At 59.0% G+C, this 54,057-nt stretch carries 64 protein-coding genes, 1 tRNA gene and 1 pseudogene; 37 read left to right on the top strand and 29 right to left on the bottom strand.

What is annotated here, in order from left to right; all coding sequences use genetic code 11:
• Positions 1–16: 16 nt before the first annotated feature.
• The 8 genes from DRB19_RS18255 (at position 17) to DRB19_RS18220 (ending at position 8,638) form a co-directional block, all read left to right on the top strand.
• On the top strand, positions 17–814 hold the full coding sequence (locus tag DRB19_RS18255; protein WP_245439634.1) for an SDR family NAD(P)-dependent oxidoreductase: 798 nt from the start codon (positions 17–19) through the stop codon (positions 812–814).
• A 285-nt stretch (positions 815–1,099) separates the two neighbouring features.
• Complete coding sequence (locus DRB19_RS18250) at positions 1,100–1,483, top strand: hypothetical protein (RefSeq protein ID WP_162815747.1); 384 nt, start codon at positions 1,100–1,102, stop codon at positions 1,481–1,483.
• A gap of 100 nt (positions 1,484–1,583) precedes the next feature.
• Complete coding sequence (locus tag DRB19_RS18245; protein ID WP_114187455.1) at positions 1,584–3,185, top strand: ABC transporter substrate-binding protein; 1,602 nt, start codon at positions 1,584–1,586, stop codon at positions 3,183–3,185.
• A gap of 3 nt (positions 3,186–3,188) precedes the next feature.
• Positions 3,189–4,160, top strand: coding sequence for an ABC transporter permease (locus DRB19_RS18240; RefSeq protein WP_114187454.1), 972 nt, complete (start codon positions 3,189–3,191; stop codon positions 4,158–4,160).
• Positions 4,161–4,168: 8 nt separating this feature from the next.
• Positions 4,169–4,999, top strand: coding sequence for an ABC transporter permease (locus tag DRB19_RS18235; RefSeq protein ID WP_114187453.1), 831 nt, complete (start codon positions 4,169–4,171; stop codon positions 4,997–4,999).
• Positions 4,996–6,630: an ABC transporter ATP-binding protein gene (locus DRB19_RS18230; protein WP_114187452.1), complete on the top strand. Its 1,635-nt coding sequence runs from the start codon at positions 4,996–4,998 to the stop codon at positions 6,628–6,630. Before DRB19_RS18235 ends, DRB19_RS18230 begins: the two co-directional genes overlap by 4 nt.
• A 50-nt stretch (positions 6,631–6,680) precedes the next feature.
• A complete protein-coding gene (locus DRB19_RS18225; RefSeq protein WP_114187451.1) occupies positions 6,681–7,160 on the top strand; it encodes an L-2-amino-thiazoline-4-carboxylic acid hydrolase in 480 nt (159 codons plus the stop codon).
• A 20-nt stretch (positions 7,161–7,180) separates the two neighbouring features.
• On the top strand, positions 7,181–8,638 hold the full coding sequence (locus tag DRB19_RS18220; RefSeq protein WP_162815746.1) for an NAD(P)-binding domain-containing protein: 1,458 nt from the start codon (positions 7,181–7,183) through the stop codon (positions 8,636–8,638).
• Between the two features lie 5 nt (positions 8,639–8,643).
• On the opposite strand, the gene DRB19_RS18215 is transcribed toward DRB19_RS18220, so the two are convergent.
• The 5 genes from DRB19_RS18215 to DRB19_RS30605 all read right to left on the bottom strand — a co-directional run bounded on the left by DRB19_RS18215 (position 8,644) and on the right by DRB19_RS30605 (position 13,401).
• Positions 8,644–9,486 carry a VOC family protein gene (locus DRB19_RS18215; RefSeq protein WP_114187449.1) on the bottom strand — a complete coding sequence of 281 codons (843 nt, stop codon included), beginning with the start codon at positions 9,484–9,486 and terminating at the stop codon, positions 8,644–8,646.
• Positions 9,487–9,502: 16 nt separating this feature from the next.
• Positions 9,503–10,006, bottom strand: coding sequence for an L-2-amino-thiazoline-4-carboxylic acid hydrolase (locus tag DRB19_RS18210; protein WP_114187448.1), 504 nt, complete (start codon positions 10,004–10,006; stop codon positions 9,503–9,505).
• 380 nt (positions 10,007–10,386) lie between these two features.
• Positions 10,387–11,679: a porin gene (locus DRB19_RS18205; RefSeq protein WP_114187447.1), complete on the bottom strand. Its 1,293-nt coding sequence runs from the start codon at positions 11,677–11,679 to the stop codon at positions 10,387–10,389.
• A 431-nt stretch (positions 11,680–12,110) separates the two neighbouring features.
• Positions 12,111–12,860 carry a hypothetical protein gene (locus tag DRB19_RS18200; RefSeq protein ID WP_114187446.1) on the bottom strand — a complete coding sequence of 250 codons (750 nt, stop codon included), beginning with the start codon at positions 12,858–12,860 and terminating at the stop codon, positions 12,111–12,113.
• 373 nt (positions 12,861–13,233) lie between these two features.
• On the bottom strand, positions 13,234–13,401 hold the full coding sequence (locus DRB19_RS30605; RefSeq protein WP_170148931.1) for a hypothetical protein: 168 nt from the start codon (positions 13,399–13,401) through the stop codon (positions 13,234–13,236).
• 424 nt (positions 13,402–13,825) lie between these two features.
• Here DRB19_RS30605 and DRB19_RS18195 point away from each other — a divergent pair, with 424 nt between their 5' ends.
• The 3 genes from DRB19_RS18195 (at position 13,826) to DRB19_RS18185 (ending at position 16,258) form a co-directional block, all read left to right on the top strand.
• On the top strand, positions 13,826–14,563 hold the full coding sequence (locus DRB19_RS18195; RefSeq protein ID WP_114187445.1) for a hypothetical protein: 738 nt from the start codon (positions 13,826–13,828) through the stop codon (positions 14,561–14,563).
• A gap of 207 nt (positions 14,564–14,770) precedes the next feature.
• Positions 14,771–15,637: a calcium-binding protein gene (locus DRB19_RS18190; protein WP_114187444.1), complete on the top strand. Its 867-nt coding sequence runs from the start codon at positions 14,771–14,773 to the stop codon at positions 15,635–15,637.
• Between the two features lie 351 nt (positions 15,638–15,988).
• The gene (locus DRB19_RS18185; RefSeq protein ID WP_114187443.1) at positions 15,989–16,258 is read left to right on the top strand and encodes a GlsB/YeaQ/YmgE family stress response membrane protein; all 270 of its coding nucleotides are present in this window, start codon (positions 15,989–15,991) and stop codon (positions 16,256–16,258) included.
• A gap of 63 nt (positions 16,259–16,321) precedes the next feature.
• Here the strand turns inward: DRB19_RS18185 and DRB19_RS18180 are convergent, their stop codons facing one another.
• The gene (locus DRB19_RS18180) at positions 16,322–16,585 is read right to left on the bottom strand and encodes a YgaP-like transmembrane domain (RefSeq protein ID WP_114187468.1); all 264 of its coding nucleotides are present in this window, start codon (positions 16,583–16,585) and stop codon (positions 16,322–16,324) included.
• A gap of 138 nt (positions 16,586–16,723) precedes the next feature.
• Between DRB19_RS18180 and DRB19_RS18175 the strand changes: the two genes are divergently transcribed.
• Positions 16,724–17,218 (top strand): YciE/YciF ferroxidase family protein, encoded by a 495-nt coding sequence (locus DRB19_RS18175; RefSeq protein WP_114187442.1) that lies wholly within the window; start codon positions 16,724–16,726, stop codon positions 17,216–17,218.
• 83 nt (positions 17,219–17,301) lie between these two features.
• Here the strand turns inward: DRB19_RS18175 and DRB19_RS18170 are convergent, their stop codons facing one another.
• The 3 genes from DRB19_RS18170 to DRB19_RS18160 form a co-directional block, all read right to left on the bottom strand.
• A complete protein-coding gene (locus tag DRB19_RS18170) occupies positions 17,302–17,520 on the bottom strand; it encodes a hypothetical protein (RefSeq protein ID WP_114187441.1) in 219 nt (72 codons plus the stop codon).
• 13 nt (positions 17,521–17,533) lie between these two features.
• Entirely contained in the window at positions 17,534–18,175 is a 642-nt protein-coding gene (locus tag DRB19_RS18165) for an acyl-homoserine-lactone synthase (protein ID WP_114187440.1), read from the bottom strand.
• An 89-nt stretch (positions 18,176–18,264) separates the two neighbouring features.
• The gene (locus DRB19_RS18160) at positions 18,265–18,987 is read right to left on the bottom strand and encodes a LuxR family transcriptional regulator (RefSeq protein ID WP_114187439.1); all 723 of its coding nucleotides are present in this window, start codon (positions 18,985–18,987) and stop codon (positions 18,265–18,267) included.
• A 117-nt stretch (positions 18,988–19,104) separates the two neighbouring features.
• Between DRB19_RS18160 and DRB19_RS18155 the strand changes: the two genes are divergently transcribed.
• The 9 genes from DRB19_RS18155 (at position 19,105) to DRB19_RS18115 (ending at position 24,739) form a co-directional block, all read left to right on the top strand.
• Positions 19,105–19,488, top strand: a complete 384-nt coding sequence (locus DRB19_RS18155) for a helix-turn-helix domain-containing protein (RefSeq protein ID WP_114187438.1) — start codon at positions 19,105–19,107, stop codon at positions 19,486–19,488.
• A 260-nt stretch (positions 19,489–19,748) separates the two neighbouring features.
• A complete protein-coding gene (locus DRB19_RS18150; protein ID WP_174799984.1) occupies positions 19,749–20,273 on the top strand; it encodes a hypothetical protein in 525 nt (174 codons plus the stop codon).
• An 11-nt stretch (positions 20,274–20,284) separates the two neighbouring features.
• Entirely contained in the window at positions 20,285–20,680 is a 396-nt protein-coding gene (locus tag DRB19_RS18145) for a phage holin family protein (RefSeq protein ID WP_114187437.1), read from the top strand.
• Positions 20,677–21,078, top strand: coding sequence for a DUF3618 domain-containing protein (locus DRB19_RS18140; RefSeq protein ID WP_114187436.1), 402 nt, complete (start codon positions 20,677–20,679; stop codon positions 21,076–21,078). Before DRB19_RS18145 ends, DRB19_RS18140 begins: the two co-directional genes overlap by 4 nt.
• A 21-nt stretch (positions 21,079–21,099) precedes the next feature.
• Complete coding sequence (locus DRB19_RS18135; protein WP_114187435.1) at positions 21,100–21,876, top strand: hypothetical protein; 777 nt, start codon at positions 21,100–21,102, stop codon at positions 21,874–21,876.
• 267 nt (positions 21,877–22,143) lie between these two features.
• Positions 22,144–22,500, top strand: a complete 357-nt coding sequence (locus tag DRB19_RS18130) for a response regulator (protein ID WP_114187434.1) — start codon at positions 22,144–22,146, stop codon at positions 22,498–22,500.
• Positions 22,501–22,524: 24 nt separating this feature from the next.
• The gene (locus DRB19_RS18125; protein ID WP_114187433.1) at positions 22,525–23,583 is read left to right on the top strand and encodes an apurinic/apyrimidinic endonuclease family protein; all 1,059 of its coding nucleotides are present in this window, start codon (positions 22,525–22,527) and stop codon (positions 23,581–23,583) included.
• Positions 23,584–23,784: 201 nt separating this feature from the next.
• Positions 23,785–24,237, top strand: coding sequence for a response regulator (locus DRB19_RS18120; protein ID WP_114187432.1), 453 nt, complete (start codon positions 23,785–23,787; stop codon positions 24,235–24,237).
• Between the two features lie 181 nt (positions 24,238–24,418).
• Entirely contained in the window at positions 24,419–24,739 is a 321-nt protein-coding gene (locus DRB19_RS18115; protein WP_114187431.1) for an SWIB/MDM2 domain-containing protein, read from the top strand.
• Between the two features lie 12 nt (positions 24,740–24,751).
• Here the strand turns inward: DRB19_RS18115 and DRB19_RS18110 are convergent, their stop codons facing one another.
• Positions 24,752–25,369 (bottom strand): hypothetical protein, encoded by a 618-nt coding sequence (locus DRB19_RS18110; protein WP_114187430.1) that lies wholly within the window; start codon positions 25,367–25,369, stop codon positions 24,752–24,754.
• A gap of 111 nt (positions 25,370–25,480) precedes the next feature.
• On the opposite strand from DRB19_RS18110, the gene DRB19_RS18105 reads away from it, so the two are divergent.
• Both DRB19_RS18105 and DRB19_RS18100 read left to right on the top strand, forming a co-directional pair.
• Entirely contained in the window at positions 25,481–26,344 is an 864-nt protein-coding gene (locus tag DRB19_RS18105; protein WP_114187429.1) for a D-amino-acid transaminase, read from the top strand.
• Between the two features lie 50 nt (positions 26,345–26,394).
• On the top strand, positions 26,395–26,724 hold the full coding sequence (locus DRB19_RS18100) for a hypothetical protein (protein ID WP_114187428.1): 330 nt from the start codon (positions 26,395–26,397) through the stop codon (positions 26,722–26,724).
• A 3-nt stretch (positions 26,725–26,727) separates the two neighbouring features.
• On the opposite strand, the gene DRB19_RS18095 is transcribed toward DRB19_RS18100, so the two are convergent.
• The 3 genes from DRB19_RS18095 to DRB19_RS18085 all read right to left on the bottom strand — a co-directional run bounded on the left by DRB19_RS18095 (position 26,728) and on the right by DRB19_RS18085 (position 29,417).
• Positions 26,728–27,747, bottom strand: coding sequence for a coiled-coil domain-containing protein (locus tag DRB19_RS18095; RefSeq protein WP_114187427.1), 1,020 nt, complete (start codon positions 27,745–27,747; stop codon positions 26,728–26,730).
• Positions 27,748–27,811: 64 nt separating this feature from the next.
• Complete coding sequence (locus DRB19_RS18090) at positions 27,812–28,414, bottom strand: DUF1134 domain-containing protein (RefSeq protein WP_114187426.1); 603 nt, start codon at positions 28,412–28,414, stop codon at positions 27,812–27,814.
• 181 nt (positions 28,415–28,595) lie between these two features.
• Positions 28,596–29,417, bottom strand: coding sequence for a 3'(2'),5'-bisphosphate nucleotidase CysQ family protein (locus tag DRB19_RS18085; RefSeq protein ID WP_114187425.1), 822 nt, complete (start codon positions 29,415–29,417; stop codon positions 28,596–28,598).
• Positions 29,418–29,588: 171 nt separating this feature from the next.
• On the opposite strand from DRB19_RS18085, the gene chpT reads away from it, so the two are divergent.
• The gene (gene chpT, locus DRB19_RS18080) at positions 29,589–30,230 is read left to right on the top strand and encodes a histidine phosphotransferase ChpT (protein ID WP_114187424.1); all 642 of its coding nucleotides are present in this window, start codon (positions 29,589–29,591) and stop codon (positions 30,228–30,230) included.
• A gap of 214 nt (positions 30,231–30,444) precedes the next feature.
• Here chpT and DRB19_RS18075 read toward each other — a convergent pair whose 3' ends face one another.
• Together DRB19_RS18075 and ctrA are read right to left on the bottom strand one after the other, a co-directional pair.
• Positions 30,445–30,882 carry an EamA family transporter gene (locus DRB19_RS18075; protein ID WP_114187423.1) on the bottom strand — a complete coding sequence of 146 codons (438 nt, stop codon included), beginning with the start codon at positions 30,880–30,882 and terminating at the stop codon, positions 30,445–30,447.
• 87 nt (positions 30,883–30,969) lie between these two features.
• Positions 30,970–31,671 carry a response regulator transcription factor CtrA gene (gene ctrA, locus DRB19_RS18070; RefSeq protein ID WP_114187467.1) on the bottom strand — a complete coding sequence of 234 codons (702 nt, stop codon included), beginning with the start codon at positions 31,669–31,671 and terminating at the stop codon, positions 30,970–30,972.
• A 516-nt stretch (positions 31,672–32,187) separates the two neighbouring features.
• Between ctrA and DRB19_RS18065 the strand changes: the two genes are divergently transcribed.
• The gene (locus DRB19_RS18065) at positions 32,188–32,592 is read left to right on the top strand and encodes a flagellar export protein FliJ (RefSeq protein WP_114187422.1); all 405 of its coding nucleotides are present in this window, start codon (positions 32,188–32,190) and stop codon (positions 32,590–32,592) included.
• 60 nt (positions 32,593–32,652) lie between these two features.
• Here DRB19_RS18065 and DRB19_RS18060 read toward each other — a convergent pair whose 3' ends face one another.
• Positions 32,653–33,273: a GNAT family N-acetyltransferase gene (locus tag DRB19_RS18060; RefSeq protein WP_114187421.1), complete on the bottom strand. Its 621-nt coding sequence runs from the start codon at positions 33,271–33,273 to the stop codon at positions 32,653–32,655.
• A 204-nt stretch (positions 33,274–33,477) separates the two neighbouring features.
• On the opposite strand from DRB19_RS18060, the gene DRB19_RS18055 reads away from it, so the two are divergent.
• The gene (locus DRB19_RS18055; protein ID WP_114187420.1) at positions 33,478–34,479 is read left to right on the top strand and encodes a lysylphosphatidylglycerol synthase domain-containing protein; all 1,002 of its coding nucleotides are present in this window, start codon (positions 33,478–33,480) and stop codon (positions 34,477–34,479) included.
• 7 nt (positions 34,480–34,486) lie between these two features.
• A complete protein-coding gene (locus DRB19_RS18050; RefSeq protein ID WP_114187419.1) occupies positions 34,487–35,311 on the top strand; it encodes a class I SAM-dependent methyltransferase in 825 nt (274 codons plus the stop codon).
• 21 nt (positions 35,312–35,332) lie between these two features.
• Here DRB19_RS18050 and DRB19_RS18045 read toward each other — a convergent pair.
• Both DRB19_RS18045 and sciP read right to left on the bottom strand, forming a co-directional pair.
• A pseudogene (locus DRB19_RS18045) lies at positions 35,333–35,530 on the bottom strand (helix-turn-helix domain-containing protein); the annotation flags it as partial.
• Positions 35,531–35,756: 226 nt separating this feature from the next.
• Entirely contained in the window at positions 35,757–36,032 is a 276-nt protein-coding gene (sciP, locus tag DRB19_RS18040; RefSeq protein ID WP_114187418.1) for a CtrA inhibitor SciP, read from the bottom strand.
• A 231-nt stretch (positions 36,033–36,263) separates the two neighbouring features.
• On the opposite strand from sciP, the gene mnmA reads away from it, so the two are divergent.
• From mnmA to DRB19_RS18015, 5 genes are all read left to right on the top strand, one after another.
• The gene (mnmA, locus tag DRB19_RS18035; protein ID WP_114187417.1) at positions 36,264–37,418 is read left to right on the top strand and encodes a tRNA 2-thiouridine(34) synthase MnmA; all 1,155 of its coding nucleotides are present in this window, start codon (positions 36,264–36,266) and stop codon (positions 37,416–37,418) included.
• 26 nt (positions 37,419–37,444) lie between these two features.
• Positions 37,445–38,086, top strand: coding sequence for a class I SAM-dependent methyltransferase (locus DRB19_RS18030; protein WP_114187416.1), 642 nt, complete (start codon positions 37,445–37,447; stop codon positions 38,084–38,086).
• Between the two features lie 510 nt (positions 38,087–38,596).
• Entirely contained in the window at positions 38,597–38,815 is a 219-nt protein-coding gene (locus DRB19_RS18025; RefSeq protein ID WP_114187415.1) for an AsnC family transcriptional regulator, read from the top strand.
• Positions 38,816–38,865: 50 nt separating this feature from the next.
• Positions 38,866–39,084 carry a hypothetical protein gene (locus tag DRB19_RS18020; RefSeq protein ID WP_114187414.1) on the top strand — a complete coding sequence of 73 codons (219 nt, stop codon included), beginning with the start codon at positions 38,866–38,868 and terminating at the stop codon, positions 39,082–39,084.
• A gap of 100 nt (positions 39,085–39,184) precedes the next feature.
• Positions 39,185–39,261: transfer RNA gene (locus DRB19_RS18015), tRNA-Met, on the top strand.
• Here the strand turns inward: DRB19_RS18015 and DRB19_RS31910 are convergent.
• The 3 genes from DRB19_RS31910 to DRB19_RS17995 all read right to left on the bottom strand — a co-directional run bounded on the left by DRB19_RS31910 (position 39,218) and on the right by DRB19_RS17995 (position 41,923).
• A complete protein-coding gene (locus DRB19_RS31910; RefSeq protein ID WP_373867383.1) occupies positions 39,218–40,861 on the bottom strand; it encodes a recombinase family protein in 1,644 nt (547 codons plus the stop codon). The two genes, DRB19_RS18015 and DRB19_RS31910, sit on opposite strands and share 44 nt — an antisense overlap.
• The gene (locus tag DRB19_RS18000; RefSeq protein ID WP_114187413.1) at positions 40,858–41,100 is read right to left on the bottom strand and encodes a hypothetical protein; all 243 of its coding nucleotides are present in this window, start codon (positions 41,098–41,100) and stop codon (positions 40,858–40,860) included. Before DRB19_RS18000 ends, DRB19_RS31910 begins: the two co-directional genes overlap by 4 nt.
• A 196-nt stretch (positions 41,101–41,296) precedes the next feature.
• Positions 41,297–41,923: a MarR family winged helix-turn-helix transcriptional regulator gene (locus tag DRB19_RS17995; RefSeq protein WP_114187412.1), complete on the bottom strand. Its 627-nt coding sequence runs from the start codon at positions 41,921–41,923 to the stop codon at positions 41,297–41,299.
• A 213-nt stretch (positions 41,924–42,136) separates the two neighbouring features.
• On the opposite strand from DRB19_RS17995, the gene DRB19_RS17990 reads away from it, so the two are divergent.
• Complete coding sequence (locus tag DRB19_RS17990; RefSeq protein WP_114187411.1) at positions 42,137–42,853, top strand: hypothetical protein; 717 nt, start codon at positions 42,137–42,139, stop codon at positions 42,851–42,853.
• Positions 42,854–44,464: 1,611 nt separating this feature from the next.
• Here DRB19_RS17990 and DRB19_RS17980 read toward each other — a convergent pair.
• The gene (locus tag DRB19_RS17980) at positions 44,465–45,067 is read right to left on the bottom strand and encodes a 2-hydroxychromene-2-carboxylate isomerase (protein WP_114187409.1); all 603 of its coding nucleotides are present in this window, start codon (positions 45,065–45,067) and stop codon (positions 44,465–44,467) included.
• A gap of 282 nt (positions 45,068–45,349) precedes the next feature.
• Here DRB19_RS17980 and DRB19_RS31205 point away from each other — a divergent pair, with 282 nt between their 5' ends.
• Together DRB19_RS31205 and DRB19_RS17970 are read left to right on the top strand one after the other, a co-directional pair.
• Positions 45,350–45,715, top strand: coding sequence for a GlsB/YeaQ/YmgE family stress response membrane protein (locus tag DRB19_RS31205; RefSeq protein WP_245439630.1), 366 nt, complete (start codon positions 45,350–45,352; stop codon positions 45,713–45,715).
• A 75-nt stretch (positions 45,716–45,790) separates the two neighbouring features.
• A complete protein-coding gene (locus DRB19_RS17970; RefSeq protein WP_114187408.1) occupies positions 45,791–46,150 on the top strand; it encodes a hypothetical protein in 360 nt (119 codons plus the stop codon).
• A gap of 24 nt (positions 46,151–46,174) precedes the next feature.
• Here DRB19_RS17970 and DRB19_RS17965 read toward each other — a convergent pair whose 3' ends face one another.
• Positions 46,175–46,588 carry a VOC family protein gene (locus tag DRB19_RS17965; protein WP_114187407.1) on the bottom strand — a complete coding sequence of 138 codons (414 nt, stop codon included), beginning with the start codon at positions 46,586–46,588 and terminating at the stop codon, positions 46,175–46,177.
• 160 nt (positions 46,589–46,748) lie between these two features.
• On the opposite strand from DRB19_RS17965, the gene DRB19_RS17960 reads away from it, so the two are divergent.
• Complete coding sequence (locus DRB19_RS17960) at positions 46,749–47,153, top strand: DoxX family protein (protein WP_114187406.1); 405 nt, start codon at positions 46,749–46,751, stop codon at positions 47,151–47,153.
• Between the two features lie 40 nt (positions 47,154–47,193).
• Here the strand turns inward: DRB19_RS17960 and DRB19_RS17955 are convergent, their stop codons facing one another.
• The 4 genes from DRB19_RS17955 to DRB19_RS17935 all read right to left on the bottom strand — a co-directional run bounded on the left by DRB19_RS17955 (position 47,194) and on the right by DRB19_RS17935 (position 50,608).
• A complete protein-coding gene (locus tag DRB19_RS17955) occupies positions 47,194–47,379 on the bottom strand; it encodes a hypothetical protein (protein ID WP_114187405.1) in 186 nt (61 codons plus the stop codon).
• Between the two features lie 273 nt (positions 47,380–47,652).
• Positions 47,653–48,021, bottom strand: coding sequence for a hypothetical protein (locus tag DRB19_RS17950; RefSeq protein ID WP_147021878.1), 369 nt, complete (start codon positions 48,019–48,021; stop codon positions 47,653–47,655).
• A 763-nt stretch (positions 48,022–48,784) separates the two neighbouring features.
• Positions 48,785–49,594 carry an HNH endonuclease gene (locus DRB19_RS17940; protein ID WP_114187402.1) on the bottom strand — a complete coding sequence of 270 codons (810 nt, stop codon included), beginning with the start codon at positions 49,592–49,594 and terminating at the stop codon, positions 48,785–48,787.
• A 96-nt stretch (positions 49,595–49,690) separates the two neighbouring features.
• The gene (locus DRB19_RS17935; protein ID WP_114187401.1) at positions 49,691–50,608 is read right to left on the bottom strand and encodes a GIY-YIG nuclease family protein; all 918 of its coding nucleotides are present in this window, start codon (positions 50,606–50,608) and stop codon (positions 49,691–49,693) included.
• A gap of 655 nt (positions 50,609–51,263) precedes the next feature.
• Between DRB19_RS17935 and DRB19_RS17930 the strand changes: the two genes are divergently transcribed.
• A complete protein-coding gene (locus tag DRB19_RS17930; protein ID WP_147021876.1) occupies positions 51,264–52,067 on the top strand; it encodes a hypothetical protein in 804 nt (267 codons plus the stop codon).
• Positions 52,068–52,611: 544 nt separating this feature from the next.
• Here the strand turns inward: DRB19_RS17930 and DRB19_RS17925 are convergent.
• Together DRB19_RS17925 and DRB19_RS17920 are read right to left on the bottom strand one after the other, a co-directional pair.
• Positions 52,612–52,959 (bottom strand): integration host factor subunit beta, encoded by a 348-nt coding sequence (locus DRB19_RS17925; protein ID WP_114187399.1) that lies wholly within the window; start codon positions 52,957–52,959, stop codon positions 52,612–52,614.
• 113 nt (positions 52,960–53,072) lie between these two features.
• Complete coding sequence (locus DRB19_RS17920) at positions 53,073–53,354, bottom strand: hypothetical protein (protein ID WP_114187398.1); 282 nt, start codon at positions 53,352–53,354, stop codon at positions 53,073–53,075.
• Positions 53,355–54,057: the final 703 nt, after the last annotated feature.

Here is a 54,057-nt window from a genome sequence, read left to right as displayed (position 1 = left end):
GAAAGGAAGCAAGACCGTGACGTCCAGCCCTGACGATACGAAGTTCGCCACGATTCCTGACCTGACGGATAAGGTGGTTCTCATCACCGGCGGAAGCACCGGGATCGGCGCGGCCGCTGCTCGCGCCTTCGGCCAGTGTGGCGCCAAGGTGGCGATCAACTACAATTCGAGCCATCCCGAAGCGGAAGGTGTCGCTGCAGCGGTTCAGGAGGCAGGAGGGCAGGCGCTTCTGGTGCGGGACGACGTGACCGAGTCGAGCGCGCCTGCACGGGTGGTCGAGCAGGTTGTTCAGGAGTTCGGCCGCCTCGATGTCCTCATCAACAATGCCGGCGCGCTGATCAAGCGCACGCCAATCGCCGACTACTCGGACGAGTATATGGACGCGCTCCTCGACCTCAATGTGAAGCAGGTCATTCGCTTCATTCGCGAGGGTGCTGTTCAGATGCGCCGTCAGGGTGGTGGGTCCATCATCAATGTCAGCTCGATCGCCGCCCGCAATGGCGGAGGCCCAGGATCGGTTCTCTATGCTGCATCCAAGGGCTTCGTGTCGACTGCCACCCGAGGCTGGGCGAGGGAGCTTGCGAAGGAGCGCATCCGCGTCAACGCCGTGTCGCCCGGCGTGATCCTGACCCCGTTTCACGAGCGATACTCCACCGCGGAACAACTGGCCTCCATGCAGGCCACGATTCCGATGGATCGCCTGGGAGAGCCGGACGATTGCGTCGGTGCTTTCCTTTATCTCGCGTCCGATCAGCTCAGCGGTTACGTGACAGGACAGATCCTTGAGGTGAACGGCGGACAGTATATGCCCTGACGGCTAAGCATGAACCCTGACCCTGGATAGGAGTTCTCCTTCTAACCTTCCTTGTGGACAGGTAGCTTGGCCATGGATCATGACTCAAGATTTGACCGTTATTGGTGCCCCGTCGCGGCAGCCGGAGCTCTTGCCTTAGTGGCATGGATCATCACCCTTCCTCTCTGGCAATGAAGAGGGCCGAACCAAGGCCCTGCTGCCTCAGGGGCTTTTCGGGCGCGGCTATCCTTCACGACGCGGCGCTTTGAGGTATAGGAACGGCCTGAGGTGAGAGGTGCTGCATTGGTGAAGCGAATTGGATCGACTGCGTGGCGGGTCGAGGTATCGGATGACGGAAGACTGTTTTCGCTGGGCGTCAGAACCGAAGCGGGGCGCGAATATGAAGTGATGCTCGGGACGGTCGATTCCACGCCTATTCTGTCGGATCTTCTGTCGGAGATGACCCGGGTTCATCAAACCCTGCCACCTCGGACCTTCGAGCCTGGGGCCGGGCCGCATCATCCGAAAAGCCAACCGCTGCATCCCATGAGCAGCAGGGTCGAGCATCACAATGGGGTGCCAATCATCGTTCATGATTTCGGCGGGACAATCCTGAAAGTCCGGATTGATCCGGAGGAGCTACGCCAAAGCCTGCTTCGTCACGAAGAAACTCCATCGGAGCAGGCTTAATAACATTATTAAAATGTGATTATGGTCAATTCACGTTGACACTCGGCCATAGGTGCGTAAGGTAGCCTGACCTATTCATTCAAAGGGGGACTACGCTCCCATGCGCCTCAACCGTCGCGATGCTTTGCTTTCCACCAGCGCTGCTCTTCTTGGCACGCTCCTTCCTCGCACCGTTTTCGCTCAGGAAAATCCGAGGCGCGGTGGAGTGTTGACGGCTCACCTCGGGTCGGAGCAGAGGATCCTCAACCCGGCGCTCCGGGCTTCGACGGGCGTGTATCTGGTCACTAGCAAGATCATGGAAGCGCTGGTCGATCTCGACGCCAAGGGCAGTCCGTCTCCGGTGCTTGCGACCAGCTGGGAAGCCACCCCGGACGGCAAGACCATCACGTTCAAGCTGCGTGAGGGGGTGACTTGGCACGATGGAAAGCCCTTCACGGCCGCGGATGTGCAGTACACCGCGCTCGAGATGTGGAAGAAGCACCTCAACTATGGCACGCAGCTCCAGCAGTACCTGGAGGCCGTCGATAGGCCGGATCAATACACGGCTGTGTTTCGCTATTCGCGCCCCATGCCTCTCAATCTTCTGCTGCGTGCGCTTTGCGATCTTGGCTATGTGGCGCCGCGCCATGTGTTCGAGGGCACCAATGTTCTTGAAAACCCGGCCAACACGGCCCCAATCGGCACCGGGCCGTTCAAGTTCGTCCAGTACGAGCGCGGTCAGTACATCGTGGCGGAGCGCAATCCGAATTACTGGCGCAAGGACCAGCCTTACCTCGACCGCGTCGTGTGGCGCGTGATCACTGATAAATCCGCCGTGGCGGCCGCTTTGGAGACCGGACAGATCCAGCTCAGCTCGTATAACGGTTTGTCCCTGTCTGATCTGGACCGCTTGAAGGAAGACGAGCGTTTTGAGGTTTCGACCCGCGGAATCGAGGCGAACGCCTTCAACAATACGCTCGAATTCAACACCCGCCGCAAGGAACTCTCGGACGTGCGCGTCCGGCGCGCCATCGCGCATGCGATCGACGTTGAGTTCTTCATCGAGAACTTCCTGTACGGACAGGGCAAGCCCGCAACAGGGCCCATTCCTTCGTCCTCGCCGGCTTTCTATCCAGGGGGCACGGCGCCCTATCCGTTCGATAAGAAGAAGTCGGAGGCGCTGCTTGAGGAGGCCGGCTACAAGCGCGGCCCGGATGGCACCCGCTTCACGCTCAAGCTCGTTCCGATCATGAACGGCGAGGACGTGCCGCTGCTCGCGACCTACATCCAGCAGTCGCTTGCTGAAATCGGCATCAAGGTCGAGATCGTGCAGCTCGATATCGCCGGCGCCCTCACGACGGTCTATCGGGACTGGAATTTCGACCTCGCGACAGGCTGGCACCAGTACCGTGGCGATCCGGCGGTTTCGACGACGGTCTGGTATCGCTCCGGATCGCCCAAGGGAGCGCCCTGGACGAACCAGTGGGGCTGGCAGTCCGACAAGGTCGACCAACTCATCGACCAGGCAGCCAGCGAGATCGATCCCGTCAAGCGCAAAGCGCTCTATGGGGATTGGGTGAAGGCGGTAAACGAAGAAATCCCGGTCTGGATGATCACGGAGCGTCAGTTCTTCGCGGCCACCAACAAGCAGGTTCGCAATCACCATAATACGCCCCGCTGGGATTCGAGCGATTGGCATGACACTTGGATTGCATCGTCGTAAATCATGCGTGTTCTGCTTCTCGCCCTCCGCCGCCTCGCTGCCAGTTTGCCGACGCTGCTGATTGTTCTGATCGGCTTGTTTCTGCTGCTGCAGTTGGCGCCTGGCGACACAGTTGACGCTCTCGTCGCGCAAATCGGCGGGGGCGATCCCAGGATGATCGAGGAGTTGCGGCGCTACTACGGGCTCGACGTGTCCGTGGCGGTGCAGCTTGGGCGATATGTCTGGCGTCTCCTTCAGCTCGACCTCGGCTTCTCGGCCATCTACGGGAAGCCGGTTGCCGACGTGATCCTGGAGAGGCTGCCTACGACGCTTCTTCTCATGGGCTCTGCGCTGAGTTTCGCATTCGCGGCCGGAATGGCGCTTGGCGTTCTTGCAGCCCAGCGGGTCAACCGGTGGCCGGACACGCTGATCTCGACCCTTGGGCTGATCTTTTATGCGACGCCTTCATTCTGGTTCGGCCTGATGGGCATCGTTATCTTCGCGGTCAATCTCGGCTGGCTGCCGGCCGGCGGCATCGAGGAGATCGGCGCAGGGTACACGGGCTTCCGGCGGTTCCTCGACATCGCATGGCATCTTCTTCTGCCTACGCTGACTCTGGCCCTGATTTTTCTAGCGACGTACCTTCGGATCATGCGCGCCTCGATGCTGGAAGTGATGAACCTCGAATTCGTCCGCACCGCCCGCGCCAAGGGCCTAAGCCCAGGCCGGGTCATTTCGGCCCACGTGCTGCGCAACGCGCTCCTTCCCATGGTGACGCTGATCGGGCTTCAGGCCGGCACCATGCTTGGCGGGTCGGTCGTGGTGGAGAGCGTTTTCGCGCTGCCAGGCCTTGGGCGGCTGGCCTATGAATCCGTGGTGCAGCGGGACCTCAACACGCTTCTGGGGATTGTCTTCGTGTCGGCCCTGCTGGTGATCGTGGTCAATTTTCTTGTCGATCTTCTTTACGCGCGTCTCGATCCGCGCATTGTGGGCTGAGGACGGTTATGGAAACCGTGAAACGTCTCGCCAGGAGCCCGACCGCCGTTGTCGGGCTGATCCTCTTGGCCCTCGTCATCGGAATGGCGCTGAGCGCTCCCGTGCTGTTTCCCAAGGATCCTCTCGGACTGGCAGGGCGCCCATTGCAATGGCCCCTGGCCAATGCGCGTTTCTGGTTCGGCACGGATACGACGGGACGTGACATCGCGGCGCAAATTTTTCACGGCGCGCGGGTGTCTCTGCTCATCGGAATTGTCGCCACTTTGCTGGCGATCACGATCGGCATCGTCATCGGAGCCGTCGCGGGCTATTACGGAGGCATCATCGACGATGTTCTCATGCGGGTCACCGAGGCCTTCCAAACCCTGCCGAATTTTCTCCTTCTCCTGGTTCTCGTGGCGGTCTTCGGGTCAGACATCAAGACTGTCACCATCGCCATCGGCCTCGTCTCGTGGCCTGCAGCCGCTCGCTTGACACGAGCAGAGTTTCTCACGCTCCGAAGCCGGGAATTCGTCCAAGCCTGCCGTACCCTCGGCATGCGTGACGCCCAGATCATCTTTCGCGAAATCCTGCCCAATGCCCTGCCGCCGGTCATCGTCTATGCGAGCGTGATCATGGCGGTGGCGATCCTCCTGGAGAGCGCCCTGGCGTTCCTCAACCTCTCCGATCCGAACGTTCCCTCGTGGGGCAACCTGATCGGAACCGGCCGGTCGGTTCTTCGCACGCAATGGTATGTGTCGGCCATTCCGGGCGTGGCCATCCTGCTGACAGTGCTCTCCGTGTCTCTTGTCGGGCAGGGGCTCAACGATGCACTGAACCCGAGGCTGAAGCGCCGATGAGGGCTGTTCTGTCCATCAGGAACCTGACGGTCGCGCTTCCTGCAGGGGCGGATCGGCCGCATGCGCTTGAAGACGTTTCCCTCGATCTCAAGGCTGACGAGATTCTCTGCGTCGTCGGTGAAAGCGGCTCGGGCAAGTCGATGACCGCAGGCGCCATTCTGGGCCTTTTGCCTGAAGGGGTCAGCGCACAATCCGGAGAGATCCTACTGGAGGGCGAGGATCTTCTCAGGTTCAGCGATGCTGACATGCGCATGATTCGCGGCGCACGCATCGGCATGATCTTTCAGGAGCCCATGACGGCGCTCAATCCCCTGCGGACTATCGGCGACCAGATTGCCGAGATGTTTCGCACCCATACAGATCTTGGCTCCTCCGAGATCATGAAACGTGTGCTGGACCTTCTTCGAGACGTTCATATCCCCGACCCCGAGAGCGCCCGGCGCGCCTACCCGCACGAACTTTCCGGCGGCCAGCGTCAGCGGGCCATGATCGCCATGGCGCTTGCCCTCGAGCCGCGGGTTCTCATCGCCGATGAGCCGACGACGGCCCTCGACGTCACCACCCAGGCGCAAATCCTCAAGCTCATTCGCGAGCTCCAGCAGCGGAAGGGAACCGCGGTGCTGTTCATCACCCACGATTTCGGGGTGGTGGCCGAGATCGCCGACCGGGTTGCCGTGATGCAAAGCGGCCGGGTGGTCGAAGAGGGCAGGGCCGACGAAATCCTTAATCGCCCGCAGCATCCTTATACGAAGGCGCTGATCGCGGCCGTCCCGCCTCTCGTGCCGCCTGCACCGCAAGTCGTGGCGTCAGAGCCCATCCTGCGCATCGAGCACGTTTCCAAGACATACCGAAAAGGTGGGCTGCTCGCGCGCAACCGCCGTGTCACGCATGCAGTTCAGGACGCAAATCTCGTCCTTCCCCGAGGAGGAACCCTCGGGATCGTCGGAGAAAGCGGCTCGGGAAAGTCTACGCTTGCCCGCTGCATCGTGCGGCTGCTTGATCCCGATACGGGGTCGATCCGTCTCGGCGACACGGACCTCGCCTCTCTGTCACGGAAAGAGATGCGCTCCGAAACCCGCCGAATCCAGATGGTGTTTCAGGATCCTTTCGCGTCTCTCAACCCGCGGCGGCGCGCCGGCGAACTCGTCGCGCAGGGTCCGATCATCCATGGCGAGGCCCCCTCCAAGGCCTATGCAAAGGCCAAGGAGCTGTTCGCGCTCGTCGGGCTCGACCCGAGCGCCACAGAACGCTATCCGCATGAATTCTCGGGCGGGCAGCGCCAGCGCATAGGACTTGCCCGGGCGCTCGCACTCGAGCCGGAGGTTCTTGTGGCGGACGAGCCGGTTTCCGCCCTGGACGTCTCCGTCCAGGCCCAGGTTCTGCGGCTGTTGGCGGATTTGCGCAGCCGACTTGGACTGTCGATGGTGTTCATCACCCACGACCTGCGCGTAGCAGCCCAGATCTGCGACCGCATCGCCGTCATGAAAAGCGGCGGCGTCGTCGAGGAGGGAACAACCGCGGAAGTCTTCGCAGCGCCGCGCCACCCTTACACGCAGGCGCTCCTCGCTTCTGTTCCCGGTCGTGATTGGATGCCGCCTGTTCAGGCAGATGCTCTGCTGGCAGCATCCTGAGCATGCCACTTTCGTTGATTGAAATTTCCTGAGCTCTGAGGAATTGCAGAATGGCCCAGCCCCTTCCGATTATCGAGCGGCGCCGCATCGAGGCGGAGCTTCTCAAAGAGGTTTATGAAACGCTCGTGGAGCGGCACGGCAAGGATGAGGCCAGGCAGATCATCACCGAGTCCGTGCGTCGTTCGTCCATGACGCAGGCGGCTCAGTTCGCCGCGCAGGCCCCGGGCGGAACGAGCCTCCAAAGCTTTATCGACATCCAGTCCAATTGGACGGCCGAGAATGCCCTCGAGATCCAGGAGATCCACCGCGACGAGAACCATCTCGATTTCAACGTTACCCGCTGTCGCTATGCCGAAATGTACAAGGCAATGGGTCTCGGTGAGATCGGGGGGCTCCTCTCGTGCAATCGGGACGGTTCCTTCTGCGAAGGCTACGATCCCAACCTGAAGATGACCCGGACGCAGACGATCATGGAAGGCGCAAGCCATTGCGACTTTCGCTATCGTTATGAAACGCCTTCGGAGGCTTGAGACCAACGGTGTTGGAGGACTTGAGGCCACTTGCGAATGATCGGCGCGCCGTGCCCATGCGGCTGATCGAGCACGAGCGACAGGTCGCCCGCGATCTTGAGATGCTCGGTCTTCCGGCCGCCAATTGGCCGGCCCAGGTGACGGGACCAAACGGCGCATCGGTGGCCGATGTTCTGGTGGTGGGGGCCGGCATGAACGGGATTGCCGCCGCCGCTTCGCTGATCTTCAAAGGTGTGCGCAATATCAGGATGCTCGAGCGAAATCCGGCCGGTCAGGAAGGGCCTTGGCTCTCCTTTGCCAGGATGGATACGCTGCGCTCCCCCAAGACCTTGCCGGGACCCGCGCTCGGAATCCCGTCTCTGACCTTCCGCGCCTGGTATGAGGCGGTGGTCGGCGCCGAGGCCTGGGAGGCGCTCTATAAAATCCCCAACGCCACCTGGGTTGATTATCTTGCATGGCTTCAACGGGTTCTAAGGCTTCCGGTCCAGCACGAGACGATTGTTAAGAAGATCACGCCATCGGCAGGTGTGCTGGAGGTAGAAGTCCAATCTCAGCGAGGGAACGAGACGTACTTTGCGCGGCGAATCGTCCTCTCGACAGGGCGAGGGGGTGCGGGCGGGTACCATATCCCGAGCTTCGTCGATCCGGCTCTCTGGCCTGATCTCGCGGCCCATACCAATGAAGCCATCGATTTTGCGCGTCTGCGCGGGAAGAGCATCGGCATTATCGGCGGCGGAGCGTCGGCCTGGGATAATGCCGCCACGGCTCTGGAGCAGGGCGCTTCGCGAGTGGACATGTATGTCAGGCGGCCGGCGCTCCCGCAGATCAACAAGGGCCGGGGCTCTGCGTCACCAGGCTATTTCTACGGCTGGGCCGGGCTGGATGATGCCGAGCGATGGTCATTGTTCGTGTATCTCAACGACGCGCAGGCGCCGCCGCCTCACGAGACCGTGCGCCGCGCCTTGCGTTTGAAACGCTTCAACATCCATTTGGGCAAACCCGTCGAAGCTGCAACACGTCAGGGTGGAAAGCCTCTGGTTCTTGTACGCGGCGAGGATACGCCACGGCCGCACGATTTCCTGATCATTGGCACGGGCTTCAGAGCTAATGCCGGGGCCATCACGGAACTAGCCGATCTGTCCCCTCTCGTGGCGCGCTGGCGCGACCGCTACGCCCCACCTGAGAACCTGCGTCGGTCAGACCTCGGCGAATTTCCTTATCTTGGCCCTGGTTTCGAGTTGTTGGAGCGGGAGCCGGGGCAATGCCCCGATCTTTCGCGCATTCACCTTCTCAATCATGGAGCAGCCCTGAGCCATGGGGCAGTCGCCAGCGACATCCCAGGCGTCAATGTCGCGGCCGAGCGGTTGGCGACGGCTCTTGTTGGAAGCCTGTTCAGAGAGGACATCAAGTCGATCCGCAGCGATCTTGAAGCCTTCGACGAGCCGGAGCTCGAAGGAACGCCTTTCTTCGTGCGCTGACGGCTCTATTCGACAAAGGCCAGAGCTACGCCGCCAGCCTGCTCGTTCGGAATGAGGACGCGGTCAGGCAACTCTTGAACACCAGTGATCCTGCCGGATCCCACGCATTGCTTCACAAGTTCGAGCGATCGTGTTTTCAGCGTCAATCCGACCATGCGATCGGAACCGTCCTGGCCCATCGATGCTATTCCGGTCAGATGGCGGTTGATCTCCGCGGGAGTGAGAAAGAACACGGATGCTCGTCCAGCCCGAAGGACGTGACCTCCTGGGACATCCGTGACCGATTCCGAACCGAAGATTGACTGGTAGAGCGCCGCCGTTTTCGCCGGCTCGATCGCCGCAATATAAAATTCAACGATATCGACCACGCCATTCGGATGCTGCCGCCACTCGTCCCGCCAGACGAGCTCAGGCGTGAAGTGCTGGCAGAAGAACACCCGCCCATTGGGAACAAGCGCCGATCCTAGCCTCGTGACACGAAATGCCGCATCCTGCGGCCCGCCGGGCAATGCGACCGGCCGGGAGAATTCGGCAGGGTTCTCCACCGGGATGCCCCGGTCAGCCAGTTCTGCATGGACGGCGAGCGCGTCGTCGGTCTTGAAGACGAGTCCGGTCAAACCGGCTGGGTGCTTCCAGAGGTCGGCCCGTTCCGTCCCGCGGCCTGGTTCGTACCCGAGAAGCTCGAGATAATTCTCTCCAAAGATGGCCAGGTGATTGCTAGAGCCGAGCGTATGGTGCCCACGGTCGGTGAGACTGAACCCCAATCGTTTGTATTGAGCGGAGATGCTGTCGAGTTCACCGAGAACATTGATGACTGTGTGGTCGAGGGTGGGTTGTATCTGCGGCATCGAATGTGGGACTTCCTCAAGAGACATCGGAGTTTTCGGGCCGTTGCAGCGTAATCCAGCAGCATCCGCCACCTCGCTTTTCGCTCCAGGTTTCATTCGAGAAGGCAAGGCCAGCGGCCTCGAATAATCCTTTGTCGAACGCCCCCGCGAGCTGACAAAGGGTGGCGATGCGTTCCGGAGGAAGACCCGAGGTATGCCAGGCATCCTTCAACGGGCATCGATGGACACGGATCGTCATGGCTTCGTCTGTCGCCTGCGCTTCGTGCGGAAACATCATGCCATTATCCGGACTCACCGAAAGAAAGCGCGCCCCAACGGATCTCGGGTCCTTCGAGACATCGCGAAACAGGGCCTGCGCCACCTCTTGGCCCCGCCGTTCAAGAGCCTGCATCATCACCGTACGAGCGCGCTCGGCTCCAACCTCCGTTTCCAACTCATCCAAGAGCAGTCGATAAAGGTGAGCACGATTCTGGAACGCATCTTCAAGCTCACGCCGTAATTTCGCGACCTCGTCCAGCATGCTCAGGTCTCCAGGGATTACGCGCACTTCGCAGGAGCCAGGATTGCGGCACGAGGGCCTTTGGTCAAGCGTGCATCCTTTTAAACGAACATTTTACGGCAAAATGCGCAAGCCGTACATAAACGAGAGCTCGATTATATCCGGTTTCGAAGCGGCCTCGATGCTGACTTGTAGATACTTTGTTCTTAATAAAGAACCTCTGTCGGTCTGCGATCGCCGCGCCATGGCGATACCTCGACTACGGTCGAGCCATTGGTTGCGATCCAGCACGCCGAGCGACGGCAGTGGGATCCATTAAGCGTCGCGAAATCGGAGTGACCGTAATAGAAAAACCCCGGTGGGATCACCGGGGTTTCCTCTAACCAATCGGATCGAGCCGATTAGAAGTCGCGCTGGACGCGCAGACGGCCTTCCCAACCATTGGAGTCCCGGAATCTAAGGTCGGTGATTGGGTCAATCGCACGGGAGTCGACGTTGGCGTAGATCACCTCGACGCCAAGATCCAGGCCGGCAACCGGCTGCCAGATCAGGTTGCCACCTAGGCGGTACTCGCGGAAGTCACCAGCGGTGTTGAAGGGCTGGCGGCTATCCGAGTCGAGGTACGAACCGAAGAAGTTCGAGCGCAGCTGCGGGGTCCAGTAGTGGCGCAGGCCACCGGCGACGGACCAGGCGCGGGTCTTCTCGAATTCGCCAGTCACCGGATCGATGGTGGCATCGGCCAGCAGAACCGAGCCATTCTCGAAGGCAGAGAACGGGCCGATGATCGTGCCGGCGTTGCCGCCGTCCAAATAGCGCGGAGCGCCGTCAGCATAGGTCGCCATGATCCAGGCTGCGTCGCCCGGAGCGAGTGCCGGAAGATTGACGCTGGCCGAAGCCGCAATGGCCCAGCCGTACTCGGTATCCGGGAAATCAGCGCCGCCGCCAACGAACGGAACCAGCGTGTTGCTGCGGATCTGGTGGACCGCGCCGGAGAGCTGAGCCGTACCCCAGGTGCCGGCGTACTTGATGTTGCCGACCACGTCCGGAACGCGCTGACCAGCGTAAGGCGCAGGGAGACCCGTCGCGGTGTTGACGAGACCCGCGCGACGCTCGAGGCCGTCTTCGAGCGACAGAGTGGCCGAGAAGCCGTTGCCGAACGAGAAGGTGTAGGCAAGAACGGTCACGTCCGGAGCGTCGTCGAAGCGCAGCGTGCCGAAGTGACCGGTGGGCAGGTCGCCGTTCGAGAAGAACGAGGTGACGCGACCAGCGGTGAGGCCGCCGAACTGCACAAACGCCTGAGTGATGTTCGGGCTCGTGACGATTGCGCCGGTGGTTGGGAAATTGAACGACGTGCCGGACGAGCGGGTGATCTCGTAGCGGATGTAGGCGCGCAGCAGGCCGTAAGCGGTCGCCGTGCGAGTGTCGATGTTCAGACGGCCACGGGCGCGGAAGCCGATGGCATCCTGAGCGCGGTCGACTGGTTCGCCGTACAGGTAGTCGGCGCGAACGCGGCCGCCGACGCGGAGGCAGGTTTCGGTGCCGGGGATGTAGAAGAAGCCCGAACCGTAGGTGGAGCAGACGCGAACATAATCGACAGGCGCGGCCTTCGCGACGGGAAGATCGGCGGCCTGAGCCCCGGCAACGGCGGCGAGACCCGCGACCGATCCGAGCAGAAGGCTTTTTATAAGCTTCATTGATGGTCCTCCAGAATTCAAAACCCTCTTTGCTGAATATTGGCATTCAGCTCGGCGCGAGTGACAGAAAGTTCGTGCCTCAGTCATTGTTCGTGCCTACGGCTTGAAACCGTGGTCGCAGTGTATGAGCAGATTGGTGAGCCGCGCTATTGTAAAACCGCAACACCTTCTGTTTTAAGTCAGTAAATGATTAGTAACCAAAAGTAGTACCTACAAAGTATACGATAGGAATTCAAGTAAAAACTGTGTGAATACAGTCATGTATTTGACAGATAGAAATCGCTGTGCCGTACTCAGCCAGTTTTCGGATTGACCTCCGGAGACGAGACCCCCTTACTCAACCCTGCCCCCGGGCAGGGTTTTTTCTAGCCACGACTGACCATAAGAGGCCACGCGCCGGAGCGGCTGGAAGTTCTTTGGTCGTGCGCTGCTCAGGGCCTGCGGCCCGATCTTCGATAGATGCCGGAGAATGAAACGTTGATGCCGCCGCATCTCCTGTTGTCCTCTACGAGAAGAAACGACCCGAGCCTTCGCATCCTGACGCGACAATCAACTTCCTCGCCTTGGTCGTAGGGGAGGGTGGTGTTCGTTCCCATCGTGAAGGCCGCAAAGCCGCTGGTCGGCCTCACGCGGCCCTCAAGCTCTCCAGTGCTGACAAGCCCCTCTCTGTCTTGGCGGCTTGGCTCGCGCGCCCCAAAGCTTGCCTCTCCCCTGATGCGGATTTCGCCTGCACGTGGCGTTCGGGCAATGGAAATGGTCTGCTCGGGGCCTGACGTCCACCGACCGATCCAGCCATCGCTGCGTGGGGGCGTTCTATCGGGCAGAAGGACAACCGCGTTGCGTGGGAGCCAGCCGGTGCGACGAAGGCCCCTGGGGTTGATATGATCTGCGCAAAGAAACTCCCTCTCGACAACACTGACGATGATCTGGTCTCCAGGACTGACGAAATCCTTCTCGCGGCATTTCGGGCTGTTGCTGGGACAACTTTGTTGAGCGCTGGCGCTCTTGAGGAAATGAACGCGACGCTCATTGCTTTTAACGGCCCCAAGGGAGATGGCGGTTCCGGGTCCTATGTCACGGACGCCATTGCAGTCACCAGCGTCGGCGCGGGCCGCGTTCCCACCTAGGGACGTGAGGAGCATCGTTGTAGCGATGGCAATCCAGGCGGTTTTCAATTTCATATCGCGCAGCTCGAATGACCATCATGTTCATTTCTGTTCCCGATCCCGCGGATTGCATCGATGTCGACATGGCATCCTTTGAGGCTGACGTCAGGATCAGGTTGAATGAAATAGCTGCCAAGTGGTCCGAAAAGACAAGGCTGCAACACGCTGTAGCGGTTGATGGTTATGGATAAGCCAAGAAAAAGGCCGCTGTTGCCAGCGGCCGAAGTTTAGGGAGGAAACGCCCAAGAAGGGCAGCAGCACCACGACGCCAATCGCTGTGCTGCACTGCAAAAGATAGTTCAGGCCTAAACGCTGTACAAGATGAAAAGGACAGCATGGCTGCCCAATATTCGGGCGTCCGCCCGTCGCTGGTCTCATCAAGGGTTTGCTAGGCCTCGGCTGGGGGCGTGACTCCAAGGTCGTTCAGCTTGGCCCGAACGTCCGCACTCGAGCGTTTCAGTTTGAGGCTGATGATGGAAACGGGCACGCCTTCCCGGGCGAGAGCCACCAGCGACTGAACGGCTTCGAAGGTCCAAGCGGATTCTGGTGAGTTCATGGCCTTTTGTCTCCTTGCTAAGCAGGAAGCGTCTTCTCCAACTTGGGCAAGATCATGAAAAGCATCGCACGGATCAGCGGGGACTCTCGAGAGCCGGAATTGGGATGCTTGGCACGGGAATTTCTTCGGGGCAGATCACGAGTATTTTAGCAAAACCGACACACGTGGTGTCTTTCCAAGCGTATTTATATAAAGGCCCTCGGTTAGACCGGCAAGGTAATGAAATAGTGCTGTTCTGGTGACTTGAGATACTGATTTATTAACTTTGTATTACACCAGCCCTTCTGCGGCAACTGAGAGTAAATTTCATCCTGATGCAGGTGTGGGAACGCACATCTATGTAAAATACTCTATATTTGGATAGTAGCGTTATTAGCTTGCATGCGACTCATAGACGCCACCATCACTGTCGAGGAATTGACCAATGACATTAAAGATTTGGGGCGCTGAGGACCTTACTCGCACAAGCGCTCAAGACGACGTCGTCACGACTTTGCCCAACGGTGGCTATGTGGCCGTTTATTACGTCACCGGCGCAGGTCTCCAATTCCAGATGTACGATGGCGCTGGCCTCAAGGTGGGAGCGCCGGTCCCAGTTCCGACAGGCACGACGCGTTTTGCTGATAATTTCGACGTGCAGACCATCGGTTCAAACGGTCAGTTTGCCGTAAGTTGGACTGAAAGGGGCAGCCCGAACACTGTGAAGTCGCACGTGTTCAATATGGATGGCTCCCGGATAACTCCGCAGGCGATCATGGTTGCTGATGTCGGGACCTCCTCGACCGGCAGCACGCCATCGATCGCTGCAACGAGCACGGGCGGCTACGTCACTGTCTACAATCATTCCAACGACACGACGGTGAAGCTCGCCGTGCAGGACGCGAGCGGCAACGTGATCAGCACAGCCAATGTCAGCGTTCAAAATGGTGCGGAGCGCCCGAACATCACGCATATCGGTGGCAGTAAGTATGTTGTCAGCTACAGAACAACCGTTGCTACCACTGCAGACCCTGAGACGGGGGTTAAGTACAAGCTGGTTGATATATCGGCTAATCCTCCGACCGTCAGCGATAGGGTCCACGTTGGCGACGGCTTCAATTCCGATGTCATCGGCTTGAAAAACGCTAACGGAGACCTGAACGGAGACTTTGCTGTCGCCTAAACGAAAGGTCCGGCCGTCAAGGTCACCATCTACAAGGCTGGCGGCCCTGTCACGGTTGATCTTACAAGTGCGGGTTGGGATCCGGGCAATGGCGAGTTCGTTGATGCCACGGCTCTCAAGGGCGGGCGTATCGCGTTCGTCTACAGCAAGGCGAATGGCGGCGATTTTGGCGACATCTTCCTGCGCACAGTTGATGCCAACGGCAACATGAGCGGTGAGCTTCTCATCAACTCGAGCGCAGCCACGGACGGCTCCAATCCGCAGACAGCGCCCTCGGTTGAAGAAATGGCGGATGGCCGCTTGGCGATCACGTGGCACGATAATGGCGACAAGGTTTCGACAAATATCGTCAACGTGCGCGAAGCAGCCGTTACGGTGAACGGCACTGCCGGTAATGACGTCTATGCGGGCTCCGATTACAACGGCAATGTCCTCAATGGCCACGGCGGCAACGACAAGTTCTTCGGCGGCAGCGGCACCGATGCCATTGATGGCGGCACCGGCATTGACACTGTAACTTACGAAAAAGCGCTCGCGGGGATCACGGCAAGCCTAACCGCCAACCGCGGAACTGTTGGCGATGCGGCTGGAGATACTTATGCGGGTATCGAGAACTTAACCGGGTCGAACTTCAACGATACCTTGACGGGGGACCGTGCTGCAAACGCCATTGGCGGCGGCGCCGGAAACGACAAAGTCTACGGCGGTCTCGGCAACGATGTGCTGACGGGTGGTGCTGGGAAGGACATCTTCGTCTTCGATACCAGGGCCAACAAGACGACCAACCGCGATGTCATCGAGGACTTCAGCGTTCGGGACGACAGCATCTATCTAGAGAACAAGTACTTCACCAGCTTCGGCAGTAAGGGTTCGGCCACAAACCCCCAGAAGCTGGACAAGGACTTCTTCAAGGTCGGAACCAAGGCTCAGGAGAAGGATAATTACCTGATCTACAACAAGAAGACCGGTGTGCTGTCCTATGATCGGGATGGCTCGGGCAGCGCCAAGGCGGTCGATATCGCTGTCCTGGATAAGGGGCTCTCGCTCAAATACACCGATTTCTGTGTGATCTGACCAAGGATCACTGCCTCCAGGGCTTTCTGAGTTCGCTTGACCTGGAAAGCTCCATACCGGGCTGTGCCCGCTGCGCAAATGCGCGGCGGGCGCTTTCTTGTCGAGCATGCTAACCGTGATGCGAACCTCCGAGATTGAGCCTTCTTATCTCCAACAAGGCAAGCTGCTGAGAAGGATGGTTCTTCCAAACCTTAGGCACTTCCAGAAGCGGGAAAATGACCAGTCCTCGTCATTTGTGAGCGTCCGTTCCGAGCTATGCCGATCAAAAGCAAGCGAAAATCTACGAGGTCCCCGCAACCTTAGCCGCTCGTAAGCGTTCCCTGTGCAGCCTAACGACATAGGGATCATGTCATGAGCATCATCTGGACAATTATCATTGGATTTGTGGCTGGCCTCATCGCCAAGCTGATCATGCCTGGTCGGAACGAGCCCTCCGGGTTCATTCTTACCACCATTCTGGGCATCGTCGGCGCCTTTGTGGCGACTTATCTCGGGCAGGCTCTCGGCTGGTACCGGGCCGATGAAGGCGCTGGTCTGATTGGTGCGGTTGTGGGAGCGATCATCGTTCTGTTCATCTACGGCATGATCGCGGGTCGCGGCCGTTCCACTACGTCCTACTAAGGCGAGACTTCATCGAGACCCAAGTTGCTGGCCGCCTTCTCACGGAGGGCGGCCCGCACTTTACTATGGTCGGTGACCGATGCGTCCAGACGATTGGTCGGAGCCGACCAGCGCCGCCTTCACCGGGCAGTTCCCCACATAGCCCCGCCAGGCAAGATAGGATCCGCCCAGAAGGGCAATGACGTTGAGAAGCGGGTTCGGCCTCGGCTTCGCGCCAGCGGCGGCCAGGCCCAGGCCTGCCACGATATAGGCCGCCCGCTCGGTCGTGCTAAGATTGGGCGGTCCGCTAAGAAGCGAGCCGCTGTCGGCAGAAGTGCTGTTCGCCACGTCGAATATCTCCTTGGATGTCGTGAGCCGAACGCGACGCAAGCCGCTACAGTTCCGCGGGCAGAAGGCTCTGTTCGGTGCGGGAACTTGCAAGCTTGACCATCGTTGAGTCCACTCTCACGCGTAAGGAGTGTGGCGATGGCAGCCAAGGAAAAGACCTTAGACGACCTGTTCCTTCATACGTTGAAGGATGTTTATTATGCTGAAAAGCAGATCCTGAAAGCCCTGCCGAAAATGGCCAAGGCGGCCGAGTCGGAGGAGCTGAAGCAGGCATTCGAAACGCACCGCATGGAAACCGAAGGCCAGATCGAGCGCCTTGAGGAGGTCTTCCGGATCCTCGGCAAGGCAGCCAGAGGCGTGCAGTGCGAGGCGATCAACGGTATCATCGAGGAAGGCAAGGAAGTCATGGAAGACTTCGCCGAGAGCGTTGCCCTCGATGCCGGTATTCTGGCGGCCGCTCAAGCTGTCGAGCATTACGAGATCACCCGCTATGGCTCCCTGAAGACCTGGGCCGAGGAACTCGGCATGACCGATGCGGTTCGGCTGATCGATCAGAACCTTCAGGAAGAGAAGAAGACGGACAAGCTTCTGACCGAACTTGCCGAAGCAAGGGTCAATACCAAAGCCGCCTAAGGCTCACCTTCAATGAATTGATCAAGGCCCTGCGCTTGAGCAAGCGCGGGGCCTTTTTGCGGCGATCGACCGCGCCCGAAGCCTCAGTGTTGTTGGCCTTTGCCCGGTCCACCCGCCGCCAAGGTCAGGCGCAGATATCCGGATGGTTCGACGTTAAGATCGGCCTTCATCAAAGCGGGGTCTTCGAGGAGATGCATGAAGGCCAACAGCCTCAGCCGGGTGATCGGCGGGAGGTTCGGGAGGATATTGGCCACCGTCTGCGCCAAGAGGTCGGTGATTTCCTCTTGAATGAAGGAAGCCATGAAGTGACTTTCATCAGGCGGCGACATAGGGCACCTGGTCCAGCACAGGAGTAAGCTTGCCTCGTCGCACGAGTCCGGAATCGCGAAGGCCTGCCAGCCGAAGAACGGAGTTCAGGCTGTTGGAGGAAATCTCGATTGCCGCGGCGATGCAAAGCTGTCCCTCGATCAGGCTCGGAAGAGCCAATGGACGCACTTTGAAGCCCGCTTGTTGCCAGCGCGGAAGCCACCACATTTCGACCACGGCCGTTGCCTCTACGATGCCTTCTTTTAGGCAAAACTCTTGGAACGCGGCCATGAGACGACAATCGGTGCGTCCCGTTCGGCGCTCCTTGACGACGAAGTACCGCGTCCATTCGAAAACATTGAAAGCTTGTGGAATCCCCCGCGTCGCGAGATAGGGGAATACTTCGCTGATCATATGGGATAAGACCGTCGGATAGAGCCTTTGTCCGCCGACGACTTTGTCCTGATCAAGTGCAATTAAATAGATTGTATGATCATTGTCGTAATCGTCTATTTCAATTTCGTCTGGCCTGTCTAGTTTTTTCCAACCTTTCTCTCGAACGAATACTTGGTGCCTGGCTCTGAAATAACTTTCAAGCTGATCTTTATATGGCGCCTTATTATCTGAAGTTACGACGTGTATTTGCGTCATGAGTATAGTCCCCCGTTCGTTATTAAGTCCGGGGGATATATCTCTGGTTGGATTGAAAAAAGATATTGTAGAAAGTTACAGGTTAACTCTCATATGTGAATGGCGCGGGCAACCGCCTGCGTCTTGTTGGTCGGTCCCAGTTTTTGACATGCGCTGACGATGTGGGCTGTCACGGTGCGCTCCGTGATGCCGAGAATCGCTCCTGTATCGGCGGCGGATTTCCCCGCCGCGGCCCACACGAGAGCTTCGCGCTCGCGCAGCGTGAGCTGGTTCGTGCCCCTGAATGCGCTTGGGCTCAGCAATTTGCGGATGCGCTCAAAGGCGCACATGCTCATGAGATGAAGGGCAGGTTTCGTATGGGAAGATATATCGAGATCCACTCCGCTCATGGACAAACAGGCTTCATAGCCGTTGATTCCATGAATCGGCAGACAGAAGCCCTTGACCATCCTGAAATCGGTCGCTCGATCCATGACGTCCGCGGCCTTTGGCTCCCCCACGCGGTCGTAAGAGGCTTCAGACCAAGAGAACGGATTAACTGTGTTGCGGCAAAGACGAATAATGGGATCGGCGCGTACATAATCGTTCTTTGAGTAGGTCTCGAACCAGCCATCCGGCCATTTCTTTAGAAGAACCACGTGTTCGAACCGCTCCTTCGGGTTGGGCAGGCCAGTTATGATAAAATTTTCAAACCCGAAAAGTGCAAAAGACTTATCCATCACATCGATGACGTCTTGAGGTGTCTCAAGATCGTCTAAACTTTCTATGAAAGAGAAAGCCTCTTTTGCATGATCAAACATGTGCCCGGTCATGGCGCCTCCCTCTGTGCAGGTATGCAATCATTAGACGCATACAGAAATATAGCAACTTGGAGTTTTACGACATGATAGAATGTCGCTATATGCTCTGAGCGAAGATGGGAGAGCCCCGTGCATAAGAAGTCGCCAGGTCCGATTGATAGGCATATCGGCAATCGCGTCCGGACAAGACGCATCACCATCGGGATGAGCCAGGAGAAGCTCGGGGACGCTCTTGGCCTTACTTTTCAACAAGTTCAGAAATACGAGAAGGGCACCAACCGCATCGGTGCGAGCCGTCTGCTGCAGATCGCTCATGTGCTTGACGTAAGCATTGAGTTCTTCTTTGAGGGGCTTCCTGACGCCCGGGCCGGGGTTTCCGGTGATAGCGCCATGGCCGAATTCCTGATGATTCCCGAAAGCGACCGCCTTGTCCGCGGTTTCCTGCGCCTCAAGGACGGAGAGGCCCGCAAGAAGGTCACCGACCTGGTCGATTGGCTCGCCTCCGCCAGCTGACAGATCGCCGCCAAGTCAGGAGCACGGCGTAGAGGACGCAAAGATGCTGGCTTGGACCATGTCGGCCTCGATGCTACCGTAACGGGATACATCTCTCAGTCCGGCCCAATCCACTTCTCCGATAATCTGGCTAACGGACGGAATCTGCTCGAACATTACCTGCCGGTAGGCGTTTACAGGCGCATATTCCTTTGGAATCTCGCTTGGGGAACCTGCCGCGCTTCTGGCGGTTACTCCCTCGCGATTGAGAGAGGTTGACCATGGGCGCGGGACAGCAAAACACTGGCAAGAGACAGGACGATATCCACGGCGAAGACTGGGATGCCCTCAGGGGCGATGTAAACGATATCGCCGGCGCTGCGGTCGAACGTGGCCGTCACTTCATCGATGCGGCTCGGGAGCAGGCAACAGACTATGCCGGCCGCCGTAAGGATGACATCGCTCAGTCGGTCGCCGACTTTGCCACTTCCCTGCGGGGCTCCACCGCGTCCTTCGAAGAACGGCCCAATATCCGCGCAGTGGTGGACAGTGCCGCCGAAGGGTTGGAGCAACTTGCGGACACCATTCGCGAGCGCACCTTCGCCGATATCTTCAACGATTTCGAAAATGTCGTGCGCCGTCGTCCGGCGACCGTGGCGGCAGTCTCCGTCGCTCTGGGTTTCCTGACGGCGCGTTTCATCAAGAGCACGGCCGAGGATCTCAGGCACGACAACATCATGCCTGCGCAGACGCAGGGCGGTCGCGGGCGGTCTCGGCGGGCCCAGAGCTCTCGCGCCGGCGCGTGACGGAGACGCACATGACAGGCAACAACAATCAGACCATTCAGGGCCTCGTCGCCGAGGCCCTACGCGAGTCGACGGATCTCGCGCAGAAGGAGTTTGCCCTTTTCCGTACTGAGGTGAGCCAGAACGTTCGAACGATGTTCATCGGTATCGCCATGGTGGTGGGCGCAGCCATCTTCGCCATCGCGGCGATCATGCTGTTCACCGAAGCGCTTGTGAAATGGCTCGCCACGGTCGTCGGTTCAGAAGCGCTCGCCGCTTTGATCGTTGGCGGCGTCCTGGCGGTCATCGCCATCGGCCTGGGCCTTTACGGGCGCAGCGCCATGTCGTCGTCTGCGCTTACGCCGCAACGGACGGTGCGCTCTATCAAACGTGACGCCGAAGTGCTGTCCGAGAGGGTTACGGGATGACACAGAGCCTGCAGGATCTGGAGAAAGACATCGAGCAGAGCCGTGCGAAGCTCGACCTGACGATTGACCGTCTCCAGGGCAAGATGTCGGTGTCGGGCGTCGTGGACGACATGCTGGGTACAGCGCGAAACGGCCCTTACGCTCCTGTCTTCGATAATGTTCTGGAAACCGTTCGGCGAAATCCCGTTCCCGTTATGCTCATCGCTGCGGGCCTTGGACTGCTGGCCTATCGGCTCACCCGAACCCGGCCGGTCGTGCGTCATCATTCGCAACTGGTAACCGAACCGGACGTCGTGGCAGTGCCGGTGGATCCACGGATCTACGATCCAGGCGCTGCGCCTTTCAGTGTGCCGGAGGAACCATACGAGCCTCAGCGCGGCACGACATTCCGCATTTGACGAGTAACAGGAGTCTTCACTATGGCCGATCCCAAGAACGAGCCGGGCAAGAGCCCTTCAACCGATAAGCGCGCCGGAGATACCGGCGCTGGCGCGAAAGTGTCTGCGGGCACCTCGGTCGGAAATATCGGCGAAGCGCCGATGCCGCATGCGCAGGATGCCAAACCCGCCCAGAGTTCGACGCTTGCGTCTCATACATCGAGCCCCCTTGGCGGACAGGGAGCAGACAAGGACAATGCCCGCAACCAGTCCAACAAGGATCAGGGGGCGTCGTCAAAGGCGCAGTCCGGATCGGGATCTGACAAGGGTCAGCAGTCCGGCTCGCAGGCAGGCGGCGTGCGCGGAGCGACCGAGCAGGCCCGTCAGAAAGCCAGCGAGGCTTATGAAGACGCCACCGAATGGGCCCAGGACACCTATGAGCGCGTCTCGAGCTGGGCTTCCGATGCTTATGAAGACAGCGATGGCCGGATGAGACATATGCGAGATCGTTCGACCAGAGCCTTCGGCAACGTTCGTGGCGGTTTCCAGCAATATGTCTCGGACAACCCGATGGTAGTCGGCCTGGTGGGACTTGCGGCAGGCTTGGCCCTCGGGGCGCTTCTGCCGCGAACCCGCCGTGAGAACGAAATGTTTGGCGAATGGGCGGACGAAGTCAGAAATCAGGGACTTCGGTATGCGCGTGACGCGGCGAATGTCGGCCGTGAATACGTCGAGGAAGCGTTTAGCGGAGAAGACCCGCGCTTCAGCCGCCATGAGAGCGAATTGAAACCGGATCAGTCCGGCACGAACCGTCACTGAGCCATATAGAGATCATGAAAAGCGCCGGCTTCGAGCCGGCGCTTTTCATTTGTTCGGAGCCTATAGCGTCCGGCCTTTAGGCCAAGCTCGATGATCGCACGAAATTTTAACCTTGACGATTAAAGTTCGTATCTCCTTTGAGTCTGATGGGGAACTCACATAGGTTAACGCCCGTTCTCTATCTGTTTTTAGATAGTGTTGCGTTCAGCCGGCTGGAACTGTCGGCGCAGTGCTTTCAAACGGACATCATATTGATGGAGTTATGCTGTGCGGGTTCTTATTCTGGAAGACGATCCCTTCATTGGGTTGGACCTGCAAGCCCTTCTCGAGAACGAGGGGCACGAAGTCGTGGGTGTATTCGAATCCCTCGCGGAGGCCCGGGAGCATCTTGAGGACAACTTCGATTACGCGTTGCTGGACATCGATGTCGTCGGTGGGAAATCCTTTGGGATCGCCGCAGAACTCCTCGACCGTCGTATTCCGTTCGCGTTCGTGTCCGCGTCACGTCCGGCGGAGCTTCCAGCCGGGCTGCGCCATGCCGCCTTCATCCCAAAGCCGTTCGAGGAGCGGGCCGTGCTCAACTCGATCGCGCAGGCCAAGCCCAGAAGGGCTCAGGTCCATTAGCGTCTCCTGTCAATAGGCTACAATGTGAGCAGTTCGGTACTCGCGCAGGAGGCCAAGCTCGGCTTTTGCTGCAAATATATTCCAGAACACGGTGATGCTGTTCTGGCTCGCGCATTGAATACCACCACCGTCACGATGGCCTATCTGGCCCGCATCGGGCCAAGCGCTGCGTATGACAAGATTTCCGGCGCCGTGGCCCATAACCTAAAGGCCATCCGCCGACAGATCGAGCATGTGGCGGCTCGCCCGAAGCTTGAGCGCCTGCACCGGCTCTCGAGCGATTTGTTCCCTGGCTACACGCATTCCAGCTGCAAGGCCTTTTACGACGACCCGGACCTGCGCCGTCTGATCGAGGCGGAGCTGTCATCCATCGGCGACTTCGCCCGCTCACAGGACGTGCGGCTCAGCATGCATCCAGGTCAGTTTTGTGTCATCGCGTCCGCCAATCCATCGGCTTTCGAGAATGGCTTGGCGGAGTTCGAATATCATGCCGAGGTCATGTGCCTTATGGGCTATGGCGAAGGCTGGCATCCGCATGGGGCTCATATCAACATCCATGGCGGCGCACGCGCGGTCGGAGCAGAAGGGTTCCGGGAAGGATTGAAGCGCCTGTCCAATGTGGCGCGCAACTTGATCACGGTTGAAAACGACGAAGTCAGTTACGGCCTTGATGATCTCCTGCCCCTTGGGGATTCCCTGCCGATCGTGCTCGATCTTCATCATCACTGGATCCAGAGCCAAGGTGAGTACATCGAGCCGGTCGATCCCAGGATCTGCCGCATCGTCGATTCGTGGCGGGGCGTCCGGCCCGTCAGCCACGTGAGCGTTTCCCGCGAAGACCTGCTCAAGGATTACGATATCTACACCCGTCCCGATTTCAGGCTCCTGGTCGAGGCCGGGATCAGGCCGCGGGATCTACGGGCCCATTCGGACCTGATGTGGAACGAGGCGATCAACGACTTGGTCGCGAGCCACCTAGCCTGGTCGGATTTTGAGGTCGAGGCCAAGCTGAAGAACATCGCCTCGGAAGGCTTGGCGCATCATGTGGAGCGCCGCGCTCAGCAGTGGGCACAGCAGGCCTAGCGCCAACCCCTCGGCTCAGAGCCGCCTGTCGACAGGGCAGCAATCGAGATTGCACCCCTGCTGGGTCCAAGCCCGCTCCCGAATGCTGGCCGGTGGCGAGAGAGGCGAACATTACACAGTTGCGCAAAGAGAGCGCCGCGATAAGGGAACCTACCTGCCGCGCTGGCGTTATCGACCGTTGTATTGTGAGTAGAAGAATTCATGTTCGAGGACCAATCCACAGTTCTTTTGGTCGAAGACGAGCCCCTGATCCGTCTTTTCATCGCAGAGCTTCTTGAGGATGCAGGCTTCCGGGTGGTCGAGGCCGCCAATGCCGCGGAGGCATTGGTGATCCTTGCGGCTGGCCTGAACGTGAACGTGCTTCTGACGGATATCGACATGCCCTTCGGCGGGAGCGGATTCGAGCTGGCTCAAAAGGTCGATAAGTCCTGGCCGGAGATAGAGATTCTGATCATGTCGGGCCGGCAATGGCCCGCTCACGGAGATCTTCCGCCTGGCGCGGCCTTCCTGGCCAAGCCGTGTCCCAACGAGGCGATCGTCTCACACGTCCGTTCTGCGGCGGAACGCACCAAGAGAGCCTGTCAGTCAGGCAATGCCGCTTATCCGCCAGGAGAGGCCGCAGCAAAGATTTTGCCCTTCCCAAAGTCGGCTTGATCCACAGACCTGTCTTGCTGATGGCGAAGAGCGGACATAAGCTCAGCCCAGATTGGCTTTGCCCTCGGTTGCCCGGGTCCTAGGAACATACCCGAAAGTCCGGCCAGGGAAGGCCAATGAACTTTTCACGGCCGAGCCCGCTGCTGTCGAAGAGTATTTCACCCACCCCTCGGAGGAATCCATGCCGACCAAGACCACAGACGGAAAAGCCGGTGCGAAGAAGCCGGCGGCCAAGACCGCCGCCAAATCGGGCGGGGCCAAGCCGAACGCTCTCCAGAAGCCCTTGCAGCCGTCCAAGGAACTGGCCGCCATCGTTGGATCCGACCCGCTGCCCCGCGGCGAGGTGGTGAGCAAGATGTGGGACTACATCAAGAAGAACAACCTTCAGAATCCCGAGAACAAGCGCGAGATCCTGGCGGACGACAAGCTGAAGCCGATCTTCGGCAAGCCGAAAGTCACCATGTTCGAGATGAACAAGCATCTCGCGCAGCACCTGAAGTAAGCCCTCAGGCCCTTAGGAATCCTGCCGCCATTCGACGAGCGGCAGGATATCCGGCTGTTGGCCGGGAGCCACCCTCCACGGATCGACGGCAAATTCGAGTCCGGTCCGCTTTTCGGCAATCACGGCCGTCACGTGCGGATAGCGTCCATCGATGAACAAGCCGCGGGATTGCGGGCGCTCCACCTGGTGGTGTGCCAGCAGCGCCTTCTCCTCCAGTACGAGCAGCAGGCTCGTCGTGTTGGCGGTCTCGTCGACGCAATCCATCTGACCATGCATCCCGGACATTTGCGGCGGAGAGCCCGGCGTATCGGGGGGGCCGCCTAGGGCCTGGGACAGATGGGCCGTATAGGTTTTGACGATCTCACGGATAGCCCGTCTCTCCGCCTCCGGATTGGAGCGCCCCGCCTTGAGAAGGCGGGCGGCGCGTTCGAGCAGCGATTGATCCATGTTCAGCATGAGCCTGCGCGAGCACCCATACCCATGACACGCGATGATGCGCGTATCCGCCGGAGGGACATAACCCTGTTGGAGGAACCAAGATTGCGCCTGCGTCCCTGCTTCGGCCCCCGCCGGCAGGGCGATGGCCGCGATGGACACAAACATCGAAATCAGATGTGGCGTGAGCTTCATGTTGCGGTTACCTATCCCCTGAACAGATCTACCCCTTCAATCTAGATCAGGCGAGCGCCGCGGCCCACTGCCAAGGCCAAGATTAGCCCGGTCGATCTCGTTGGAGCCTTCATGTCCCGCATCGTTTTCCTGAACGGATCCTTCCTGCCCCTCGAAGACGCCAAGGTGCCTTTCATGGATCGCGGCTTCCTGTTCGGGGACGGGATCTATGAGGGCATAGGCGTGCTCAACGGCCGCCTCGTCGACAATGAAGCTCATCTCGAGCGGCTGGAGCGGTCGTTGCGCGAGGTCAGAATTGCGAATCCCTATTCGAGGGCGGAATGGACCCGTCTCGAAGAGGAGCTGGTGCGCCGCAATGGCATGGTGGAGGGCTTCTTGTACTTCCAGGTCACCCGCGGCGTGTCCGAGCGCGATTTCTTCTTCCCGGAGGACGCCCAGCCGACGGTGGCGATGTTTACCCAGGCGAAATCGATCGTGCACGCCCCAGTGGCGGAAACCGGAATTGCCGTGGTGACGGTGCCGGACCTGCGCTGGGAGCGGCGGGACATCAAGGCGATTTCGCTTCTCGCACAGGTTCTCGCCAAGCAGACGGCCAAGGAGGCCGGAGCCCAGGAGGCCTGGATGGTGGAGGACGGGTTCGTGACCGAAGGCGGCTCCTCCAGCGCGTTCATCATCACCAAGGCCGGGGCCGTCGTCGTGCGTCCCCTGTCTCATGCGATTCTGCCAGGCATTACCCGCAAGTCCCTGCTCGAGTTGTCGAAGGAGGAGGGAATTGTTCTCGAGGAGCGCCGGTTCACGGTCGAGGAGGCCTATGACGCCGCCGAGGCCTTTCTGACAAGCGCTTCCAACTTCATCCTCCCGGTGGTGACGATCGACGGACGCCCCGTTGCCGATGGAAAGCCCGGACCTCTCACGCAAAAACTGCGCCAGCTCTACCTCAAGATGGCAGGTGCTCCGGCAATGGCAGCCGAGTAACGCCGGGAACCCTTGCGGTAATGACCCGTTCCTTTTGAAAGGAGCGGTTCATGAAGAGATTTCTTATCGTCCCGATCATGCTGGCAGGCGGTTTGACGGCTGCCTCCGCCCAGAACCCGAGCGTCCTGCAGCAGCAGGCTCCCAACATGCCGGCACCCAACAATATGCCGGCGGAGAAGATCGAGCCGAGGGATCCATCCTCGACAGGCTCGACCGGAACCTTGAGCGACAAGCTCGAGAGGTCGGATGGTGTGATCCGGCCGCCGGTGACTGCGACGCCGGATATGGCGGTGCCGGCCCCCGTGCCGAACCCGGGAACGACTCCAGTCATCCCCGCGCCTGGAAGCCCCGGTGGGGACCAGACCGTCGATCCCAAGTAGGTTTTATTTCGAGCCTGATTTGCGGCGCTTGTTGTTCTGCTGACGAGCGCCGCCGCTGCGCGTGAGCTGGTCTGCGACTTCGGTGATGCGAAGACGCAGTTCCTCGTTCTGGCCCTCGAGCCCGTTCAAAGCCTCGGCCTTGGCCACAGCCTCGTCGCGTTCGGCCTCGATTTCACGAATGCGCTGCTCGAGGATGAGGCCGCGTTCTCGCTCCGCCGTGAGGTTTCGCGCGAGTTCGGCCAGCCTCTGACGCTCGTCGGTCAGTTCGCTGTGACGCTCGCCCAGAGCACGCTCGAAGTCGTTGCCGCGGGCGGTCTGGGTCATCAGCCGGGTTTCAAGATCGGAGATCGTGATGCGCTTGGCGTCGACCTCGCTCAGCGCCGCCGTCAAGCGCCCGTCTACATCGAAGAAATTCATTTCCTGCCGGCTGAGCTTTTCCTCGGTGCGCACGAGTTCCCCGCGCGTCCTGGCAAGGTCCGCCTGAGTGCTGTCCAGCTCCCGGCGGGTATTGGAGAGCTCATCGAGGGTGGAACGGTGTGCGTTTTCGAGCGCCACGAGGGTTTCGCGGCTACCGGCGAGCCAGGTCTTGACCTGCGCCAGCTCATCTTCGGTCGTGGCCAGCTTCTGCTGGGTTGCCGCCAGGTCCGACTGGACCTGGACGATGGACTGGTCGCGCTCCGCAACTGTTCCTTCCAGTTCCTCGATCCGAATGGCCTGCCGGCCAAGTTCGCCCATGCTCTGGTGCTTGACCGCAAGGGCCTCCTCGGCCTTCCGTTCCAGCCGCCTCTGGAGAACAGCGAATTCGGCCCGCAGGTGGTCCTTCTCTGCGGTCAGCTCCGAGATCGACATCGGAAAAAGCGCCTCGGCCCGTCGTCGGGCCAGGCGTTCCGCGCGGGCGTTGATGGCCGGGATGATGAAAAGCGCGATCAGGGTCGCCGCAACGAACCCCAACGCAAAGATCATGATGGTTTCGATCACGCCGACGCAAACTCCAAGATGCCTGACCAGAAAGGGCTCAAGCACCTTGCCTCGTGCCCGCGCAGCTTTCCAGAGCCTTTATGCTCCAGAGAAGCCGTTCTAGGGCATTCTAGAACGGATTCCAGGTCGGCTCGGGGGTGAACTTGAGATAGCCCATGTTGACGCCGAGCCTTGCGCCCACGCCAGTCCGGATCGGCACGACCACCATCTCGTCGGCTTTCGCGGCCGAGACGCCGAAGCCGCCGATCAGATAGGCCGAACCGTCTACGCCGATGAAGCGGCGGTAGAGCGCGTCGGTGCTGGGAAGATTGTAGACCAGCATCATCGTGCGGGCGCCCTCGCCACCCACGTCGAAACCCAGGGACGGACCCTGCCAGAAGATGCGGCGATTTCCGGCATTGCGGGTGAAAAGCTTGCCTTCGCCGTAGCGAACGCCCCCAAAGAACGCCCCTGAGGCTTCCTGGCCGAGAATATAGCCATTGGGCTCACCCCAACGCTGCACCGCTTCCTGTACGGCAAGGGCGAGACCGCGGGACGCGGTGCCGAAGAACTGATGCCCCGACTCGACCAGATCGTTGGAGTTGTAGGAATTGGGGTCGCCCGGATACGGCGCATAGGCGCGCTGGACCCCTTGGGCGGACGCCTCCATGGGGGAGGCGCCGAACAGGCAGGCGAAGATCGCGGCGGCCAGAAGCATATGGCGCGAGCGCATGGGCTATCTCCTCGCATGAGACGCCGGGAACGGCCGGCTCCAGCGTGAAACGGAAGATGTCCAGCCCGTCGGGCTGGGCTTTCCACTGCGCCGCGAGTTTAGGTCCATCAACCCTAACAAAACCTGTACGTCATGCCATTATTGACCCACGGGCAAGCAGAGACCCGACAACCGTGCCGGCCTAGCACGCGACCGGGAGCGCCAGTCTCGGCGCGAGGGCAACATCGCCCAGGGCCGCGAAAGGCCCGTTGAGATAGCCCTTGTCATCATGACCGTAGGAGAGGCGGGAGCCCCCGGGCCCGATCACGCAGCCGCCCGCGCGGCTCAGGATATGGTCGCCTGCCGCCGTGTCCCACTCCATGGTCGGCCCGCAGCGGACATAGACATCCGCCTCGCCGGAGGCGATCAGGCAGAACTTCAGCGCCGAGGACGTCATGCGCCGCGTGCCGATGGACAGGGTGGAGAGACAGGCTTCAGTGGCTTGGTCGCCGTGCCGCCGGCTCACGAGCGCGATCAGGCTGTCTTCGGGAGCAGGCCGGGTCCTGGCTTCCCGCCAGACAATGTCCTGGCCTGTCCCATCCGGGATGTGTCCCGTCAGGGCGGTTTGCCCCGCGATCCAGATCGACCCGAGGGCAGGGGCCGACACAACGGCCGCCATGGGCCTGCCGTTCCTGATCAGGGCGATGTTGACGCTGTACTCCCCGGTGCCCCGGATATAGTCCCCCGTGCCGTCGAGGGGATCGACCAGGAAGAAATATTCGTCCGGGCATACGGTGCTGGCGGTTTCCTCCGCCACGACCGCGATGCCGGGCCACGCCTCGCCCAGGCGCTTGATGATCATTTTCTCGGCGGCCAGATCCGCCAGGGTGGTGGGCGAACCGTCGTCCTTGGTGCGCTTTTCAATATTGCCGGTTTCCATGGCCCGCAGGATCCGCCCAGCCTCCAGGGCGATCTGCGCAAGCCGCAGCGCAATGGCGTCCGTGTCGTTCCCGTCGAGCCTCATGATAGCTTTGTGCCCGTTCGGCCGGGGCCTGTCGACCCCTGGCGGCTTTTCAAAGAACTCATTGCCGGGTATCCCGGTTCACGTTTTCTTTCCTGTTCGGCTCTAATTCATGCCGTCGAAACCTCGATTTCATGAATGCATGGCTGAATCCACGGTCATTCCGGAGCCCTCATGGCCACGATTTCCCTCGACTCGCTCGATCTCGCCGCTCTCCTCTGCTCGCGCGTCTGCCATGACGTGATTTCGCCCGTCGGCGCGATCGTGAACGGATTGGAGGTTCTGGAGGACGACAGCGACAGCTCCATGCGCGAATTCGCGCTCGACCTGATCCAGAAAAGCGCCAAGCAGGCCTCGGCCCGCCTGCAGTTCGCCCGCCTGGCCTTCGGGGCCGCAGGTTCGGCCGGCGCATCCATCGATCTTGGCGACGCCGAGCAGGTCGCACGAGGGCTCTTCCAGGACGACAAGATCTCGTTCTCCTGGTCCGCGCCGCGGCTCCTGTTCCCGAAGAACCGCGTGAAGCTTCTCCTCAACCTGATCATGATCGCCATCACGGCGATTCCTCGCGGGGGTTCGATTTCCGCGAACGTGTCGGGAGATGCGGAAAAGTGCGAGTTCATCATCAAGTCAAAGGGGCTCAACGCCCGCATTCCGGCCCATTCCGAGGCGTTGCTCGCGGGCGATTCCGAGAGCGGCACAGTCGACGCGCACGGCATCCAGGTCTACTACGCCGGTATGGTGGCCCGGGCATCCGACATGACGATCGCCTTCAGCATCGACGGCGATGAGGTGACGATCCGCGCCAAGACGGCTTAGGTGCCGTTTGAAAATGTGAGCATGTTGTTGTCGCGGCCGTTCCGACGGCTCGACGCACTTGTTGCCATGTTACTGGAAACGAATGTGACGCTTGCAAAGTGATCACGCCTCTACCCCCAAAGGTGAGGGCGGGCGCGAGCGGAATCATGGTAGCCGTTTTCACTGCATGTGACGTCGCGTGATGCGTGTCTGATGCATAAGACGCGGGAGGAACTCACGCTTTGAGAGCGACGAGGACAGCGCCCGCCGCGATCAGCGCGACCCCCGTCCAGTTCGCTGCCGACTGGCGCTCACCCAAAAAGAGTACGCCAAACACTGCCACCAGTACGACGCTGAGTTTGTCGACAGGCGCAACGCGCGCTGCATCACCCAATTTAAGCGTGCGAAAGTAGCACAGCCATGATGCGCCGGTTGCGAGACCGGACAGGGCGAGAAACACGTACGTTCGTGCAGACACGGAATTCAGTGGCTGCCATTGCCCGGTTCCGATCAGAATGCCGCCCAGCACGAACACGATCACGACGGTGCGGACGAAGGTGGCGAAATCCGAATTGATCTGTTCAATCCCCACCTTGGCGAAGATTGCCGTCAGCGCCGCAAAGGCTGCCGACAGGAGCGCCCAGAATTGCCACGACGCCAGGACGGATTTCATCATCTGCTCCAGTCACGCTCAGTCAGCCACAAATAACAAAAAAGCCCGGCGAAAGCCGGGCTTTTCTTCAACCAGTGGGACCCGCGATCAGACCGCGATCCGCTCGTCCGATTCGTTCGGCTCGCGCAGCACGTAGCCGCGGCCCCAAACCGTTTCGATGTAGTTCTTGCCCTGGGACGCGTTGGCGAGTTTCTTGCGGAGCTTGCAGATGAACACGTCGATGATCTTCAGCTCCGGCTCGTCCATGCCGCCATAGAGATGGTTGAGGAACATCTCCTTCGTAAGGGTCGTGCCCTTGCGTAAGGAGAGAAGTTCCAGCATCTGGTATTCCTTGCCGGTCAGATGGACGCGCGCGCCGCTCACCTCGACCGTCTTGGTATCGAGATTGACGATCAGGTCGCCGGTCGTGATCACCGACTGCGCATGTCCCTTCGAACGGCGCACGATCGCGTGGATGCGGGCGACGAGCTCATCCTTATGGAAGGGCTTGGTGAGATAATCGTCCGCGCCGAAGCCGAGACCCTTCACCTTGTCCTCCGTGCCGGCCATGCCGGACAGGATCAGGATCGGCGTCTTCACCTTCGCGACGCGGAGAGTCCGCAGAACCTCATAACCCGACATGTCGGGAAGGTTCAGATCGAGAAGAATGATGTCGTAGTCATAGAGCTTGCCGAGGTCGACGCCCTCTTCGCCGAGATCCGTCGCATAAACGTTGAAATTCTCGGATTTGAGCATCAATTCGATGCTCTGCGCAGTTGCGCTGTCGTCTTCGATCAGAAGTACGCGCATGTTTATTCCCCAGCCCTTGCCCTTGAGCCACCGAGCAGCCGACAGCTGCCCATTCGCCACAGGGCCTGTGACGAATGCCCTTTTGAACTGATTCGTAACGCTAGTTCAGAATGGTTAACAAACCCTGATTCTGACATGCAAGCTCTTAACGGCTCGACCTCGACAATCCGTCGTCCAAAGCGCCTGCCCTGTGGATTACATGTTACCATTTCGGACCGCGTTACATCCCTGAAAAGCTTTGTCTGCGAAGCGTTTGAATCGCATTCGGCCTGAACCTTCATGGCCCGCGACCGTGACAAGAGCAGTGTTAACGAAATCAGTAAACGAAAGGTTGACGAAGCTGCTGTGCGAGACCGCTTTGGCAGAGCGGATCAGCCACCGGTTTGTTTTATCAGATATTTTTCTCGTACTTGGTAAGGAAGGCTCAACTTCCATCGGCGATGGTGCTGTCGTCTTAGCGGATAACTGAGCGATCTGCGGGGCACATGAAACAGCGACGTGTGGAGTTCAATCAAGATGAAGTCGCGGGACACGCTCATCCGCCTCAAGCGCTTTCAGGTCGATGACAAACGCCGGAGAGTGGCGCAGATCGAGATGATGATCGCAGAGTTCGACCGCATGGCGGCTGACCTTGATCGAGAGATCGCCATGGAAGAGCAGAAGGCCGGGATCACGGATCCGAACCATTTTGCCTATCCGACTTATGCCCGCGCTGCGGCACAGCGGCGGGACAACCTTCGGCAGTCGGCCGAAAACCTCTATGGCCAGCTCGACGACGCCAAGGCCGAGCTTGGAGTGGCCTTCGAGGAATTGAAGAAAGCCGAAAGTCTCGAAGACCGCGAACGTTCCGCCGAGCGGACCTTGGAACAGGCGACAATCAGCCAGGTTGGACAGCCCCGCGCTCTTCGTGCCTCTGCTTAACGGTTCTTTCTTGTCTGAAGCTTGCAAGGACGCGCGGAAAACCCGGCGCGTCCTCTTCATTTAAGGCTCGGCGAGAACCGGAACGTGAGGCGCAGCCTCGACGGGAAGGAAGCCGAGGAGCCTGGGGTCGTCGGCAATCTCGATGGCGCGTTTGTACGGGGTGAAGCCCGAGCGCAAGTAGAACGCAAGCGCCGCCGGGTGATCAAGCGAGCAGGTATGGACGAAAAATCGGCTGACCGGCTTAGCGAAGGCACGGCGTATTCCCTCGCGCATGAGGAACCGCCCCGCTCCTTGTCCGATCGTTCCCGGTACGAGGCCCAGAAAAGCGAGTTCGGCTTCGTTTCCGCTGCGGAAGTCGAGCTCCAGGAGACCAATATCGGTCTTGCCGTCATTGAGCGCATAAGCCTCGACACGGGGGTCGTCGAGAATGGCGCGCAGTTCGTCATCCGGCATGACGGCGCGGCTGAACCAGAGCCACGGTTCGCCGATGCGACGAAACAAATCGCGGTAGCGATCGAGATCGCCCGTCAGACGCTCCAGCGCCCAGCCATCCGGTTTCGGGGTTCGCGGCAGGCGAGGCCGTTCTCTCATTTCCAGATACGTGACGATCGCCGCGACCTTCCCCTGCGGCAGATCCGTATAGCCGTCGAGATTGAGCGTGACTGAAGACTTCCTCGTCATCTGTGGCTGGCCTTGGACTGGCGATGGGACGAACGCTCTCATGAGCGAAGCGGAGGGGCAACCGGGAGATGTCGGGACACGAGCCTGCGGCAACCTTCCATATAAACCAAGCTTCTACGCTGTCTGGCCGGAACGCAATATCCCCTTGCGGCACAACCTGACATTAAGGCACAGAGGGAATGGAGTAGGAGTCTGGCCGCCTCAATGAAAAATGCGCGTGAGTTCATTTGGCCTTTCATCGGATTGTTGGCCGTTGTCGTTTCGGGTTGGCTTCTCTACCGTGAGCTTCGCGGCCTGTCCCTTGATGACGTCTGGGACAGCCTAACGGCCGTTCCGAAGGAACGTTACGCCTTCGCGGGGCTGTCGACCCTCGTCGCCTATGCGGCCCTGGCTTGGTACGACCGAATTGCTCTCCTGCATCTCGGCGTGCGCCATATTTCATGGTTTTTCGTCTCCATCACGTCGTTCACGACCTATGCCCTGTCCCACAATATCGGGGCCTCGGTCTTCTCGGGCGCCCTAGTCCGCTACCGGGCCTATACGTCGAAAGGGCTGAGCGCGTCTCAGATCGCCGTGCTGGTGGCCCTGTGCTCGTTTACGTTCGGGCTCGGCACCATCCTGCTCGGCGGGGTCGTTTTGACCCTTGATCCAACCTTGCTTCACCGGCTGGAAGAGCTGCTGCCCAGCGCTTTGACCAACCCGGCAACCGCGCGCGGCGTCGGCTTCATCCTCCTCGGCTTCGTGGCGTTGTACGTGGTGGGATCGATCCTGCATCTTCCGCCCATCCACATCCGCAAGGCCAAGCTCGAATATCCAAGGCCCGCCATCATGGGGCGGCAGCTCGTGGCGGCCCCCCTTGAACTCCTGGGCGCGGCCGGCATCATCTATTTTGTACTCCCGGCCCAGCTCGAGCCGAGCTTCCTCGTGGTACTGGCCGTCTTCCTGGCGTCATTTTCGGCGGCCCTGGTCAGCCATGCTCCAGGGGGGCTTGGGGTGTTCGAGCTCGTGTTTCTCACGGCAATGCCCGACATTCCAAAAGCGGACGTTCTGGCAGCGCTGATCGTGTTTCGCCTGTTCTACCTGTTGATCCCATTCGCCATCTCGCTGGTGGTAGTTCTGCTGTTCGAGCGCGCCCGCCTGGCGCAGGCTTGGCGAAGCAGGGGCGCGCCCGGCGATGGTCCGGTTCCCCCTGCACCGCTCATCTGATCCTCCCATGACGGCCTTCTGGCGGCGGCTGCGCTTTGGTCTCTCGACCCTTCTCGGCGTCAGACTCCTCGGTTTCTTCATCCCCTACCGCTATGCCCAAGGGGTGCGCCCGCTCGACTATCCGGCGCTGCGGCCTCTGTTCGAGGCTTCCCGTCCGGCCTTCGGGCGGGTTCTCGCCGCGATCGAGACCTATGCGGACGACCTGCGGCGCATCCGGGATGGGCAAGGGCCGGCGCGTTTCGATCAGGACTGGTTCCCGCGCCTCGATGCGGCCGCTGCCTACGCCATCGTGCGGCGGGGGAAGCCTCAGCGGATCGTGGAGATCGGATCGGGTCACTCGACCCGGTTCCTGGCCCAGGCCGTCCACGACGGGGATCTCATCACCACGATCACCTGTATCGATCCTGCGCCTCGGGCGGCCCTGGAGCGGCTGAAAGTGGAGCACAGGCCCGTGCTCCTGCAGGACGCCGAGGCCAGGATCTTCGAATCCCTTGGGGCAGGGGACGTTCTCTTCATCGACTCGAGCCACATCGCCATGCCTGGCACCGATGTGGATCGGTTGTTCCTGGACGTCCTACCGCGCCTTGCGGGCGGAACCCTGGTCCACATTCACGACATCACCCTGCCGGATCGCTATCCGGACCCGTGGGCGTGGCGTGCCTATAATGAACAGATCCCGGTCGGAACGCTCCTGCAGGGCGGCGGGTATGAGCTTCTTTTCGCGAGCCATTTCGTGGCCTCGACGCGTGAAATTCATGCTGGGGGCATTTTGGCCGAACTGCCGCTCTCACCGGGCGCCCACGAGACGAGCCTCTGGCTGAGAAAACGCTAGACGTCCCGGTCACGCGCAGGATCAGGCGACGGAGTGCTTCTGCCCGGGTTCCGGCACCGGGATGCCGGCATCCATGTATTCGTTCAGCTTGTTGCGCAGGGTCCTGATCGAGATCCCCAGGATCTTCGCCGCGTGGGTCCGGTTGCCGAGGCAGTAGGCCAGCGTGTCGATGATCAGGTGCCGCTCGACATCGGCGAGGGTCTGGCCGACCTGGATACGCCTGAGATCGGCATCGGCCTGGAACGAAACGCTCGACGGAGCCGAGTTCTGCTGGTGCGACGTGGAAGCGGCAAAGGGCAAAGGCTCGGGACCTGTCTGGTTGAAGGGGATCCGAGGGGATATTTGCCGTTTATGGTTAGGAATAACTTAACAGCGCGCGAGATGACGCCCCATAAGAAAAAGCGCCGCCCTTCGGGCAGCGCCTTGTGGCGAACTTCTACCGCGATTATTGGCGGTATTGCTGGATGCGCGTGGTGCGCAGGCCGGCCAAGCCGTGCTGGTCGATGGATAGCTGCCAGCTCAGGAACTCCTCCGTGGTCAGCGTATAGCGCTGGCAGGCTTCCTCGAGGCTCAAAAGCCCGCCGCGAACAGCGGCGACAACCTCCGCTTTTCGGCGGATGACCCATCGGCGCGTGGACGATGGAGGTAAATCGGCAATCGTTAGCGGACTGCCGTCAGGCCCAATGACATACTTGACCCTTGGGCGGTGGGGTTCGGTCATGATACGCTCACACAAAAATTCAACGACCTCAGTTAACCTCAAGCTACGTCACGCAACTTAATGTTTTCCTAAACGCCACAGAGGGTAACCGGAGGCGTGCCTAGTTTTGGCCATAATGGTTAAGGCCCTCTTATTTCTCGCGGTCTTGCCTGGAACATTGAAACCGTAATCGCTATAGAAGGGCTTTGAACCTCCCGTGCGCCGCCTTGAACGACGCCTCAGGATGGAATGATGCTCAACTCACTCGGCCTTCCCCAAGAGCCGTCCCAGACTCGCGTTGTCGTCGCGATGTCGGGCGGCGTCGATTCTTCCGTCGTGGCCGCCCTTCTCAAGCGAGAGGGCTATGACGTGCTCGGCATTACGCTCCAGCTCTACGATCATGGCGCCGCCGTGCATCGCAAGGGAGCCTGTTGCGCCGGCCAGGATATTTACGATGCCCGCCGCGTGGCGGAAGCCATCGGCATTCCCCATTACGTGCTCGATTACGAGGCGCGGTTCCGTGAGGCGGTGATCGATCGCTTCACGCAGAGCTACCTCGCAGGCGAAACCCCGATTCCGTGCGTCGAGTGCAACCGCTCGATCAAGTTCCGGGACCTGCTGGAAACCGCCAGGGACCTTGGAGCCGATGTCCTGGCCACGGGTCACTACGTGGCCAGCCGCGGCCTGCCCGATGGCCGTCGCGGGCTCTATCGGGCGGCTGATCCGGATCGGGACCAGAGCTACTTCCTCTATGCCACCACGCCGGAGCAGCTCAGCCTCCTGCGTTTTCCCCTCGGGGAGCTGCCGAAGGACCAGACCCGGGCCCTGGCGCGGGAATTCGGCCTGACGGTGGCTGAAAAAGCCGACAGCCAGGACATCTGCTTCGTGACCCAGGGGCGCTACAGCGACGTCATCGAGCGCTTGAAGCCAGGCGCCGTCCATGGTGGCGAGATCGTCCACTTGGATGGACGGGTTCTTGGTCGGCACGAAGGGATCATCCACTACACGGTCGGGCAGCGGAAGGGCTTGGGCCTGTCGGTCGGGGAGCCGCTTTACGTGGTTCGGCTCGACGCCAAGGAGGCGCGCGTCATCGTCGGCCCGCGGGAGGCCCTCGCAACCCGGATGATCCGAATCACGGACGTGAACTGGCTCGGGGACGCGCCGTTGGCCAGCCTAGGGGAGGGGGGCGCAGAAGTCGCCGTTCGGGTGCGCTCCACCCGGGAGCCCCGCCCAGCGATTCTGCGGTCCTCCGGAACCGGCGCTACGGTCGAGCTGTTGTCGGCTGAAGATGGGGTGTCTCCCGGCCAAGCTTGTGTCATTTATGAGAGCGACGCTCCCAGGGCACGCGTGCTTGGCGGGGGCACCATCGCTCGCACTTCAGCCGAGGCCGCGCCTGTCGCGGCCTAAGGCTTCCACCTAGCTAGGGAACCTCTATGACGGACGGACCGACCACGGCCCTGATGCGCAAGGCATATGCGCGCTGGGCTCCGATCTATGATGTCGTCTACGACAAGCTGACTGAACCTGCAGCCCGCGCCGCCGTGAACGCGGCCGTGGCCTGTGGCCCGCGCGTTCTGGAGGCGGGAGTCGGGACGGGGCTTTCGCTGGGCTATTACCCCAGCCAGGCCGAGGTCTATGGGGTCGATCTGTCCGAGGACATGCTGCGTCGGGCGCAGACCAAGGTCGATAAGCGCGGCCTGACCCATGTGAAGAGCCTGCAGGTGATGGACGTGACCCAGCTCGGGTTTCCGGACGAGATGTTCGATGCGGTCACGGCGCAGTTCATCATCACCCTCGTGCCGGAGCCGGAAAAGGCCCTTACCGAATTCGCCCGCGTGCTGAAGCCTGGGGGCGAAATCGTTCTCGCCAATCATTTCGGCCAGCCGTCAGGGCCGGTCGCCACTTTGGAGGAGCTGGCTTCTCCCGTGGCCAAGGCGATCGGTTGGAGCTCGGCCTTCAAGGCCTCCCGGGTCGAAGATTGGGCCAGGACGACAGGCTTCATGGACGTCGTGGAGCTGAAACCGCTCTTCCCCGCAGGCTTCTTCAAACTTATGCGAATTAGGAAGCGGTCCTGACGCTGGGCAGGTGCCATTGCGTCGGCTGGGCGGAAGCAATTCCGCCGAGCCCTTGAATTTTTGCATAATCAAATCTATGTGGTGTATTCGACCTTTGGCCGGATACCCCTGGGCCCTTCCGCTTGCCTAGCAAGCCCACGTTCAGACTTCTTCCCAAATTCGAAAGCTCTGATGGGTGCGTATTTCTACGCGCTCTTACGTGCACCCATGCGGCAATCGTGCCGAGACGACCGAAGGGACGATCCAATTTTACGATCAACACAAGGGTGATGGTCCACTCAACCTGGCAACGACCACAGGGATGATATTTCCGCTGTGACCACAATGAGCGAGCCGAAATACACGGCTTTGTCATGAAGATTTGCTTTCAAGGTTGAAAGAACCGCCCCTCCGGAACGCAGTCGACCGGACACCTCCAGACTGCCTCATCGAGCAGAGCGTCCCAAGACGCTGTTTGCCCCGGCGGAAGGCTTCAAGTGCCTTCCCGTACCTCAAGAAGAATACACGAATATGCAGTTTCACTTCATTCCCAAGCCTGTCAGCGAAGATACCTGGACGGCAGGCTTCACCCTTGATCGAGTCTGGGCGGACGATGCCGGGCTCAGCCAGGATATCAGCCATCTTCTCGACAGGACCTACATGTACCATTCGCCGCGCGAGCTGCAGTGGCATCTCGCTGACAGGTTCGGTCTTGCGCCTCAGCGCGTCGAGGTGACTTCTCGCGCCTGAGCCCTATTTCTAGGCAGAAGCCCGGACACCTCTTGAAGAAGGTCAGCCCCATGCGCGTATTCATGTTTGTCTCGCAGGCCAAGGATGGTCTTCACGCTTTTGCCGGGGACGAATCGGGAAGCAAGCTCCCGGCCAAGTACGGCCCTTGGGGGCTGACGGGAACCCTCGGCTCCCGTGAGACGCCGCCTCACAAGTTCTCCCGTCAGGTAATCGAGCAATCGATCACTACGGAAGGCTTTCAGCTCTGGCGGATGAAGCCCAAGGGCTAATCCGCCAAAATCATCAGCTTGACCGCGTGTCTTCCTTGACACCGCCTGCCAACCTTCCCTATATCGCCTTGGCCTGACGCGGGGTTTGCCCCGCTCCTGGGGCGGAGTAGCTCAGTTGGTCAGAGCAGAGGAATCATAATCCTTGTGTCGGGGGTTCAAATCCCTCCTCCGCTACCATCGCTCCCCACACACCTTCGGTGGGAGCCGCGCCTAATCCCTGAAAAGCGCCAGTCAGAGCATCGAGACGCCCGACGATCTTGAGCGTCTTGTCCGGTTTGACGATGACGTGCTCGACCAATTCGCGGATAATCATCAGGTCGGGATCGTCGGCATGAGCCCCTTGCTCCAATATCGGCTGGAGCCTCCCCAAGATGTCGAGATGTCGCTTAATCAAAGTTGGGTGGGGCTCGATCTTTAGATCCGGGGCCTGTTCCTCCAGAGCTTCAAGCCTAGCTTCTAGCTGATCTCTTTCAGCCGCCGCCTCCTTGATCTTCTTGTCTAAAACCCGCTGATCGCCGTGGCCATCGAGCATCATTCCGGTAGCGTGATCAATCCTGCGGTGAAGCTCACCGAGCCGCCGCTCGACCTTGGAGCGCTCGCTGATGGACTCTCCCATAAGCCGCCGACGCTCCTTCTGGTATTCGTCCACGAACTTCCGGACGCGCTCCGGTCTCTGCAAGGCCACTTGGAGAAGCGCCAGTACCTCTTGCTCAATAGTGTCAAGATAGTGGGTCTTCGGGTCTGGACAGGTTCCGGACTCGGCGTGATTTGTGCAGCGAATGCGTGTCCGCCCGCTCCGGTCCTTTCCGAGGCTCGACATACCGCCTCCGCAGACCCCACACTGAAGCTTTCCGGATAGTAGTCGCTTGGGAGCCCGCGTAAAACCATTCATCGCCTGCACGCGAGCTTTGCCCTCAATAATGGTTTGAGCCTTCTCAAAAACCTGCACAGAGACGATTGCTGGAACAGTTCCCTCACCAACTACCCGCTCATCTTGGCCGTTAACGCGCGAGATGCGCTTGCCCATCCGATCGTCAAGTACCATCCGGTTCTTATTCCAAACCAGCCGTCCGATGTATTTTTCATTCCGGAGGATGCCGCACCCTCGCTGACCGTTACCGTTGATGGTGGAGGCGTTCCACTGCGCGCCACGCGGCGGCGGGATTTTATCCTCGTTCAACCCATACGCAATCTGACGGGGTGTCTTTCCGCTGATGAACTCGTCGAAGATACGACGGATGGTCTTCGCCTCAGGCTCATAGACCTCCAGCTTCCCCGTATGGAAGACATCTTCTGCAAGTTCCGGTACATGGTACCCAAAGGCCCGTCCGCCCATGCTCTTACCAATAGCAGCTTTCGGCTCCATGCCGCGCTTCACCATCTTGGCGGTCTCTTCTCGCTGCATCTGGGCGACAAGACCTTGGACGCCGACTTGGATAGTATCCACCCGGCCTCCACTATTCACGGCCCAAATCTCAATGCCGTAGAATTTCAGCCGGTCGGCGATAAAGTTCATGTCGCGCATCGCGCGGGACAGGCGGCTCAGGGACTCGACGATCAAATACTCGAACTCCTTCCGCTCAGCCGCCTTCATTAGTTTTTGGACACCGAGGCGAGCCGCTATCGTGGCCCCGGAAATACCCCGATCCTCATAGGTGCCAACAATCTCGATCCCCTTGCCGCTAACGAACTTTCGACAGAGGCGAAATTGATCATCTACAGACTCCTCGTTCTGAAGGTCAGTGGAATATCTCCCGTAGAGAACTCCCCGCTTCATAGCCGTTGGTCCTTCTTCGAGGTCTGCTCCGTCACGGCCTCCTCATGATCGTCTCGCGCCATCTGGCGGGCAAGGGCGAGAGTGAATCGGTCGAGAACTTCATCGATATGAATCGGGTCGTTGAGATTAGCCTGTTCGTGGCTCACGGAGCCAGTCTCAATCGTGGTATAGGTATTTGCGGTCGAGAAGTTCTGCGCCCGCGTTGTCTGGCTCCAATTGCCAGAATTGGTCGTTGTCACGTTAGAAAAATTCGGAGCGTACTGGGACAACGCTCCATGATTTCTATGATCCCAGTGGCAATTCCTGATGTGCGGCCTTGCAAGCCGATTTGCACATCAGTGTGAAAAAATTAAAGATAAAACTGTCGTTGTACGTGCAACCCAGAACTTTGGATTAGCCCAGCTTCGGAATTGCAAGAAATCATTTCTGCAACATTCAGCACCAACGAAGTACGAAGTACATAGCGTCAGACGCTGTCGAGAACTTCAACACGGCTCCTTCTTTAGTAACATTGATGATCGGCTTCTCAGAAAGAAACTCGTTCGCCCACTCCCCAACCTCATCCGAAAGTGCGGCTTCAGCAGGAGTTACGACAACCGTGTTTGCTTCCGGGTCTTCTCGGACTCTGCGGAGCTTTACCACTCCGTCGCTGTCCTTGGTTTGCGAGAAGGTGGTCACACTATGGGTCTGTGGCCAGTCAACTGGACGCCCGTTGAGAGCGCTCAGAAGAGCCGCGATGAAATCTCGTCCCTTCTTCGTTAAGACATACCCTTCTGACCTTCCTCCAATCGGTGCAGGAACAGGTTCGAACAGAGCAGCGCCATCCGGATCTGCAAGCTTGGCCATCAACCGTGTGACGGCAGACAGGCTCATGCCAAGAGACTTGGCTACGTCGCTTGGAGACGCCGGTCGTGGATTGTCGGTATCCACCGTTCCCGCAGCAGCAAGGATAACCGCCTGAGCGCTCGTGGCAGTAATGTCGTTGTGCTGGATCACTGTCAGAACAGCGAACAAGCTGGCGAGGCCATGCGCAGTTTCTCTCTTTGTGAGTGTGTCGATCATGGCCACGGACTATGCAGGGGAGCTTGCATCATGTCAACGATTTTTATTGCAACCTTGCAAGTTGTTTTATTCCAGTATGCAAAAGCATGTTGACATCATCGCAATGTCCGACATAGCATCCTTCCCGTTGACGGCGCGAGGCTCCCTAATTTTCGAGAGCCTGCGAGCTTCGTTTTGATCTAAGTATTTTTTCCTTTCAATTTGGTGACGATAATGCCCTTTTCCAACGAAACGGATGCTGACAAGAGACTGGAGATTCTCGCGAAGGAGGCCAAGAACAACTTCACGCTTGCGTGGAACGGATCGGAGGCATCCCTCCGGAACTACAAAGCCGTAGGCGAGGCGCTGATCGAAGCTAAAACGCTTCGTCCGAATGGCTATCTGAAATGGGCCAAGGCCCACCTCGATATCGGCAAACAATGGTGTGCTAACTTGGTCTTCTTGGCGTTGAACTGGCTTGACTATGAACAGGCGCGGTCCTGGGCCGAGGCCGAGGGGCAGCCTTTGGGCCGAAAGGAGTTCGGCGTTGATGGAGCCGTGGCGCTTATCAAGAAATACCGGAAGTCCATGGACCCGGCTGCACACGACAGTGGAGACGCGCCGAAGCGTGAAACCAAGGTCAGCAAACTCGAAGCAGAAGTGGAAAGCCTCAAGCAGCAGTTGGCTGGCGTGATGGCACAAAACGCGCTTTTGATGGCTCGGATTGCCGGTGCGGTACCGAAGAATCCTGAGCCCCTCGATGAGAGGACCAAGGATCGGGCTAGAAAGGAAAGCATGCTGTGGCGTGCCGGTACGACGCAGGGAGAGAGCGCGGCGGCGGAAGAACGGCTCCGAACGATGGCTCAAAACCGCCACTGGGAGTTCGAGGCGTTCCTCCGAGAATGTCGCATCGAACGTCCAGTTAACTGGACCGTAGCCAAGGCTGCTTGAAAACACACATCTTAATCACGACGCCAGCAGTACACTCTGGGACTGCTGGCGCTCGCCTGGGCGATAGCCTGGAGCAGGGTCTGCTTGTGTGGAGAGTGGGGAGATCTTCCGTCGCTCCAGGTCCCCGCCATCTTCGTCACTCCAAGAACTTCCTCGTCATGACGATGCTACAGGGTACGGGTTGCTTTAGGGACGCGCATGACAGGCCATTGAGCGGCACGAGTTTATTCGCACCCAGTGCTCTGAATGCGATCCCAGATAACATTGATCCTATTGGCCTTACCCGAGGCCGAAAATACATTTTCGATTAGAGGAACGGTATGCGTCGTCCGAGCAATGACGAGTTGAAGAAATGGTACGGCATCGCCAAAGCAACGATACCAAAAGCCGATGAGCACGCTGACCAAAAGCCTCCCGCTCATCCTGTAAGACGAGCGGAGCGAAAGAGGTTTCGTTCCAAAAAACCGGATCGAACTCAGGCGCAGGCTCAACATGTGGCTGACCAACCTGATCGACAGAACCACAAGAAGAAGCAGATCTCTATGTCCCAACGCGGCTCTGGCCTCCTCGAAACCAGCGCGACGGAGGAGTTCAAGCCGGAATCCACGTTGATCCCCAGGCGAGACTAACGACAAAATTTGTTGCCGCCTATGATAAATAAATGTAACATAATGACATAATTCCAGGGTGTCGAGAGACCTGAAGGCTGACCCGGCCAAATGTCGTGAACGCTCTCTTGTGCGAGGGTGGAACGAGGCAGGAAAGCAAGAACGTCGAACGGTCGTTCCCACTACGGTGGCGTAATCGTTCACAAGAGGATCGCCCTGTCTGACGGCCACGGCCAAATTGACAACGATCCATCTGTACCTTGTCGAGTTGGTTTGGCTTGGTGCAGACGCTAACCCTTTCGGGGGTTGAACCGCTGGAAGGCTTTGGCCTTCGGGAAGGGCGAACACAAGCAAGGTTCGGGCAGCCACTTGCTCCAGTTTAAGACTGGTACGTCGCTAAACCACTGTGGGTGAAACTCAGGTGATGGCATTCATCGCAAACACTCATTCATCAACATTTCTCTCCCTGTCTCTCTCAAAGGACGATCACCATTGGACCGGTGATCTATCAGCCTTGGGAGGGACAGGGGGATAAAAGTGTGTAAGCAAAATCTAGGTGAGGGCGGGCGCGCCCAGCGCGGAATACTGATTCTAAAAATTGATTTTAGGAAATGGAGCCGCTGACGCCTGAGAGTGAGTGCGAACGAGCAAGGCGAGTGAGGACAAGCGGGAAGGCGATCAGCACAGGGAACGCGAATGCGTTGCCTGTCATAGATAATGAAACGAAGAAGCTGCTCAGTCAAAGGCAGCGAGCCATAAGGCCACTCATCCCGCAGGCTTCGAATAGTAGTCCAATTATTGCTCGATTGGCAGGATGCCCGTCTCATAGCCAACTTGCGCCGTGGGGTTTATCCCCGGTCAGCCTCTTGATAGACTCCGGTCATCAGATCACGAGATGGTCGACCAAATTGATTTTATCGAGAATGAGAGACATCAAGAGGCTGACCGGAACGTAGAGGAGGCTCTGGAGACGAAGGTGAGAAGGGTTGACCAAGAGGATCGATCAGCGCAGCAGGGCAGGGTGCTGTCCCTTGGCCCAAGCCAGAGCCTCTTCTAACCGGTCATCGCCCCAGAAGATCTCCTGACCTACAGCAAATGTCGGTGATCCAAAGATCCCAAGCTGACGTGCAGCATCGGTTTCTTGATTGTACCGCTCCCGGATCTCGGGCGAGTTTGCCAGATCAATGATCGATTGGGGCTCTTTGCCAAGGGAGGTAAGAATCTCATTCAGGCTCTCCTCGGCTCCGAGCGGCATTCCGTCAAACCATGCTCGAAAACTTGTTTTGGTGTACTCGCGGCCCCAGCCCTGGATGAAAGCCGCGATCCCCGCCCGGTTTGCCAACTGGTCTGGATCAGTCGGCCAGATCGGTGGCTTCTCGAACGGGATACCATGCAATCGGGCGCGTCGTTCAACGTCGCGGAAGATATAGTCCATCTTGGTCGGCTGAGTTCGGAGAAAGTATCCTTTCTCCGTCATAAGATCCCGGACGCTGAAAGGTCTCCAGCGAACTTCAACACCAGCCTCTTCGGCCAACTTTTCGATCCGCATGACCGAGAGGTACGCGTAGCAGCTTCCGAAAAAGTAGAAAAAGTCGATCTGAGGCATTGCGATACTCCGAACTCGGGAGGATGGCTTCCGACCTAGTCATCTCCAGACTGCCTCGTCGAAATCGGTGCCGCAGCAATGAAGGGCCAACTAATCCGGATGGTCTTGGCGATGCCTCATCGTCGATCCCGCACTCTCCTCAGCCCTCCTGGCAGTCACCGGTCGCCGGATCTGGCATTCCGAAAAACAATTCTAGAGGCGGGCAGGCAGAGTGGAGGGCGTCAGAACGTCGGAAGGCTGGCTCAACTGGATAGTTCCCGAGCAACCATCCATATCTGGGGCATGACCAAGACATCGAAGCAGAAGCCACGCAGTTCGCGGGGCAAGGGCAAGCCGCCAAACCCGCCTGGATTCCGGTCGCCGATCCGCATCAGCATCGATCATGAGGCGCTTTCTAGACTGGACAAGAGGGCCATCGCCGCCCAGGTGGGGGTCGGTATGGCTGCGGGGTGGCTGGCAAGCTGGCTTGTCGGCGGTTCTGGTCTGCTCCGCTACGTCCTCACTGGCCTAGTCGGATCACTGGTTGGGGGCCTTCTGTTGGAGCGCCTCCGCATTGATCTAGGGATCAGCAACCCACTTGCGAACCGCATCGCCACCGCAACTCTAGGGGCCGTGATTGTGGTCCTCTTGGCTCGCATGATTGGCTGAGAGGCATTCGATTCTAGTATGAGATGCACCTTCAGTCCCAATGAGCAACCGACCCGGTGACCAGGGCAGGCTTGAATGATCGACCCTCACCAGCAGATTGCCGAACTCGAAGCTGAGATCGACACCTTGTCCGATGCGGCAGAGCAGTGCCGAAAGAGCATGGTCCTGGCTCGGCTGGCGACTGGAGCAGGCATTCTGCTGTTCGCAGCCGCTCTCTTGGGTGTGATCCGACCTGATCCGCTAGTTCTCGTCATATCGATTGCCGCCACACTCGCCGGGATAGGCTTTTATGGATCAAGCCGAGGCTCCCTGGAACACCTCACCGAGAAGATTAGAGCGACTGAAGCGCGTCGAGCCGCAATGATTGACCAAATGGATCTTCGGACGATGCAGGATTTGTGGCGGGCACAAAATCATTTGAACCAACAGAGATAGCCAGGGCACAGCCAGAGGCTGCCCCTAGTACCCCTTCCATAGTCCAGGTGTGGCAATCTCCAGCAGATGCCCGTCCGGATCACGGAAATAGATACTGACGCCGCCCCGTGGCCATTGTGTGCGCCCTTCCAGTGCGATGCCTTTGCTGATCAGGTGCTGCTGCCACTCTTCCAATTCGTCTGCTGGGATCGAGAAGGCAACATGCATGGGGCCGTGGCCATCGTGGGGTGGGATCGATCCTCCGGGAGTTTCGATGGGCTGAAGAGACCCGCCTTGCGGAAAGAGGAGGAGAACCCCGTTCCCGCCCACGTCATAGGCCCGCATCCGGTGATCTTCGTGGATGCAGGGGAGTCTAAGGACATCGCTGTAGAAGGCGGCAGCCCGGTCGAGATCGGTGACATAAAGGGCGGTTTCAAGAACTCGGTTGAGCTTCGCCATCTTCGGTCCTCTGATCAACTTCCCATCAACATATCGCGTGGAGCCCCTATTTCGCGCCTGTGATCCGTTCTTAACGTGCCTCGTATTCCATCTGATCCGACCGCTCACGCGCGGTTATCCCCGACTTGTTGTCAGCCCAGGTTGGGCCAGGAGTAACTTTATGCTGAACCGTAGCGAGGATGGGGCACTGTTTCTGGGCCGCTTGTTCGTTGCGGCACTTTTTCTGCCCTCGGGCTTCAACAAGCTGATGGCCTTTTCCGCTTTTGCGGCCTCACTCGCGGCCAAGGGTGTGCCCTATCCAACAGTTGTTGCTGGCCTCCTCGTGGGAGCCGAGTTTCTCGGCCCCTTGGCCCTGATCATTGGCTTGTGGCCACGCTGGACCGCCCTGGTGTTAATCGGCTTTACCGCCGCCACGGTCTGGCTGACATACGGCCAATCACTGACGGGATTAATCTTCCGGCCTCGGCAGAATGTAGATCTCTTCCAAAGCCTCGCCATCATCGGAGGGTTGCTGTTCTATTTCGCCAGTGGGCCAGGAGGATGGAGCCGAACCAGCCTTCGGTGACGATGAGCTATCGCGGCTGGTTTGGTGCCTCACCATTTGATCACTCGTTGGACGAGTCATCGAAACGATCAGCGTTCAAATCATTTTCGAAGATCTCTCGAAGCCTGATCAGGACATCCCGGTGCTCTACTTCGATCTTTGGGGACAGAGTTTTTTCATCGATCAGCTTCAGCATGGAAAGCATGTCGGCCTCGGGCATGATCCAGCCACGCGATCTTTGGCGCATGAACGATCTCCAGGTGCTCACGGTAGCGATGTGGAGATCGAGTGTGACAGGATTAAGATGCCGCCAGCCATTCCCGCAGCTTAGTCCAGCGGCGCTTCATGGTCCCGCCCCGAACAGCCATGGCTACAGCCTTCTTCTGGCCGACGAGCACAACGAGCCGCTGCCTCGGGTGACGCCCGTGTAGAGCAGATTGCGCGCCAATACCTTGTATTGAGCCTATCCGTATGGAGATGCGCTAGAAGTCCGACACAGCCGCGTCCTCAGGAAATGATCTCAGAACTTCTGCTTGACCCGCGAGCAGACATATTCGTATTGGCCTTCCCGATCCTCGCCTTTCTCAATCACGAGCTTGGCCCTGCCGGTCAGACGGTCTGCCGTGAAGCTCCACTGTGTCTTGAACGAATCCGACATCCACCCACCGTCAAAATGAATTTTTTCAGGAGTCACGAAGTGATGGGTGACGCCGCCGTGATGATCCCCATAATCCTGCCACCGACTGACGATCTCACGCAGGCTCGCCGAACCGGTCGGATGTGACAGACCGTAACCTCCGTTGGTCGCGCATGGCGTCATGTCGGCGATGAACTCTCCCGAAATGCAGCTTACCGTCTTATTCAGCATCTTCCGCGCTTCGAGGCTCATGACGACTTCCGGCGCGTTCTTGCTCGTGCATCGGATAATGTCTTTTGCGGCAGCGGGTGCTGCCAGATAGAGCGTAGCAAGCGCGATTGTGAGTCTCTTCATGATCTCCCCCATTTTAGTCCAGACATTTTCAGCTACGAGTTCGGCTCGGGTTCTATCGCGCCCCAAAGCCATTCCTGGGAAAGCGGCCCTTGATTGTCCCGACCGGTGTGCTGCCATTCATAATGACATATGCACTGGGCTGGACACGCCGGATCATAACCGGTTGCCGTTTGTCACAGCCATCGTCCCATCCCTCAAGTTCGAGTTTTGGGGAGATAGTCCCGACAACGACTTGGTTGGGATCGCGAACTGCGAAACCTCCGCGATCTACCGTAATCTCTCCCAGAAGGGCACCAAAGTTCTTCTTCGGATCTTTGAATGTCGCCGACCGGACAATCGCGGTCTCGTAATCTTCGTTTGGAACAATGCTAAGCTCGATGTCTCCAAACATTATATCGGCAACTTAACAGGCGGCTTGCGCCTGCGTTGCTATGCAACCAATCACAATGGCTGTTAGGAGATTGATACTCTTCATCTCTTATCCCCAATAGTAAGGACCTGGACCTCCCCGACAGTCATGGATTGGGCTCAACCCTTTTCAGTGTCAGGAAATGCTCGTTCTCGTCGAGCAATGCCTTCCTCGCTGCCCAATCTGGCAGGATTACTCTCTGCACGCCAATTTTGGGCAATTGCCCACAGGGGCTCGCATGCTACCGAAGCATCATGAGCCGCAAGACGGTTTAAGATGATGGTTAAGCCGAACTGGTACAACCTTCGATCCGAACCGAAATTCAAGCGTGTCTCTGTTAAACTCAGGACCGGCAGAGTGCATTGCTGCGTGGTGATTCGGGCAGAGTAATATGACGTTATCAAGGGTATCTTGACCGCCTCGACTCAGCCATTGAATGTGGTGCGCCTCAGAAACATCCCCGAAGACACCATTGAATGGGGCCGAGCCGCATATTTGGCACTCGCCGCCATACAGACGTTTCAGTTCCTTTGCGAGCGTCTGATCACGGTCATAGACTTCGATGAGACGCTCACGTTTTTGCGGCGACGCTATCCAATCCCCGCTGTCATGACCTTTGAACCGGCCCAGTCCCTGCATGGCAGCCTTAGCATCTATCGCACGAGCGACCTCTGGTTCGAGCCGAATACCGCTGGCCTGGGTACGCCAGCGATGGCGTGGCGCTGGTAGTCGCAGCAGTTCCTCTTCGGTCATAAGGAAGCGTTTTGTCGGATCAAACAGTACCTCGAAACGGAGTGGCACCATGTACCGGCCCTCACCGGGCTCAGCCTCATCGTGCTCCACCGGAGGCCCAACTACCTCGGCGATCCCGAAAATTCCTCTTGGCAGAGCACCCTGTTTAAATAGATAGGCCCGCATGCCCACACCAATTTGACGATGCGCTTGGCAACGCCAAGGCTCCTCAACCGCTTGGCCAGCCGTCACTGCATCCGTCAGTGCTCGCAGCTTGTCATACGGCCATTTGTCTGGCTTCCACGTGAACAAGAAGTCGTTGCTCTCCAATGCCACTGTTCCTCTTATTGTCCCTTGCAGCGATGTTTCTCTCTAACCATCGAGCCCTCCAACTGCCGGGGTACGCCATTTCAGTGCAAGATGGGGCTATGCATCCGCCACGTGTCTGATCTGAGCCTCTTGGTAGTCCTTATAGGGCTGCCCAGTGCCTTCCACTTTCCACGCGGCCCTGCCATTAATGTTCCCGGCGTACACAACCGCAGCGGCTGCGCTCAGGCTCGCGAAAGCAACATCCTCCGCAAAGGAAAGCGTATTTGGATCTGCTGTTGGAACGAGTTGGCCTCGTTCCAACAGGCTATCTCGAAGGCCCTTGTAGGTTTCCCAGGATTGGGTTCCGTTTGCCCGTGCAGTGGACCCTTTCAGAATGAGAAATCCGCTCTCCGTCTCAACGGCTCTTGCGGTCACCCCAACGGCCTTCATCTCGAAAATCGCGGTAGGTCCGCTTTCGGGCCTTGCGGGTGATGGAATCGTTGCCTGCGGCTGCGCAAAGTCGAAACCCAAGATCGGTAAAATGAGGCTGATCTGTTCGACGGAGAACTCCATGTCTGCCGTATCGGCCTCGGGTAGGAGGTTGAAATCGGGAGCAGTTCCGTTGGCGAGAGTTGCCCGTCGAGCCGCCTGGGTGAGTGCGATCAGCCGACTCTCCAGGAAGCGTGCATGGCCTTTGGTGAGGTTCTCGTCCTTTGAGACGACCACCAGCACACGATTAAAGAAGTCCTTGGCCTCGTCCGCATTGTGCTGCACGAGGCGTGCCTTCACGCTATCGGCTTCGCCGATATAGACCTTCGACCGCAGCGGGTCGTTCGGATCAGGGCCTGACAGAACGTAGACGCTGGTCCTTGTGACCTCTGGGCGTGAGAGAAGGTCCGCAAGCCGTGATCGAGGCGCGACGATTGCCTTACCCGTCCATGAGGCCATGATCTCGGCTGTCAGGATACCGGTCGGGGTTCCGTCTGCTAGAAACACCCGAATAGTCCGCCCCCTCGGACCCGTGGAAATGGTCATATAGCCTCCTGTCTGGGAGCGGTCCGTACACTCAGCCACATCGGAATTTCTTGTGCCACGAACGCTAGAAGGGAGCCCTCCTCCAGAAGGAATACCATTACTCTCAAGACTCTAAAGTCAGCGCTCGCCCTCATCCCGCGTCAGCCGAAGCCACCCTCATTATTCAGGGAACGATAGCGGTCAGCTTGACCATGGGCAAGGGCATAAGAGTTTGGCTGAAAAGGGATCCTTTAAACTCGACAAGCAAGCCCACCGAAAATAGTGGACAGACTAAAAATCCATGAGACCCTCAACAGATACGAGGCAATCACGGAGCCTGCCATTGACACCACTGCCTGCGATCAAAGCCTTGAAGCTGCGCCCTTTTGGAGGGGCTGCCTTATCTATCGCGGTCGATCTCGATGCCCACCGTCCCGGATTCGTCTCGTATGTACTCTGCGCCTCGCCCCTCAAGAGGCAGGCTATCTTTGCGGCTCTCACAGTGGTGGAGCAAGAGGGGGGTGAGCTTCTTGCTGCTCGGTTGAGCGTCGCCGCTCCTGCTCGCTGTATTTTGTCATCTCATCCAAAGACAATGATCGCGCAGGCTCTTACGCTCTTGCGAGCGCGGAAGATTGTGCAGGCTGTGTTCGGCGAAGTGCCACCAGGACTGCTTGGGATGCTCAGCGGCCTGGGCGACAGCCCGCTTCCGCAGCAGCGTTTCTACCACGACATCTTTGATATGTTCTCAAACCCCGCGCATCGCCAGCGGGCATCCGCACTGCTGCAAATCACCGGACAGATTGGCCCATCATACATCGAGATTACCCGGCATCTCGATCCAATTCTTATCCACCGCAACATCTTGAACCGCATCAGCCTTGCTCAGGTGGATGACGTGAACACGGTCTTGGCGCTGATCCGGAGTACAGTTACAACCGCCACAGACGCAGCCCTTCGGCAGTCCATTGAGCAGATCGATCCGAAAACACGACTTGAGACCTTCTTTGCCCGCTGGCTCAAGAAAATGGACCGGCCCATGGCTGCTCCCGACATCCTGGCTGATGATCCCGATTTGGCGGTTCTGACCACAGGCGAGGCGATGGTATCGCTTGGGCGGCGCTTTCAAAATTGTTTGGGCAGCAAGGCCCCATTCGTCGCGACCGGTCGGCACGCCTATGTCTACTGGCGGCACTCACCAGAAGCTATCGCTGAACTCCACCGGCTCTCGAACGGTCAGTTCGTGCTGGCCGATGTCCATCCCGTTCTGAACCAGCGGCCCGATCCGGCCACAGTCGCAGCAGTCCGGAACAAACTCCAGTCGCTTGGTATCCCGGCGCTTGAGACCATCGACAACGAGCTTCGTGGATGCGCTGTCCTTCGGCTGACGGGCGCGTTTGACATCATGATCGGTCCCCGATTTTTTGAGGACATCGACGAGCAGTTGAATGAACTGGAGCGGGAGTTCTCCAATGCCGCATGATGGGACATCTCCCTACCAGGAGCGCTGGGATCGAGTTCGTCGCCAACGCTACGAACGGGAGGAGCGGCAACGCCAGGAGCAGGCACGAGAGCATCAGCAGCAGCAGCGTAGCGACAACTCCAGCATTGACGATATCGCGGCGCTGTTCGCGAAGGGGATCAGGCCATCACCGGCTGGTCCGCCAAGACGGCAGATTACAGCAAATTCCGGGTCGAAGAGCACCAGACCGACGCCGACGCAGTCCAGGTCGTACTCGCAGCCCTCGATCAGATGAAACAGGAGCGTGATAACGCGATTGCCCTGATCAGCTTTCTAGTTTCCGAACGGAAGATCCTTCGCTCGCACATTGCGAACCTAAATCGTCCTGACACACCGGCCCAACGGCTCTACGCGAGGGTCGGGCTACATGAGGGTTGCCCCGACTTCATTGTGGGGGCCGCTCGAACAGCTTATCGAAAAGCACTTCATCCAGATAGGAAGCCCGAGCGGCACCGCGTGGAGGCTGAGCGCCGGTTCAAAGAGGCCGAAGGGGCGTTTGAGGAGATTAAGCGTCTACGAAGCCGTTGATGTTGGTCGCAGCCGGTTCTACCTTCTTTCTCGGATGCTTCGGCGAAGTCGCGTTTAGACGTTGACGCATTTCCTTGCCAGTCTTGAAGACAGGAACAACCTTTTCAGAAATGGAGACCGCTTCTCCGGTACGCGGATTGCGTCCCGTCCGAGCGTCCCGCTTCTTTACCGCAAACGAACCAAAGCCGCGAATCTCGGCCCTGCCACCCTGTGCAAGGGCATCAGCAATGGTGTCGAGGATCGCATTCACGACCTTCTCGACATCACGCTGATACATATGTGGATTCTGTTCACAGAGCCTCTGGACCAGTTCGGATTTGATCATGGATGGCGTAAGACTTTGATGAAAGATGATTTTCTAAAAGGCTGCCAGAGGTCCAGGGGACCGTCAAGGGTTGGAGGTAAGGGCGGCTGAGAAACCGCCCTGCCGCCAGGAGATCAAGCCGCTTGGGTGCGCTTCGTAATATGCGCCCGATAGGCTGCTGCGGACTTCATGGTGATTGTCCCGGCTTCCGTGAGCTTCACGATCTCAGTCTTAGCTCGTTGTGCGGCTCGTGCTGTATAGGAAGGCTTCAGCGTGACCCGAATACGGCCAGCGATGTGCCTGCGATGAGCACTAGCTTGTCGCGGGCTCACGGTTTTCTCGGCTACAAGCCGGTCCAGTTGATCATAGGCCCGCGTCGCTTCCGTAGGGGTGTAGCTGTCTTTCTTCTCGAACAAAGGATGCCCTTTCAATGATAAGCGGCCTCATATGAAGGCAAACAGCAGGATTTTCCAGACGGGGTTCCTTTTTGACGAGAACATTCTGCTGCGAAGACCCAACTGGAAGTGCTCAATATCCATGGTGTCGCTGCGTTATACAATTGAGGCGAACTTACTCGGTAGCTCAGTCACACGCGGTGCAGACTTTCGAGAACGTCATTACGAAAATGGGGTGGTTTTCATCTGAAATGTTTCCCTCGCATTTATGCATCACGCCATCAGTAGCGGCATCGGTTCGACGAACCGATCTGGAATACTTGTGGCGGCTGATCGCTTTGGGGCAATACGGGCACGACGTGGGCGCACCGTCGTCTGCCGGGACTGGTAGCGAGTATGGCTCGGATCGTCAGCCAGGATGGCATCCGGACAAACGACCCCGTAGAGTTCGTCATACAGTGCTTCGAGTCTGATCTGGCGTAGGGTCATTGGCCACCGTTCCCCAAGGGTGGTCAGAAATTCGTTCTCAGTGACTGACTCCAGAGCGACAATCCCCCGAATGCATCGGTCCCGGCCACACCAAATGCGCAGATGGATGTCATTCCACCAGCGGCAAACGTAGAGCTGGCTCGGGAAATTTAGACAGCGGGATCAGTGGAGTTTCTGCCTGATTGCGGCCAGAATGGCTGCCGAACAGGAGAAACGATGAGCAAGAGACCGCGCC

It is taken from the genome of Microvirga aerophila (genome assembly GCF_003332305.1).
Classification (GTDB): domain Bacteria; phylum Pseudomonadota; class Alphaproteobacteria; order Rhizobiales; family Beijerinckiaceae; genus Microvirga; species Microvirga aerophila.
Note: the sequence above shows the minus strand (reverse complement) of the source record. Positions and strands in the feature narration are given on the sequence as shown.

Coding starts and splice junctions, on each gene's coding strand:
- DRB19_RS18245 (WP_114187455.1), top strand. CDS start 1,584: ATGCGCCTCAACCGTCGCGATGCTTTGCTTTCCACCAGCGCTGCTCTT.
- DRB19_RS18240 (WP_114187454.1), top strand. CDS start 3,189: ATGCGTGTTCTGCTTCTCGCCCTCCGCCGCCTCGCTGCCAGTTTGCCG.
- DRB19_RS18235 (WP_114187453.1), top strand. CDS start 4,169: ATGGAAACCGTGAAACGTCTCGCCAGGAGCCCGACCGCCGTTGTCGGG.
- DRB19_RS18230 (WP_114187452.1), top strand. CDS start 4,996: ATGAGGGCTGTTCTGTCCATCAGGAACCTGACGGTCGCGCTTCCTGCA.
- DRB19_RS18225 (WP_114187451.1), top strand. CDS start 6,681: ATGGCCCAGCCCCTTCCGATTATCGAGCGGCGCCGCATCGAGGCGGAG.
- DRB19_RS18215 (WP_114187449.1), bottom strand. CDS start 9,486: ATGCCGCAGATACAACCCACCCTCGACCACACAGTCATCAATGTTCTC.
- DRB19_RS18210 (WP_114187448.1), bottom strand. CDS start 10,006: ATGCTGGACGAGGTCGCGAAATTACGGCGTGAGCTTGAAGATGCGTTC.
- DRB19_RS18205 (WP_114187447.1), bottom strand. CDS start 11,679: ATGAAGCTTATAAAAAGCCTTCTGCTCGGATCGGTCGCGGGTCTCGCC.
- DRB19_RS18200 (WP_114187446.1), bottom strand. CDS start 12,860: ATGAAATTGAAAACCGCCTGGATTGCCATCGCTACAACGATGCTCCTC.
- DRB19_RS30605 (WP_170148931.1), bottom strand. CDS start 13,401: ATGAACTCACCAGAATCCGCTTGGACCTTCGAAGCCGTTCAGTCGCTG.
- DRB19_RS18195 (WP_114187445.1), top strand. CDS start 13,826: ATGACATTAAAGATTTGGGGCGCTGAGGACCTTACTCGCACAAGCGCT.
- DRB19_RS18190 (WP_114187444.1), top strand. CDS start 14,771: ATGAGCGGTGAGCTTCTCATCAACTCGAGCGCAGCCACGGACGGCTCC.
- DRB19_RS18185 (WP_114187443.1), top strand. CDS start 15,989: ATGAGCATCATCTGGACAATTATCATTGGATTTGTGGCTGGCCTCATC.
- DRB19_RS18175 (WP_114187442.1), top strand. CDS start 16,724: ATGGCAGCCAAGGAAAAGACCTTAGACGACCTGTTCCTTCATACGTTG.
- DRB19_RS18170 (WP_114187441.1), bottom strand. CDS start 17,520: ATGGCTTCCTTCATTCAAGAGGAAATCACCGACCTCTTGGCGCAGACG.
- DRB19_RS18165 (WP_114187440.1), bottom strand. CDS start 18,175: ATGACGCAAATACACGTCGTAACTTCAGATAATAAGGCGCCATATAAA.
- DRB19_RS18160 (WP_114187439.1), bottom strand. CDS start 18,987: ATGACCGGGCACATGTTTGATCATGCAAAAGAGGCTTTCTCTTTCATA.
- DRB19_RS18150 (WP_174799984.1), top strand. CDS start 19,749: ATGGGCGCGGGACAGCAAAACACTGGCAAGAGACAGGACGATATCCAC.
- DRB19_RS18145 (WP_114187437.1), top strand. CDS start 20,285: ATGACAGGCAACAACAATCAGACCATTCAGGGCCTCGTCGCCGAGGCC.
- DRB19_RS18140 (WP_114187436.1), top strand. CDS start 20,677: ATGACACAGAGCCTGCAGGATCTGGAGAAAGACATCGAGCAGAGCCGT.
- DRB19_RS18135 (WP_114187435.1), top strand. CDS start 21,100: ATGGCCGATCCCAAGAACGAGCCGGGCAAGAGCCCTTCAACCGATAAG.
- DRB19_RS18120 (WP_114187432.1), top strand. CDS start 23,785: ATGTTCGAGGACCAATCCACAGTTCTTTTGGTCGAAGACGAGCCCCTG.
- DRB19_RS18115 (WP_114187431.1), top strand. CDS start 24,419: ATGCCGACCAAGACCACAGACGGAAAAGCCGGTGCGAAGAAGCCGGCG.
- DRB19_RS18110 (WP_114187430.1), bottom strand. CDS start 25,369: ATGAAGCTCACGCCACATCTGATTTCGATGTTTGTGTCCATCGCGGCC.
- DRB19_RS18105 (WP_114187429.1), top strand. CDS start 25,481: ATGTCCCGCATCGTTTTCCTGAACGGATCCTTCCTGCCCCTCGAAGAC.
- DRB19_RS18100 (WP_114187428.1), top strand. CDS start 26,395: ATGAAGAGATTTCTTATCGTCCCGATCATGCTGGCAGGCGGTTTGACG.
- DRB19_RS18090 (WP_114187426.1), bottom strand. CDS start 28,414: ATGCGCTCGCGCCATATGCTTCTGGCCGCCGCGATCTTCGCCTGCCTG.
- DRB19_RS18085 (WP_114187425.1), bottom strand. CDS start 29,417: ATGAGGCTCGACGGGAACGACACGGACGCCATTGCGCTGCGGCTTGCG.
- chpT (WP_114187424.1), top strand. CDS start 29,589: ATGGCCACGATTTCCCTCGACTCGCTCGATCTCGCCGCTCTCCTCTGC.
- DRB19_RS18075 (WP_114187423.1), bottom strand. CDS start 30,882: ATGAAATCCGTCCTGGCGTCGTGGCAATTCTGGGCGCTCCTGTCGGCA.
- ctrA (WP_114187467.1), bottom strand. CDS start 31,671: ATGCGCGTACTTCTGATCGAAGACGACAGCGCAACTGCGCAGAGCATC.
- DRB19_RS18065 (WP_114187422.1), top strand. CDS start 32,188: ATGAAGTCGCGGGACACGCTCATCCGCCTCAAGCGCTTTCAGGTCGAT.
- DRB19_RS18060 (WP_114187421.1), bottom strand. CDS start 33,273: ATGACGAGGAAGTCTTCAGTCACGCTCAATCTCGACGGCTATACGGAT.
- DRB19_RS18055 (WP_114187420.1), top strand. CDS start 33,478: ATGAAAAATGCGCGTGAGTTCATTTGGCCTTTCATCGGATTGTTGGCC.
- DRB19_RS18050 (WP_114187419.1), top strand. CDS start 34,487: ATGACGGCCTTCTGGCGGCGGCTGCGCTTTGGTCTCTCGACCCTTCTC.
- sciP (WP_114187418.1), bottom strand. CDS start 36,032: ATGACCGAACCCCACCGCCCAAGGGTCAAGTATGTCATTGGGCCTGAC.
- mnmA (WP_114187417.1), top strand. CDS start 36,264: ATGCTCAACTCACTCGGCCTTCCCCAAGAGCCGTCCCAGACTCGCGTT.
- DRB19_RS18030 (WP_114187416.1), top strand. CDS start 37,445: ATGACGGACGGACCGACCACGGCCCTGATGCGCAAGGCATATGCGCGC.
- DRB19_RS18025 (WP_114187415.1), top strand. CDS start 38,597: ATGCAGTTTCACTTCATTCCCAAGCCTGTCAGCGAAGATACCTGGACG.
- DRB19_RS18020 (WP_114187414.1), top strand. CDS start 38,866: ATGCGCGTATTCATGTTTGTCTCGCAGGCCAAGGATGGTCTTCACGCT.
- DRB19_RS31910 (WP_373867383.1), bottom strand. CDS start 40,861: ATGAAGCGGGGAGTTCTCTACGGGAGATATTCCACTGACCTTCAGAAC.
- DRB19_RS17995 (WP_114187412.1), bottom strand. CDS start 41,923: ATGATCGACACACTCACAAAGAGAGAAACTGCGCATGGCCTCGCCAGC.
- DRB19_RS17990 (WP_114187411.1), top strand. CDS start 42,137: ATGCCCTTTTCCAACGAAACGGATGCTGACAAGAGACTGGAGATTCTC.
- DRB19_RS17980 (WP_114187409.1), bottom strand. CDS start 45,067: ATGCCTCAGATCGACTTTTTCTACTTTTTCGGAAGCTGCTACGCGTAC.
- DRB19_RS31205 (WP_245439630.1), top strand. CDS start 45,350: ATGACCAAGACATCGAAGCAGAAGCCACGCAGTTCGCGGGGCAAGGGC.
- DRB19_RS17970 (WP_114187408.1), top strand. CDS start 45,791: ATGATCGACCCTCACCAGCAGATTGCCGAACTCGAAGCTGAGATCGAC.
- DRB19_RS17965 (WP_114187407.1), bottom strand. CDS start 46,588: ATGGCGAAGCTCAACCGAGTTCTTGAAACCGCCCTTTATGTCACCGAT.
- DRB19_RS17960 (WP_114187406.1), top strand. CDS start 46,749: ATGCTGAACCGTAGCGAGGATGGGGCACTGTTTCTGGGCCGCTTGTTC.
- DRB19_RS17955 (WP_114187405.1), bottom strand. CDS start 47,379: ATGCGCCAAAGATCGCGTGGCTGGATCATGCCCGAGGCCGACATGCTT.
- DRB19_RS17950 (WP_147021878.1), bottom strand. CDS start 48,021: ATGAGCCTCGAAGCGCGGAAGATGCTGAATAAGACGGTAAGCTGCATT.
- DRB19_RS17935 (WP_114187401.1), bottom strand. CDS start 50,608: ATGACCATTTCCACGGGTCCGAGGGGGCGGACTATTCGGGTGTTTCTA.
- DRB19_RS17930 (WP_147021876.1), top strand. CDS start 51,264: ATGCTCAGCGGCCTGGGCGACAGCCCGCTTCCGCAGCAGCGTTTCTAC.
- DRB19_RS17925 (WP_114187399.1), bottom strand. CDS start 52,959: ATGATCAAATCCGAACTGGTCCAGAGGCTCTGTGAACAGAATCCACAT.